This window comes from Kandleria vitulina DSM 20405 (genome assembly GCF_000702065.1).
GTDB classification, from domain to species: Bacteria; Bacillota_I; Bacilli_A; order Erysipelotrichales; family Coprobacillaceae; genus Kandleria; species Kandleria vitulina.
Map to the genome: position 1 here is coordinate 7059 of NZ_KL370858.1, position 56077 is coordinate 63135.

The 56077-nt window shown below is 36.4% G+C and carries 73 protein-coding genes; 3 read left to right on the forward strand and 70 right to left on the reverse strand.

The genetic code is table 11. The annotated features are described in order from the left end of the window. Positions 1–204: 204 nt before the first annotated feature. The 47 genes from T513_RS0110655 to rpsJ all read right to left on the reverse strand — a co-directional run bounded on the left by T513_RS0110655 (position 205) and on the right by rpsJ (position 32477). The gene (locus T513_RS0110655) at positions 205–1395 is read right to left on the reverse strand and encodes a hypothetical protein (protein ID WP_031590092.1); all 1191 of its coding nucleotides are present in this window, start codon (positions 1393–1395) and stop codon (positions 205–207) included. A gap of 73 nt (positions 1396–1468) precedes the next feature. Continuing rightward, entirely contained in the window at positions 1469–1894 is a 426-nt protein-coding gene (locus T513_RS0110660; RefSeq protein ID WP_029072397.1) for a hypothetical protein, read from the reverse strand. Positions 1895–2113: 219 nt separating this feature from the next. Next, a complete protein-coding gene (locus T513_RS0110665; RefSeq protein ID WP_274518087.1) occupies positions 2114–2428 on the reverse strand; it encodes a PTS sugar transporter subunit IIB in 315 nt (104 codons plus the stop codon). Between the two features lie 74 nt (positions 2429–2502). Beyond that, positions 2503–3375: a shikimate dehydrogenase gene (locus tag T513_RS0110670; protein ID WP_029072396.1), complete on the reverse strand. Its 873-nt coding sequence runs from the start codon at positions 3373–3375 to the stop codon at positions 2503–2505. Between the two features lie 116 nt (positions 3376–3491). Further along, positions 3492–4226, reverse strand: a complete 735-nt coding sequence (locus T513_RS0110675; protein WP_031590094.1) for a CheR family methyltransferase — start codon at positions 4224–4226, stop codon at positions 3492–3494. Next, a complete protein-coding gene (locus T513_RS0110680) occupies positions 4223–6724 on the reverse strand; it encodes a translation factor GTPase family protein (protein WP_031590095.1) in 2502 nt (833 codons plus the stop codon). Before T513_RS0110680 ends, T513_RS0110675 begins: the two co-directional genes overlap by 4 nt. Positions 6725–6785: 61 nt before the next feature. Then, the gene (locus T513_RS0110685) at positions 6786–7556 is read right to left on the reverse strand and encodes a phage tail tip lysozyme (protein WP_031590097.1); all 771 of its coding nucleotides are present in this window, start codon (positions 7554–7556) and stop codon (positions 6786–6788) included. A 182-nt stretch (positions 7557–7738) separates the two neighbouring features. Beyond that, entirely contained in the window at positions 7739–10780 is a 3042-nt protein-coding gene (locus T513_RS11850; protein WP_051654446.1) for an EAL domain-containing protein, read from the reverse strand. 235 nt (positions 10781–11015) lie between these two features. Then, a complete protein-coding gene (gene rpsI / locus T513_RS0110695) occupies positions 11016–11405 on the reverse strand; it encodes a 30S ribosomal protein S9 (protein WP_029070267.1) in 390 nt (129 codons plus the stop codon). Positions 11406–11418: 13 nt separating this feature from the next. Further along, positions 11419–11856 carry a 50S ribosomal protein L13 gene (rplM, locus tag T513_RS0110700; protein ID WP_029070266.1) on the reverse strand — a complete coding sequence of 146 codons (438 nt, stop codon included), beginning with the start codon at positions 11854–11856 and terminating at the stop codon, positions 11419–11421. A gap of 200 nt (positions 11857–12056) precedes the next feature. Beyond that, positions 12057–13301 carry a D-alanyl-D-alanine carboxypeptidase family protein gene (locus tag T513_RS0110705; protein WP_031590099.1) on the reverse strand — a complete coding sequence of 415 codons (1245 nt, stop codon included), beginning with the start codon at positions 13299–13301 and terminating at the stop codon, positions 12057–12059. A gap of 61 nt (positions 13302–13362) precedes the next feature. Then, the gene (gene truA, locus T513_RS0110710) at positions 13363–14103 is read right to left on the reverse strand and encodes a tRNA pseudouridine(38-40) synthase TruA (protein WP_031590100.1); all 741 of its coding nucleotides are present in this window, start codon (positions 14101–14103) and stop codon (positions 13363–13365) included. After that, positions 14100–14897, reverse strand: a complete 798-nt coding sequence (locus tag T513_RS0110715) for an energy-coupling factor transporter transmembrane component T family protein (protein ID WP_031590102.1) — start codon at positions 14895–14897, stop codon at positions 14100–14102. Before T513_RS0110715 ends, truA begins: the two co-directional genes overlap by 4 nt. Beyond that, a complete protein-coding gene (locus tag T513_RS0110720) occupies positions 14890–15741 on the reverse strand; it encodes an energy-coupling factor transporter ATPase (RefSeq protein ID WP_031590103.1) in 852 nt (283 codons plus the stop codon). Before T513_RS0110720 ends, T513_RS0110715 begins: the two co-directional genes overlap by 8 nt. After that, complete coding sequence (locus tag T513_RS0110725) at positions 15717–16538, reverse strand: energy-coupling factor transporter ATPase (protein WP_031590104.1); 822 nt, start codon at positions 16536–16538, stop codon at positions 15717–15719. Before T513_RS0110725 ends, T513_RS0110720 begins: the two co-directional genes overlap by 25 nt. Before the next feature lie 48 nt (positions 16539–16586). Beyond that, positions 16587–17462: a MurR/RpiR family transcriptional regulator gene (locus tag T513_RS0110730; protein ID WP_029072389.1), complete on the reverse strand. Its 876-nt coding sequence runs from the start codon at positions 17460–17462 to the stop codon at positions 16587–16589. A 98-nt stretch (positions 17463–17560) separates the two neighbouring features. Further along, positions 17561–17806, reverse strand: coding sequence for a hypothetical protein (locus tag T513_RS0110735; RefSeq protein WP_029070259.1), 246 nt, complete (start codon positions 17804–17806; stop codon positions 17561–17563). Positions 17807–18069: 263 nt separating this feature from the next. Continuing rightward, entirely contained in the window at positions 18070–18432 is a 363-nt protein-coding gene (rplQ, locus tag T513_RS0110740; protein ID WP_029070258.1) for a 50S ribosomal protein L17, read from the reverse strand. Positions 18433–18457: 25 nt separating this feature from the next. Next, positions 18458–19402 carry a DNA-directed RNA polymerase subunit alpha gene (locus T513_RS0110745; protein ID WP_029070257.1) on the reverse strand — a complete coding sequence of 315 codons (945 nt, stop codon included), beginning with the start codon at positions 19400–19402 and terminating at the stop codon, positions 18458–18460. Positions 19403–19453: 51 nt separating this feature from the next. Then, the gene (gene rpsK / locus T513_RS0110750) at positions 19454–19849 is read right to left on the reverse strand and encodes a 30S ribosomal protein S11 (RefSeq protein ID WP_029070256.1); all 396 of its coding nucleotides are present in this window, start codon (positions 19847–19849) and stop codon (positions 19454–19456) included. 17 nt (positions 19850–19866) lie between these two features. Continuing rightward, positions 19867–20232 carry a 30S ribosomal protein S13 gene (gene rpsM, locus T513_RS0110755; protein ID WP_029070255.1) on the reverse strand — a complete coding sequence of 122 codons (366 nt, stop codon included), beginning with the start codon at positions 20230–20232 and terminating at the stop codon, positions 19867–19869. 17 nt (positions 20233–20249) lie between these two features. Continuing rightward, complete coding sequence (gene rpmJ / locus T513_RS0110760; RefSeq protein ID WP_029070254.1) at positions 20250–20363, reverse strand: 50S ribosomal protein L36; 114 nt, start codon at positions 20361–20363, stop codon at positions 20250–20252. Between the two features lie 22 nt (positions 20364–20385). Next, positions 20386–20607, reverse strand: coding sequence for a translation initiation factor IF-1 (gene infA, locus T513_RS0110765; RefSeq protein WP_029070253.1), 222 nt, complete (start codon positions 20605–20607; stop codon positions 20386–20388). A gap of 11 nt (positions 20608–20618) precedes the next feature. Further along, entirely contained in the window at positions 20619–21365 is a 747-nt protein-coding gene (gene map / locus T513_RS0110770; RefSeq protein ID WP_031590105.1) for a type I methionyl aminopeptidase, read from the reverse strand. Further along, positions 21365–22018 (reverse strand): adenylate kinase, encoded by a 654-nt coding sequence (locus tag T513_RS0110775; RefSeq protein WP_029070251.1) that lies wholly within the window; start codon positions 22016–22018, stop codon positions 21365–21367. The genes map and T513_RS0110775 overlap by 1 nt, the downstream gene beginning before the upstream one ends. Before the next feature lie 26 nt (positions 22019–22044). Then, positions 22045–23343, reverse strand: coding sequence for a preprotein translocase subunit SecY (secY, locus tag T513_RS0110780; protein WP_031590106.1), 1299 nt, complete (start codon positions 23341–23343; stop codon positions 22045–22047). A 2-nt stretch (positions 23344–23345) separates the two neighbouring features. Beyond that, complete coding sequence (gene rplO, locus T513_RS0110785; RefSeq protein ID WP_029070249.1) at positions 23346–23786, reverse strand: 50S ribosomal protein L15; 441 nt, start codon at positions 23784–23786, stop codon at positions 23346–23348. 11 nt (positions 23787–23797) lie between these two features. Then, positions 23798–23980, reverse strand: coding sequence for a 50S ribosomal protein L30 (rpmD, locus tag T513_RS0110790; protein ID WP_029070248.1), 183 nt, complete (start codon positions 23978–23980; stop codon positions 23798–23800). Between the two features lie 13 nt (positions 23981–23993). Then, positions 23994–24557, reverse strand: coding sequence for a 30S ribosomal protein S5 (gene rpsE, locus T513_RS0110795; RefSeq protein ID WP_029070247.1), 564 nt, complete (start codon positions 24555–24557; stop codon positions 23994–23996). Positions 24558–24572: 15 nt separating this feature from the next. After that, on the reverse strand, positions 24573–24929 hold the full coding sequence (rplR, locus tag T513_RS0110800) for a 50S ribosomal protein L18 (RefSeq protein ID WP_029070246.1): 357 nt from the start codon (positions 24927–24929) through the stop codon (positions 24573–24575). Positions 24930–24953: 24 nt separating this feature from the next. Beyond that, positions 24954–25499, reverse strand: a complete 546-nt coding sequence (gene rplF / locus T513_RS0110805) for a 50S ribosomal protein L6 (RefSeq protein WP_029070245.1) — start codon at positions 25497–25499, stop codon at positions 24954–24956. 25 nt (positions 25500–25524) lie between these two features. After that, a complete protein-coding gene (gene rpsH, locus T513_RS0110810) occupies positions 25525–25917 on the reverse strand; it encodes a 30S ribosomal protein S8 (RefSeq protein WP_029070244.1) in 393 nt (130 codons plus the stop codon). A gap of 31 nt (positions 25918–25948) precedes the next feature. Next, entirely contained in the window at positions 25949–26134 is a 186-nt protein-coding gene (locus T513_RS0110815) for a type Z 30S ribosomal protein S14 (RefSeq protein WP_029070243.1), read from the reverse strand. Positions 26135–26150: 16 nt separating this feature from the next. Then, a complete protein-coding gene (gene rplE, locus T513_RS0110820; protein ID WP_029070242.1) occupies positions 26151–26690 on the reverse strand; it encodes a 50S ribosomal protein L5 in 540 nt (179 codons plus the stop codon). A gap of 16 nt (positions 26691–26706) precedes the next feature. Continuing rightward, positions 26707–27027, reverse strand: a complete 321-nt coding sequence (rplX, locus tag T513_RS0110825; RefSeq protein ID WP_029070241.1) for a 50S ribosomal protein L24 — start codon at positions 27025–27027, stop codon at positions 26707–26709. A gap of 14 nt (positions 27028–27041) precedes the next feature. Further along, a complete protein-coding gene (gene rplN, locus T513_RS0110830) occupies positions 27042–27410 on the reverse strand; it encodes a 50S ribosomal protein L14 (protein WP_029070240.1) in 369 nt (122 codons plus the stop codon). A 24-nt stretch (positions 27411–27434) separates the two neighbouring features. Then, positions 27435–27695: a 30S ribosomal protein S17 gene (gene rpsQ, locus T513_RS0110835; RefSeq protein ID WP_029070239.1), complete on the reverse strand. Its 261-nt coding sequence runs from the start codon at positions 27693–27695 to the stop codon at positions 27435–27437. Positions 27696–27706: 11 nt separating this feature from the next. After that, the gene (gene rpmC, locus T513_RS0110840) at positions 27707–27901 is read right to left on the reverse strand and encodes a 50S ribosomal protein L29 (protein ID WP_029070238.1); all 195 of its coding nucleotides are present in this window, start codon (positions 27899–27901) and stop codon (positions 27707–27709) included. A gap of 3 nt (positions 27902–27904) precedes the next feature. Further along, positions 27905–28315 (reverse strand): 50S ribosomal protein L16, encoded by a 411-nt coding sequence (gene rplP / locus T513_RS0110845; protein WP_029070237.1) that lies wholly within the window; start codon positions 28313–28315, stop codon positions 27905–27907. A 2-nt stretch (positions 28316–28317) separates the two neighbouring features. Further along, a complete protein-coding gene (rpsC, locus tag T513_RS0110850) occupies positions 28318–28971 on the reverse strand; it encodes a 30S ribosomal protein S3 (protein ID WP_029070236.1) in 654 nt (217 codons plus the stop codon). An 11-nt stretch (positions 28972–28982) separates the two neighbouring features. Further along, on the reverse strand, positions 28983–29315 hold the full coding sequence (rplV, locus tag T513_RS0110855) for a 50S ribosomal protein L22 (RefSeq protein WP_029070235.1): 333 nt from the start codon (positions 29313–29315) through the stop codon (positions 28983–28985). 18 nt (positions 29316–29333) lie between these two features. Beyond that, complete coding sequence (gene rpsS / locus T513_RS0110860) at positions 29334–29603, reverse strand: 30S ribosomal protein S19 (protein ID WP_029070234.1); 270 nt, start codon at positions 29601–29603, stop codon at positions 29334–29336. A 17-nt stretch (positions 29604–29620) separates the two neighbouring features. Further along, positions 29621–30454, reverse strand: coding sequence for a 50S ribosomal protein L2 (gene rplB, locus T513_RS0110865; RefSeq protein WP_029070233.1), 834 nt, complete (start codon positions 30452–30454; stop codon positions 29621–29623). A gap of 61 nt (positions 30455–30515) precedes the next feature. After that, on the reverse strand, positions 30516–30806 hold the full coding sequence (gene rplW / locus T513_RS0110870) for a 50S ribosomal protein L23 (protein WP_029070232.1): 291 nt from the start codon (positions 30804–30806) through the stop codon (positions 30516–30518). Continuing rightward, a complete protein-coding gene (gene rplD / locus T513_RS0110875) occupies positions 30806–31429 on the reverse strand; it encodes a 50S ribosomal protein L4 (RefSeq protein WP_029070231.1) in 624 nt (207 codons plus the stop codon). Before rplD ends, rplW begins: the two co-directional genes overlap by 1 nt. Positions 31430–31452: 23 nt before the next feature. Further along, complete coding sequence (gene rplC, locus T513_RS0110880) at positions 31453–32148, reverse strand: 50S ribosomal protein L3 (protein ID WP_029070230.1); 696 nt, start codon at positions 32146–32148, stop codon at positions 31453–31455. Between the two features lie 20 nt (positions 32149–32168). Then, positions 32169–32477 carry a 30S ribosomal protein S10 gene (gene rpsJ, locus T513_RS0110885; protein WP_029070229.1) on the reverse strand — a complete coding sequence of 103 codons (309 nt, stop codon included), beginning with the start codon at positions 32475–32477 and terminating at the stop codon, positions 32169–32171. Positions 32478–32789: 312 nt separating this feature from the next. Here rpsJ and T513_RS0110890 point away from each other — a divergent pair, with 312 nt between their 5' ends. Next, the gene (locus T513_RS0110890) at positions 32790–33104 is read left to right on the forward strand and encodes a GIY-YIG nuclease family protein (RefSeq protein ID WP_031590107.1); all 315 of its coding nucleotides are present in this window, start codon (positions 32790–32792) and stop codon (positions 33102–33104) included. On the opposite strand, the gene T513_RS0110895 is transcribed toward T513_RS0110890, so the two are convergent. Beyond that, complete coding sequence (locus T513_RS0110895; RefSeq protein ID WP_031590108.1) at positions 33074–34456, reverse strand: aminopeptidase; 1383 nt, start codon at positions 34454–34456, stop codon at positions 33074–33076. The two genes, T513_RS0110890 and T513_RS0110895, sit on opposite strands and share 31 nt — an antisense overlap. 145 nt (positions 34457–34601) lie before the next feature. Here T513_RS0110895 and pduL point away from each other — a divergent pair, with 145 nt between their 5' ends. Continuing rightward, entirely contained in the window at positions 34602–35168 is a 567-nt protein-coding gene (pduL, locus tag T513_RS0110900) for a phosphate propanoyltransferase (RefSeq protein WP_029070226.1), read from the forward strand. Positions 35169–35195: 27 nt separating this feature from the next. Here pduL and T513_RS0110905 read toward each other — a convergent pair whose 3' ends face one another. From T513_RS0110905 to T513_RS0110935, 7 genes are all read right to left on the reverse strand, one after another. Then, complete coding sequence (locus T513_RS0110905) at positions 35196–36035, reverse strand: YitT family protein (RefSeq protein WP_031590110.1); 840 nt, start codon at positions 36033–36035, stop codon at positions 35196–35198. Between the two features lie 33 nt (positions 36036–36068). Continuing rightward, on the reverse strand, positions 36069–36584 hold the full coding sequence (locus T513_RS0110910) for a flavodoxin domain-containing protein (RefSeq protein WP_029070224.1): 516 nt from the start codon (positions 36582–36584) through the stop codon (positions 36069–36071). Between the two features lie 72 nt (positions 36585–36656). After that, positions 36657–36932 carry an HU family DNA-binding protein gene (locus tag T513_RS0110915; protein WP_029070223.1) on the reverse strand — a complete coding sequence of 92 codons (276 nt, stop codon included), beginning with the start codon at positions 36930–36932 and terminating at the stop codon, positions 36657–36659. 85 nt (positions 36933–37017) lie between these two features. Further along, entirely contained in the window at positions 37018–37851 is an 834-nt protein-coding gene (locus T513_RS0110920) for a MurR/RpiR family transcriptional regulator (RefSeq protein WP_029070222.1), read from the reverse strand. After that, positions 37832–38401 (reverse strand): Fe-S-containing hydro-lyase, encoded by a 570-nt coding sequence (locus tag T513_RS0110925; protein ID WP_031590112.1) that lies wholly within the window; start codon positions 38399–38401, stop codon positions 37832–37834. The genes T513_RS0110920 and T513_RS0110925 overlap by 20 nt, the downstream gene beginning before the upstream one ends. After that, complete coding sequence (locus tag T513_RS0110930) at positions 38398–39240, reverse strand: fumarate hydratase (RefSeq protein ID WP_029070220.1); 843 nt, start codon at positions 39238–39240, stop codon at positions 38398–38400. The genes T513_RS0110925 and T513_RS0110930 overlap by 4 nt, the downstream gene beginning before the upstream one ends. Positions 39241–39258: 18 nt before the next feature. Beyond that, positions 39259–40071, reverse strand: a complete 813-nt coding sequence (locus T513_RS0110935) for a MurR/RpiR family transcriptional regulator (RefSeq protein WP_029070219.1) — start codon at positions 40069–40071, stop codon at positions 39259–39261. Positions 40072–40215: 144 nt separating this feature from the next. Here T513_RS0110935 and T513_RS0110940 point away from each other — a divergent pair, with 144 nt between their 5' ends. Continuing rightward, complete coding sequence (locus tag T513_RS0110940) at positions 40216–40494, forward strand: hypothetical protein (RefSeq protein WP_029070218.1); 279 nt, start codon at positions 40216–40218, stop codon at positions 40492–40494. Positions 40495–40600: 106 nt separating this feature from the next. Here T513_RS0110940 and T513_RS0110945 read toward each other — a convergent pair whose 3' ends face one another. The 15 genes from T513_RS0110945 to T513_RS0111015 all read right to left on the reverse strand — a co-directional run bounded on the left by T513_RS0110945 (position 40601) and on the right by T513_RS0111015 (position 55875). Further along, the gene (locus T513_RS0110945; RefSeq protein ID WP_029070217.1) at positions 40601–41359 is read right to left on the reverse strand and encodes a hypothetical protein; all 759 of its coding nucleotides are present in this window, start codon (positions 41357–41359) and stop codon (positions 40601–40603) included. Between the two features lie 394 nt (positions 41360–41753). After that, the gene (locus T513_RS0110950; RefSeq protein WP_051550641.1) at positions 41754–42461 is read right to left on the reverse strand and encodes a polysaccharide deacetylase family protein; all 708 of its coding nucleotides are present in this window, start codon (positions 42459–42461) and stop codon (positions 41754–41756) included. Positions 42462–42479: 18 nt separating this feature from the next. Then, positions 42480–43253, reverse strand: coding sequence for a pyrroline-5-carboxylate reductase (proC, locus tag T513_RS0110955; RefSeq protein ID WP_031590113.1), 774 nt, complete (start codon positions 43251–43253; stop codon positions 42480–42482). A gap of 53 nt (positions 43254–43306) precedes the next feature. After that, the gene (gene ftsZ / locus T513_RS0110960) at positions 43307–44386 is read right to left on the reverse strand and encodes a cell division protein FtsZ (protein ID WP_029070214.1); all 1080 of its coding nucleotides are present in this window, start codon (positions 44384–44386) and stop codon (positions 43307–43309) included. A 19-nt stretch (positions 44387–44405) separates the two neighbouring features. Further along, entirely contained in the window at positions 44406–45671 is a 1266-nt protein-coding gene (locus T513_RS0110965; protein ID WP_029070213.1) for a cell division FtsA domain-containing protein, read from the reverse strand. Between the two features lie 119 nt (positions 45672–45790). After that, a complete protein-coding gene (locus tag T513_RS0110970; RefSeq protein WP_031590114.1) occupies positions 45791–46591 on the reverse strand; it encodes a cell division protein FtsQ/DivIB in 801 nt (266 codons plus the stop codon). Then, complete coding sequence (gene murB / locus T513_RS0110975; RefSeq protein WP_338010444.1) at positions 46588–47508, reverse strand: UDP-N-acetylmuramate dehydrogenase; 921 nt, start codon at positions 47506–47508, stop codon at positions 46588–46590. Before murB ends, T513_RS0110970 begins: the two co-directional genes overlap by 4 nt. Before the next feature lies 1 nt (position 47509). After that, positions 47510–48595: an undecaprenyldiphospho-muramoylpentapeptide beta-N-acetylglucosaminyltransferase gene (gene murG / locus T513_RS0110980; RefSeq protein WP_029070210.1), complete on the reverse strand. Its 1086-nt coding sequence runs from the start codon at positions 48593–48595 to the stop codon at positions 47510–47512. A 53-nt stretch (positions 48596–48648) separates the two neighbouring features. Then, positions 48649–49992: a UDP-N-acetylmuramoyl-L-alanine--D-glutamate ligase gene (gene murD, locus T513_RS0110985; RefSeq protein ID WP_029070209.1), complete on the reverse strand. Its 1344-nt coding sequence runs from the start codon at positions 49990–49992 to the stop codon at positions 48649–48651. A 1-nt stretch (position 49993) separates the two neighbouring features. Continuing rightward, positions 49994–50968: a phospho-N-acetylmuramoyl-pentapeptide-transferase gene (mraY, locus tag T513_RS0110990; RefSeq protein ID WP_029070208.1), complete on the reverse strand. Its 975-nt coding sequence runs from the start codon at positions 50966–50968 to the stop codon at positions 49994–49996. A gap of 71 nt (positions 50969–51039) precedes the next feature. After that, positions 51040–53178, reverse strand: coding sequence for a penicillin-binding protein (locus T513_RS0110995; RefSeq protein ID WP_031590116.1), 2139 nt, complete (start codon positions 53176–53178; stop codon positions 51040–51042). After that, the gene (locus tag T513_RS0111000) at positions 53178–53477 is read right to left on the reverse strand and encodes a hypothetical protein (protein ID WP_051550640.1); all 300 of its coding nucleotides are present in this window, start codon (positions 53475–53477) and stop codon (positions 53178–53180) included. The genes T513_RS0110995 and T513_RS0111000 overlap by 1 nt, the downstream gene beginning before the upstream one ends. Next, the gene (gene rsmH, locus T513_RS0111005) at positions 53458–54411 is read right to left on the reverse strand and encodes a 16S rRNA (cytosine(1402)-N(4))-methyltransferase RsmH (RefSeq protein ID WP_029072379.1); all 954 of its coding nucleotides are present in this window, start codon (positions 54409–54411) and stop codon (positions 53458–53460) included. The genes T513_RS0111000 and rsmH overlap by 20 nt, the downstream gene beginning before the upstream one ends. A gap of 2 nt (positions 54412–54413) precedes the next feature. After that, positions 54414–54872 carry a division/cell wall cluster transcriptional repressor MraZ gene (gene mraZ, locus T513_RS0111010; RefSeq protein WP_338010445.1) on the reverse strand — a complete coding sequence of 153 codons (459 nt, stop codon included), beginning with the start codon at positions 54870–54872 and terminating at the stop codon, positions 54414–54416. Positions 54873–55041: 169 nt separating this feature from the next. Beyond that, positions 55042–55875, reverse strand: a complete 834-nt coding sequence (locus tag T513_RS0111015; protein WP_031590118.1) for a transglutaminase domain-containing protein — start codon at positions 55873–55875, stop codon at positions 55042–55044. Positions 55876–56077: the final 202 nt, after the last annotated feature.

The window sequence follows — 56077 nt, forward strand, 5'->3', positions numbered from 1 at the left end:
ATGGATTTGAACCATCGACCTCACCCTTATCAGGGGTGCGCTCTAACCAACTGAGCTACAGGCCCATCTCGCTGACTGCTCACATATAATAGCATTATGTCATCCAATCGTCAACAAGAAAATACACATTTTTTACTTTTTTTGTAGACAATAAGTCTCTTAAAAAATAAAAGAAAAGATTGTGATTGATAATCACAACCTTTTTTAGTTCGCAAGATCATTTAATGTATCTGCACTTTCATCCATATCTTTATCAGAAATAGTCTTTTCATCTACTTCATCTTTAATATCATTCACTGCTTTTAGATAATCTTCCTTCTTCATAGAAACAAATCCCGTACTATCAATCTTGTAATACTTGTTGCCAACCTGAAGATATCCTGCAGTTTCATAATACTTCACTTTCTCATTACCAAAAGAGATGGACTTCAATCCCTGATCAGTATAAATAAACATATAGCTTTTAATATATTCTCTATATCCATCTTTCTTATTTGTTAAATACAATGCAGGAAGTTCATTAGATGTCATATTCACCAATGATGATCTATAGTTCGAATCCTTATCAAACAATTTAATAAGTTCAGTGTACGCTCCTTTATATAAAGAAGAAGCTCCTGGTTTTACAAACTGATTCCAGCTGTACTTCACATTATCAGGATGCTTTTCTCTAACCTTCTCTAATTCTTCAGCATTAGAATTATTTTCTTTTCCTGATTGTGACACGATATACATTTTTTCTGACTTGAAAGAATAGCCATTCTTATCAAGCTTTCCTACCTGTAGATAAGCAGCCTGATCACCATAATCACCATAGACAGTAATATAGCCATCTTTAGAAATAGTCATTTCACTCAAATCTACTTCATAATCACCAAGTAGTGTCTGATCCGCAATCAATGTCACTTTACCATTGTTAAAGCCATAGATTTCAATTGGCTGAATACCATCCTCTACCTTTTTACCAATAACAAGTTCATTTGTCTTATTATGATCAATATCCACATAAGCATAATAATAATCTATATTAGGTTCAGAAATATAGCCGTTGATAGAATCTGCCACCTTATCATCAAATACCTTTGATACAGTAATAATTTCAGGATTAGCTTCTGGCTTAGAGGCTTCATTTAACATTGTAACATAAGCTTTCAATACACTCATGTAGCTATCTCCTTCTTTCCCCTTAGCTTTTACTAGCTTTTGAGATAAAGAAGACACTGAAGTAGAATACTTCTTATTAATTGTCTTTAATCCAGCTGTAATCTCCTGTAATGCCTTCTTCTCTCCAGAAATCTGAGCAGAACGAATAAAGAAAGATACAGAAGCGAATACCAATATAACTACTAACGCAATAATAGCTATAAGACCTTTTTGTTTCAATCTTGTTTTCACAATTACAACTCCTTTTATTTTAGATGTACACTCATCTTAACACATCTACAAGAAAAAACAAAAAAGGATGTGATTACACATCCTCGTAACGATGTTTCCAATACAAAACAAAAGTAGAGACAATCATAATGCCAACATCCACCAGCAACAAATATCCACCGATAGATAAATCATCAATTTCATTAAGACATGTGATATAGACAATAAGTCCATTCATGATTGAAAAAGCCAATGACGTAATACGTTTTTTCATATAAACTGCAATCCCTACAAGAACTGCAATCGCCATTGCAAAAAATCCACTCATATTAATGAAGTTGATATGCTCAACGCGACCTAGAACACTATGAGTAAATGTAGGAAGAAAACTAAAGATAATCTGTCCTACAATCGTCAACAAAATAATCAATTGTACATAGTTGATTGACTGCTTACCCACACGAATATTCTTTTCTTCCATTTCCCCTACTAATTCGTTCATATCTTCATTCTGTTTCATCCTAATCACCTTCTTTATATATTTATTATACCAACTAATTATTCATACAAGTCATTTTTTATACTTTTCATTAAAAAAATTTCTCATTTTATAACGGTATACCGTATAACACAGGTTAGAATGCAGTCGTTTTCTTTTAAAAATCAAAAAAAGAGTGGTAATTACCACTCTTTTCTAAAATTCTATCATTATTTGAATACATCTTATTCACATTTGTGATTATTCTGAAAACGAATCCATAAATGCCAAAGCATCTTCCAATACTTTCTGGCCATCCATCTTACCGTAGCTTCGCATATCAATATTTTGTACAGGAATCTTTCCATCTACAAGTTTCTTAATTGATTTTTCCGCATAACGGATCTGTGGGCCCAACAAGATAATATCGACATCAAGATGATCTTTCGCTTCAGATACTGGATTAGCCCAAATTTCTGCATCCAATCCTTTTTCCTGAGCGGCTTTCTGCATTTTCGTGACAAGCAGACTCGTCGACATACCTGCCGCACAACATAACATTATTTTCATATTCATTCTCTCCTTTTGTATACTTCCGACACTTTAAGTATAAAGGAGATAGCGTTATTTTACAACCGCTTTCATTTGTTCTATAAACCTAATTGTTCTTTAACATATTCTACTGGCATATCTTCTCCAGTCCATAATTTAAATGATGCTGCTCCTTGATAAATCATCATATAAACACCTGACTGAACCTGACAGCCTTTATTTTTAGCACGCTTTAAAAGCAATGTTTCTTTTGGATTATAGACACAATCCATTACAAGAAGATGTTCATGAAGATCATCTTCTTCTACAAGACAGCTATCTTCATGAGGCTTCATACCTACACTAGTCGCATTTGTTAAAATATCAGAATGACGAATAGTTTCTCTTAAATCCTTCTTATCATCAATATCATGCAAAGTCACATGACAATCAGTCTTCTCATTAATCAATTCAACCTTTTCTTTAGCACGATCCCAGAACGCATCTTTCTTATTGAACACTGCAATCTCTTTAGCACCATCAATAGCAGCCTGCGCTAAAATAGCGATTGCGGCACCACCAGCACCAAGAAGGACAATCTTCTTATCTTTGATTGAACCAATCTTATCTTCAACAGCACGTACCCATCCTTCTCCATCAGTAGAAGTTCCTGTCAATACACCATTATCATTAATAACAGTATTGACTGCATCACATAACTGACTAACTGGTGAAAGATGATCAAGATAAGGAATAATTGCGGTCTTATTAGGCATGGAAAGATTATATCCTCTTACTCCCATCGCCTTAAGACCTTTAACTGCATCTTCAAGACCTTCCTGTCCTACTTCAAATAGCACATAAACCTTATCCATTCCTAGCTTATCAAAAGCTGCATTATGCATAGCTGGCGACATCGAATGTCTAATTGGTGTAGCCAACAACGTAATCAATTCAGTATGTCCCGTAATTGGGATTCTTCTTTCTGCCATATTTTTCCCCCGCTTCTTTTTTTCTTATTTTACTCGTATATGCCGGATATGTGAACCCCTTATTTTTTATATTTTCTCTAACTTTCTATTTTTATATTTTTTATTATCATAAATAGTTATATTTTTCTATAAATACACTCATCCACTTTTTCAAAAAGCGACGACTTTACCTGTTCAATCTGTCCAACACATAATAATCCTTCATCGTTTAATGAAGAATAGAACTTATCGTAGAGGTAGTCATAATTAAAATGATCAAAATAGACAAGCACATTGCGACATAATATCACATCAATATCTTCAATCGCATCATCTTCAAATAATTCATGCGTTTTAAAAGTAATATTATGACGCAATCCTTTAACCTGATAGCCTCTTGATGTTCTTATAAAGAACCGCTCAAGACGTTCTTTTGAAATATCACTTACAATCCCATTGCCATAAAGACCAACATGTGCCTGTACAACACGATCCATGCTGACATCTGTCGCAATGATTTTGTAGTTACAGCCCAGCTCTTCAAGGATGATGGCTAATGAATAAGCTTCTTCGCCCGTTGCGCACCCCACCACCCAGAATCTGAGGAACCCCTTGTGAGGAATATGTTGTTTAAGAGTTTCAAAGAATTGTGGATTTCTAAAGAATCTTGTAACACCTACTAAGATCTTTGAAGCCAGTCTATTAACAAGATTATCATTGATCTTTAGCTGTTCAATATAATCATCCACATCATCATTGACACATTCTTTTGTGATCGCATTGATTACTGCATCTTTATGATAATGAATAAACTCTACTCCTACTTTTTCATGAAGAATATCAAGAATCTCTCTTAACTGTGAACGATTCATCGATCAAGATCCTCCATAAGCGTATTAGGAACAATCACATTTTTTCTTTCAAAAGTAGAGAATTCTTCTTTTTTTACAGCTTCCATTTCTAAAAGCAGCTCTCTTGCGGATAGTCTTGTGGCACCATGTCCTACAACAATTTTCTGTTCGGCATAATCGCTCGTTGCCACAATGACATTGTATTCACTTGCTAATTTCTTAGTGGCACTTTCTATATACGCATCCGCTGTCTGCGCTTCTTTTGTATAGACAATATACACATTATGATAAGGCTCCATACTGCCACGTCCGCCTTCTACCTGATAGGCATCAAAGACAATGATGAGCACGCCTTTTTTAAAGCCCTGATAGCTACATAATGCATCTACAAGATGATCTCTTGCAGCTCCTAAATTTTCATTGGCAATTTCTGTCAACTTTTTATCCGCATAAATGACATTGTATCCATCTACCAATAGACAGTCTTCTTTTCTTTTTGACATCATGGCTGATGTCTCAGCTTCTTTTGGTGCGCCGTAGAAGTCCTTGGCAAGCTTGCGTTCCTGCTTGCCATACGTCTGTTCATAGACGCGTCGGACTTCTTCATCGCTAACAGTCATCGCACGGTGCGTGCTTTGTGTATTCTCTTTCTTTAATGAGAAGAAAGGGAGATGCATCTTATTTTCTACTTCGTCGTATTTCACATAATAGCCAGCACCATGAGAACAGAAGATGGATCCGGTAGGATTGTCTCTATCAAGTTCACTATCATAATCAGTTTCAACGTCTTCCTTAACTTCAGAATAGACAACCTCTTCAATCATCAGTGAGCCTTCACCTTTCGTATAATGCAATACGGATAACTGATAATCAGAAAGGAATCTCAAAGGTGCTTCTCCTTTTAATATTGCGATCGTACCATCATCATCTTCAATACGAGGTGTATCATAGTTTTCAAAATCATAGAAAGCTTTTGATAAATGCATTGATGGAATCACCAAAGTATAATGACCATAAGGTTCAAGCAAGATGGAAGTAGTAGACTTCAGTCCCTGTCTTACCGCTCTGTAAGTCGCTTCCCTAAAGTCTCCTCCTTCCGTATGCTTATCATGGGCTTTACCACCAAGAAGAGTAATACGCATATCCGTAATAGGTGAACCACTCAATACCCCAAGATGCTCTTTTTCTTGAAGATGTGTCATAATCAGACGCTGATAATGCTCAGGAAGATTATTCTGACAGTTATTGACAAACTGCAATCCTTCCCCTTGATTTAATGGTTCAAGATAAAGATGCACTTCTGCATAATGACGTAAAGGTTCAAAATGACCTACCCCTTCTACTGAGCTAGTAATCGTTTCCTTATAGGCAACCTTCTTATTTCCAATAGTAATATCTTCATGAAAACGTTCCTTCATGATATCCTTTAATATCTCAATCTGTACATCTCCCATTAAAGAAACCTGTACATGATCAGTATACATCTTCATATGAAGAAGAGGTTCCTCCTCCTTAAGCATCGTCAGATGCTTAAGCATTCTTCTTTGATCCTCTCCTTCATGAAGATCAATATCATAAAGAAGATAAGGTTTTAAGAAATGACTTTGTGCTCTTTCATCGCCAAAGACATCACCTGCTTCAAGATTCTTAATGCCAGTCAATGTGACAACTTCTCCTGCATGAGAGTCCTTAGATAAAGTATAATTGGCACCCTGATAGATTCTCACCTGATTGATCTTTTCCCCATTAATCTCATCTTTAGGCTTAAGACTTCCACCAGTCAATCTGATATGAACAAGACGTTCTCCACTTTCATCATGTGAGACCTTATAGACAATACCGCTAAGATTATCTTTATAAGAAGGACTCTTAGTATACTGGTCAATCATTTCTAGAAGTGCCACAGTCTTTTCATTTTTAAGAGCACTACCAAATAGCACCGGGAAAACCTCTCGTGAAGCAATAGCAGACGTGATCTCTTCATCGCTTAGCTTCCCTTTTTCAAGATAGCTATCTAAAAGTGATTCACTGCACATTGCGACTTCTTCATGATTATCTAGTTTCACAATATGATCAGATAAAGTATGCAAAGAAGAAAGAAGCTCTTCTTCACTATAATGGGACATATCCATCTTATTAACAAAAAAGAATGCTGGAACATGATAGTGTTCCAATAGTTTCCATATTGTCTTAGTATGCGATTGTACACCTTCACTGCCGCTGATGATCACAATAGCATAATCCAAAATGGACAGTGCTCTTTCCATTTCACCACTGAAATCGACATGGCCCGGTGTATCAATAAATGTCATCTTCGTATTATTAAAAGTTAAAGAGGAAAGCTTAGAAAAGATCGTAATACCTCTTTTTCTCTCCTGTTGGTCATAGTCAAGGAAAGTCGATTCATGATCGACTCTCCCCTGTGTTCTAATTGTACCGCTTTTATATAAAAGACTTTCTGACAATGTCGTCTTGCCTGCATCGACATGTGCCAAAAGTCCAACCACAATCTCTTTCATGAAAATGCCTCCTTGTTTTTATTGTAACATAAAAAAAAGAATCATCGTACGATGATTCTCATTATACTCTTTTAGCAAGCTTCAAGCTTACATAGCATGTCTTACCTTTATAAGTAAACATACCCCATTTACCATTTTTAACAGTTCTAACCTGGATTTTCTGTCCTCTTCTAAGAACACCCATCTTCTTGCTTGAAACAGTAGGTTTACGTCTTACATTTAAGATAGAATTAGTAACTTTGTAAGTACCAGCAGTATATGTTTTCTTAGTTGCCTTTGTCTTTACAGATTCTGCAACATTAACTGATACAGAATTCTTACCTTTATATTTTGACCAGAACTTATTCTTAGCAGTTGATCCTCTTCTACGAGAAGTAGCTGCCTTGTTGGCAGGTCTTTCATAATAATATGAGAAGTTATAACCTGATTTATATGATCCAGCAGCTGAGTTAGCTGTCTTCTTTACTTTAGAATAAGCAGAATGTTCAACTGTCTTTAATTCATGAACAAGATAAGAAACCTGTCCAACAATTGAAGAAGAATTAAGACCATGTCTTGAACAATATCTTCTTAAACTAGACTTTCTAGCACCGCCCCACTGAACTAATCCGTAGAACGTACCTCCAGCTTTAGGATTAAAGCGAGATTCATGATAAATATTAGCCATAATTCCTGTTGCCTGAGAAGTTGTAAATTTATGTGCCATTAATGCATTATATGTAAGCTTTTCATTTGTAGCAGCATCTGCCATTAAGCTAGGTCCTACAAATAATCCAGTTACCATAGCACATACTAAAGCAACTGCAGCTAAAGTTTTCTTCATCTTATTCATAATATCCCTCTTTCGTTTGATACTTAAAATTTAAACTACGTATACTTTATCATATTTCTTAAGAAAATAATAGTGTTTTTCTTAAGAAAATCTTAATAATTTAAAGTTTACTTCAATTTTAAAAGAAGGATTAGATAAAGGCATGAATGATTTTAAAAAAAGCGTAGGACTTTTTCCTACGCTTATAACATCTGATAAAAAAGATTCTCTACTCCATCAATATCCGATGCATAATGAATTTTTATATGCGGGAAGATTGCACAGCTAAATCCATCTACTTCATGAATTTCGTATAAAGCTTTCTTGATCTTATCACTAAGTTTTTCTACTTCTTCTCGTTTATTGAACTTTATCATAACCTTAAAAGTAAAACCTTCCAGTCTTCCAACAGTTCCTCTTCCATCTACTGTATCATAGATGATTCCTGCAGCCTTACGTAATAAAGAAGTTCCCACTTCTCTACCATAGGCTTTAATAATACGATCATATTCCATGATTTCAATTATGATGCTAGCAAATTCTATTCCGTAGATATGATAATCTTCTTCATAGCTGATGGCAGCTTTTACAATACCATCATAGTTGAGAAGTCCTGTGATCGGATCATTGGATACAACGTTTTCTCCTTCTTTAAAGTTAACAATATATCCAATAAGTCCTGCCACAAAACCATCTTTATAATATGGCTTCTTGACAATGATTGTATCTTTTAGCAATCCTTCCTTATGAGACTGACAGACAGATACTTGTCTTATGACACCATTCTTAAGAATATCTTCTTCTTCATTGATTATCTGTCCTTCATTGATATACCAATGAAGATCTTCATCCTTCTTGCCAATGATGTCTTCTTTTCCTTTAAGCTTGTAATAATCAAGGAAAGTATCTGAAACACCTTCATACTCACGATTTTCATTCTTCCAAAAATATGGTGTATTAGAGTATGTGATCATATTATCCCAAAGTTCAGATTTGATGATAATATCCTCTTTTACATGACGATCTAATTCCTTCATTCTGGGCATAGAGAAATAATAATCTTTTAATATAGCTTTGCCAAAATCAACATCCTTAAATGCGGTTTTATTGACACAGTGCATATAAGAACACTCCTGAGGAATAGGAATTATGGTATGCATTTTCCAAGGATAATTCCCATTCTCATCCCTTGTTCTAAAATAGCCAACACTAGCACCATTAACACTTGTCTTAACATAATCTGACAACAGTTCTTTATCTGCGAATTCTCTAAAACGTTGTTGATCTTCAGGGAAGATCTTTTCTAAACAATAAAGCTCTATTTCACGTTCTAATCCTTTTTCAAGATTAACATATTTTCCTAATGTTGGTGTAAGATCAAGGTGATCATTTGATCCACTTAGATTATAGATCATGATTTCATCATAAAGATAATAAATATTTCTAAGCATCATATTCATGCTGCGCTGTACTTTAATGCTCTTTTCAATACAGCGATCAGACATGCGAACATGATAAAGATAATGTCCCTGACATTGAGAAAGACATGTAACTTCTAATTGTAAAATAGCCTTCTTTAATGGGAAGCTGACAACTTCTGGCTGTCTTGTACGAATGACTGTCTTAATAAATCTTCTATATAGTTTAGCAACCGGTAAATGTGGTGAATTGACTATGGCTGATGCCTGTTCTTTTGTAAAGATATCATTCTCTTTTAAGGCACATACAAAGTCTTTATTGGCAAAAAGGATCTCTACCTTTTCTCCGTCATCTTCGATAATCGCAAAAGCTGAATCAGTCATAAAGTCAACTTTGTTAAGTGCATCAAAGAACTCTTTTCTTGTACGGGTTTCTACTTGAATACCTTTTGAGATGCAGGCATTCAAAGCATCCATATACGGAGATGGCTTACTGAAAAGATATCCTTGTGCTTTCTCACAGCCAATTTCTCTTAAGAACACCAACTGTTCTTCCGTTTCAACCCCTTCAGCTAGTGACTGGATTCCAATGTTTTTTGCCATGCCAACTGTTGATTTAACAATCTCTTTTGAGCGATTGTTAAAATGTGAAAGGAAAACCATGTCGATCTTTAATTCATCAAAATTGTAATCTTTTAATACATTAAGTGAAGAAAAGCCACTTCCAAAGTCATCCATCCATACCTGATATCCAGCATTATGGAAACGTCTTATGACATCACCAATGATAAGTCCATCTTCCACAAATACACTTTCAGTGATTTCAATATGAATCATATCTCTAGGAACTTTATATTCCTTGACATACTTTTCTAGTACTTCAAACATATCGCATGATAAGAAATCTAAACGCGATAAGTTGAATGAGACTGGCATGATTGGATCACCATTAGCAACTCTTTTAGAATAGTTCTGACAGATAAGCTTGGCAATATGACGATCCAACTTATGAATCAAGTGATTTTCTTCTAATACAGGAATAAAATCACCAGGACTCATGAACCCCTTGACTGGATCAATCCATCTAGCGAGCGCTTCCATTCCACACAAAGTACGATTAAGTGTACGAATAACTGGCTGATAGTACACTTTAATATAGTCATTGGCAACGGCTTCATCAATATGGGTAATGATATAATCTGCAAGTTCCATTCTTCTTAGAAGTTCTGGCTTATAGTATTCAAAATAACGATCATTTTTAGTACGCATGCTGTCGCAGGCAATCTTTGCCATATCACACGCTGTCTGTGGATTGACATTTCTTTCTTTTACTTCATAGACACCTATCTTGACATCTATCCCATTAGCAAAAGGCTGATGTCTAATCAGCTGATAAGCACGTTTTATTTTTGCTTCTAGCTCATGATCTTTTGTAAAAACTGCAAAATGGTCATCTGAGAAACGAGACAAACAATCATCCTTGAAGACATTCTTCAAGATATTGGCAATCTCAATTAGGAGCTGGTCACCTGCTTCCATTCCGTATTTCGCATTAAATAATTTAAAATTAGTGAGGTTGAAATAGAGGAATACATAATTCTCATATTGCTGAAAATCAGTTGATACAAGATCCAAGAATTTTTTCATACATGGTAACCCGGTAAGTAAATCATAATCCCATGTAATCGATTTTAAATCTAAATCAAAAGATGTATCGGAACGATCTTCTCCCTTATAAAAACGAGTGAGTGTTCCTTCATTTAAAAATGACTCCTCCCTGCCGGGCGAAGACATAAACGTTTGTACATCCGTTTTTCCTTTACTCATTAATAATTTCCCTTTACTTTCTATTATTCGTTTCTATATATGCATAGCCAATTAAAAAATATACTATCAAATTATGAAAAAATCAATAATTTATGATCGAAAAGTAAAAAAATGGTCAAATTATTCTTTTAACTTAATAATATCTGAAACTTACATAAAGCTTATCCCTTAAATTAAATGAGCAATAAAAAAACCCCAAAATGGGGTTTTCATCATTGCTCTCCTCAGCAATAGATTAACGTTTAGAGAACTGTGGAGCACGTCTTGCTTTCTTAAGGCCGTATTTCTTACGTTCTTTCTTACGAGCATCACGAGTTAATAAACCAGCTGCTTTTAAAGTTGGTCTATAATCTCCAGCTTCACATAAAGCTCTTGCGATACCGTGACGGATTGCACCAGCCTGACCAGCGTATCCTCCACCGTATACATTTACAGTTACGTCAAATTTGTCTTTTGTTCCAGTTAATTCTAAAGGTTGGTTGACGATCTGAACAAGAATATCTGACATTAGATATTCTTTAGCATCTCTTCCATCGATAGTAACGTTTCCAGTACCTGGTGTTAAGATAACACGTGCTACTGAAGTTTTTCTACGTCCTGTTCCTCTGTATTGTACATTTGCCATTTACTCGTCCTCCTTACCCTTTAACTTTCAATTCTTCTGGTTTCTGAGCTGCATGTGGATGATCAGGACCAGCATATACAAATAATTTCATACCTTGTGCTCTACCTAAAGTGTTGTGTGGTAACATACCTTTTACTGCATGTTCAACAAATCCTGTAGGATCTTTTTCTAAGAATTCCTTAGCAGTTTTCACTTTAAGTCCGCCAAGCCATCCAGTGTGATGGTAATACTTTTCATTAGCAAGTTTATTACCAGTCATTCTTACTTTGTCTGCATTAACGATGATTACATAATCCCCTGTATCTACATGAGGAGTGTAAGTAGGTTTATGTTTTCCTCTTAATACAGTGGCAACCTGTGATGCTAAACGACCTAATACCATATCAGTAGCATCAACAACATACCATTTGTGTTCGATTGTGGCTTTATTAGCCATAGTTGTTTGTCTCATTTTCGTATCTCCTTAAAATTTAACCTTACCGGGGTCTTTTTTTAATGAGTTTATCAAAGCTTACGATTGGTTTGATAAGATGACCAATCACTCAAATAAACAAACAAATCAAACTCTTAAAGGCGCATTCGCCCCTCAAAGAGACAACCTATATTATAAACAAGTTCAATCAATTGTCAATTGGTAAATCAAAAAAACAATTATAAATTCGTAATGATTTGATGAGCCTTCCTTATATCATTAAATCTGTCAATTTTATTGTTTGCCCCCGTCTGAGCAATAAAGAATGTATGACCTTTATATTGACTACAAACAACGATACACATCTTCGCTGCTACTGTATATCCTGTCTTCGCACCTTTAGCTAATTTTCCATATCCAGATGAAGGAGACTTAAAAGTATGCTTCTTATTTGTAGTCTGATAGCTCTTCGTAAAGAACATTTTCTTGAAAGTAGGATCTTTCAATACAAACTTCATCATCTTCACAATATCATTACCTGTCATATAATGACTAGGATTACTCATTCCAACTGGATTTTCAAAATGCGAATGGTTCATTCCTGCTTCTTTCGCATACTTGTTCATCGCATTACGCATTGCTTCTTTATTCTTAAAGCAAAGACGTTCTAATCCAAAGATTGCTTCTCCTCCTGATACAAGCAATGCTGAATAAATCAAATCACGATATGTGACTGTTTCATTAGCTTTAAATCCTGAGATATACGCTCCTCCACAGCTATAACATTGATCAATATCACTTTGTTTCACTTTCACCTTTTCATCAAGGCTCTTGATTGTCTTCAAGTAAGTATAAACTGAAAGTACCTTTGTAATACTTGCAGGATTAATACGCTTATCACTATTTTTACTGTAAAGATTATAATGATCAGTATTATCATAGATAGTTAATCCTTCAGACATAAAGTTCATTGGCTTTACTGTAAGATTACCTTTAAACATCGTATTGCCAATTGTAGCTTTATAACTAGTCTTTCCAACTTTTGTAGCAGTAATCATTCCATTCTTTGAAGTCGCATAATCCTTAACCTGATAGTTAGGCACCTTGCCACCAAAATCACCTGGATCCTTATAGCTCTGTCCTACAAATAAAGTTAAATCCTTATGAGAAATCTGATATGGTCTGACATCTACTTTCACATTAAAGTTCTTATAGCCACACTTTACCTTAAGATCAGTTTTCCCTTTCTTTTTAGCTACCAGCTTAATCGCATGTTTATTGACATTCACATCAAGTAAGCTAGGATTTCCTACTTTTGCACTCACTTTCTCTTTTCCACCATCGACATGAAGAACATCCTGCTCATATAGTACAACTTCCTTCTTCTTCATTGTCGTTGATGAATAAATATTGTATTCATTTACTCCATAGCCAATTGCCCCTGCTAAACATAGGACAATAAAGGCAATAATAATTTTCTTCATCGTTTCCCTCCCCATTTCACATCTTTCTCATTATAACACTATAAAATAAAAAAAGAAGATGTTACTCTTCTTCATAATGAACATGCATCAAATATAATCCTTCTGGTTCAGCTTTAAACAAGCATTTCTTTTCTCCCTTAGAATCAAGAAGCTCCTTAAGATAAGCAATGCTGCGACGATGAGCACCTACCTGAATGACACCACCGACAATATGTCTGACCATATATCTTCTAAAGCCACTACCAATTAGTTTAAAAGTAAAGAAGCCATCTTTTTCTTCAATGGTGAAATCATAAAGTGTTCTGATGGTATTTCCATATTCATCATAGACACAATAAGATGCAAAATCATGTTCTCCAATAAAGATCTTAGCTGCTTCTCTCATGATTTCTAAGTCCAGCTTGCCATAAGGATACTGGTAGATCGTATGACGATCGAAGGGCGAATATGTATTCGTTGATAAACGATAATGATATTCTTTTTTCTTTACACTATAACGTGAATGAAAATCATCACTGACTGCTTCACTATCTTTAATGTAAATATCATCCGGCAAGAAATGATTCAATGCTCTTGCCCATTGTTTCTCATTGATGTTCTTGTCGGTATCAAAATGAAAAACTTGGTTTTCAGCGTGAACACCAGCATCCGTTCTTCCTGAAGAATGGATGATGATGTCTTCACCTGTAATTTTTTTAAGTGCCTTCTGAATCTCTTCCTGAACGCTGCGTTCTTTAACTTGAATCTGCCATCCATGAAAGAGTGTCCCATCATAAGCCACTATACATTTAATTCTTGTCATAAAAGACTTAACGCAAAGATTCCCATTGAAACAGTACAGAGAATAAGAGCTGCAATGGTATCTCTTCCTTTCCAACTTAATTGATGATATCTTGTACGCAATGCGCCAGGAATATAGTTACGGCTCTCCATTGCATTTGCAAGATCTTCTGCTCTTTGAAAAGCAGAAATAAACAACGGGATAATCAAAGAAATGATTGCCCCAATCTTATCTTTAAGTGACCCTTCCTGAAAATCCACACCACGGGAAGCCTGTGCTTTCATGATACGCTGTGTTTCTTCCAATAATGTAGGAATAAAACGTAAGGCAATAGAAATCATCATAGCGACTTCATGAGTCGGAAAGCCAATCTTATGAAGAGGCTTCATAAGATGTTCCAATCCTAAAGTCAGATCCAATGGCTTAGTTGTAGCAGTAAGGGTAGTAGTTAACGTGATAATAAGAATCAATCTGATAATAATGTAGACAGTCTGCGTTACTGCTCCTGAATAGATCTTAAAGATCCAGAATCTAAAGATCACATGTCCTGTCTGTATTAATAATAAGTTAAAGACTGCCAAGAATAATATCATAAAAAATATTGGCTTCATGGCTTTCATGATTCTTTTTAATGGAATTGATGAACAAGCAACAATACCAATGGCCAATAAGGCAAGAATACCATATCCTAAAAATCCTGCATCAAAGAAAATGGTAATAAGCAATACCAATAATCCTACAATCTTTAATCTTGGATCAAGACGATGCATTATTGAATTGCCAGGAAGATACTGTCCAAAAATAATATCATTCATGGAGTTCACCTCCTATTTCTTTAATAAGATCATCCATATTGTTAATCGCATGATCAATATGGAAACCGTTCTTATTAAGTTTATCAATAAAATCTGTCATCAATGGCAAATCAATGCTTAATTGTTGAAGATAATCTCTTTCCTTAAAGAGATCCTCTACACGACAATGCTTTTCAACTTGTCCCTTGTTCATCACAATTACATGATCACAATATTTCAACACATGATTCATATCATGAGATACCATAATCACTGTCTTCCCCGACTTCTGAAAATCCTTAAACAGATCAAGCATATCCTTTGCCCCTTGAGGATCAAGACCAGCCGTAGGCTCATCTAATACCAGGATATCTGGATCCATTGCCAAAATTCCGGCAATAGCGACACGACGCTTTTGTCCTCCGGAAAGTTCAAATGGTGAACGTTCGAGATAGGATTCATCGAGGCCAACGCGCAAAAGGCACTCTCTTGCCTTTTGTTTGGCCTCTTCTTCAGATACACCGAAGTTACGTGGTCCGAAGGTAATATCTTTTTCTATTGTTTCTTCAAAAAGCTGATATTCTGGGAACTGGAAAACCAGTCCTGCTTTCTTGCGCAATGGCTTTAATAGCTGTGGCTTTTTGGTACGCGTGATTTCAAAGTCTTCGATTGTGACTTTTCCTGAGCTTGGAATCAATAAAGCATTGATATGTTGAATGAGAGTGGATTTACCGCTTCCTGTATGACCAATCAGGGCTGTGAATGATCCTTTTTCAACATGAAGATTGACACCCTTTAGTGCTTGATAAGCAATTGGTGTTTCTTCTCCGTAGATGTATTCTACATTTTCGAATGTAATTGACATAGTGCTTTCACCAACTTTTCTGTATCAAGTGTCTTTTCTACCGGTATTCCTCTTTTAATCAGCTCTTCAGATACCTGATAAGCAAATGGAACATCTAATCCCAAATCTCTGATGCGCTTAGTGTCGGACAACACATTTTCTGGTGCACCTTCATCTATGATATGTCCTTTTTCTAATAAGATGACATGATCACTTTTAGCAGCTTCTTCTATATCATGAGTGATAGAAAGAATGGTCATATGATTCTTTTGATTCAATGAGCGTACAAGTTCATTGATTTCTTTTCTTCCCTTAGGATCAAGCATGCTGGTTGCTTCATCTAAAATAATAAGATGTGGGTTCATTGCTAAAATACCCGCAATAGCAACACGCTGTTTTTGTCCTCCGGAAAGTTTTGTTGGTTCATGATCCAAGAAATCAAGCATATTAACTTTTTTGGCATACTCTTGAATAATGCCTTCCATTTCATCATGAGGCACACAAAGATTTTCTAACCCAAAAGCGATATCATCTCGGACGGTGGATCCGATAAACTGATTGTCTGGGTTCTGGAATACGATGCCTACCTGTTTTCTTACATCATTTAGTGTCTCTACACTTAATGGTATACCGCCTACTTCTATATGTCCTTGACTAGCTGCAAGTAGACCGATAACCAATTTTGCAATGGTGCTCTTCCCTGATCCATTATGGCCAAGGATTGTCGTATATGAGCCTTTTTCGACATGAAATGAAATATGATCGATGGTTTTTAATCCTTCATCATACTCAAAACATAAATTTTCTACATGAAGCATGAGAATTCCCCCTAATGTTCTTCATTTTATGTTATTCAAGACTCTATGTCAATCATCCACCTTGCTGATATATTCATATTCAGAATAACCATCATCTACTTCTTTACCGATATCTATTTTTCTTTCTAGATTCTTATCATAATCAAATGAGAATATCGCTGCATATAGAATATCAAGAATGCAGGCAATCGACTGGCTGCTGGCAAATTGTCCAATATTAGTGTTCAGCATTTCCTGAGAGCTGATTCTTAATGAAACATCCGCCATCTTAGACAATGTGGATTGAGAAATACTCGTAATCGCAATGATCGGCGTCCCCTTTGATTGTGCCTTAAAGGCCGCATTCAAAGTAATAGGTGTCTCTCCAGAATAAGAAATAACAATGGCCACATGTGTCTCATCTCCCATTGCCGCCTGGAGTATCGGATTACCGATATTCGCATCTACATTGACCATCTTATGAATACTATATAGCTTCTGCATAAATCCTTGAGCTAAATAGACATAGCTAGATTTTGAATAAATATCAATGACTTCCGCCTTTCTTAGTAATGAGACAGCTTTTGCAAGATCATCGTGAGAAAGCAAGGCTTTCGTATCGCTAATTGTTTCTTCTTCAAGTCTCAATATACTATTGGCAATAGTCATTAAGTCATCATTAACCACAAAAGGAATGGAGGCATCCACATCCTTTGTCGCATACATATATTGCAGCTCTTCTACGAAAGCTTTCTTAAAATCATTCCAGCCCTCATAGCCGAGCTTCTTCGCAATTCTTACACACAGCGGTGCACTTGTGAACGTCGCCTTGGCAATATCCTGAGTTGTCTTATTAGCAACATCTTCTCCTAAAGTAAGAATATAACGCATAATGACCGACTCACTTTCTGAAAGATGTGTTTTCTCTATCTTATTAAGTATCATGACATTCACCTCGCATTTCATTATAATAACATTACAGTGTAAATGCAAAGGGTTACAAAAATGTACATAATATGAAAAAAACAGCCTTTCGGCTGTTTTTATCTAAAGCTAAAGTTTCCTTTTTTCAATCCAGCAATAAGCTGATCTGTTGGCATTTCTTCATCTTCAGAGATCACATCAGCAACTGATGGTACACTATTGAAGAATGCATGTAATGCTCTTAAGAAAGATGCTGATAAGCTTTCTCCTTTTTCATAGCGTACTGCTAACTGATCAATTCCCTTTTCTTCAGCTACCACTGCTGAGATTTCTGGTAATCTATTCTGTAATTTATTTAATAACATAGTTAATTCCTCCTGTGTTTATATGAATCACAATAACGAATTATATCGTGATAAACAAGTGTAATTGATGTCATTTTAACGTCATTAACATGAATTAACAATTAAATAAACGTATTTTGTAAATGTCATTATAAAATATTTTCAAAATACAAAAAGAACGTCTTTCTATTCTGCTTTTTATTTCATTGATCAGCAGATATTGATTTCTTCCGCAAGGAAATCCCTCAAATAGAATAAAAAAAGCGAGCATTGCTCGCCTTTTTCTATAATAATGTGATGATTGCCATAGTGGCATTGTCACCTTTACGGTTGTAAGTCTTTAAGACTTTAGTGTAACCACCATTTCTATCAGCATATTTAGGTGCTACTTCATCAAATAACTTCTGTAAAGCAGTTTTTCCAGTTTTAGGATCAACAACATCCTGAAGTACAGCAGCAGCCTGTCTTCTTGCATGTAAGTCACCACGTTTACCTAAAGTGATTAATTCTTCAACAACTTTACGAACTTCTTTAGCTCTTGTATCAGTTGTTTCAATCTTACCATGCATAATGACATCAGTAGCTAGGTTACGTAACATAGCTTTTCTATGAGAAGACACACGTCCTAATTTTCTATTATTTGCCATTATAGAGCTCCTTCCAAATTCTTAATTAGTCTACAGGCTTGAAGCCTAAACCTAATTCTAATAACTTTTCTTTTACTTCTTTCAATGACTTTTTACCAAGATTTCTAACCTTGATCATGTCATCTTCAGTTTTAGAAGCTAATTCCTGAACAGTCTGGATTCCAGCACGTTTTAAACAGTTGTAAGAACGAACAGATAAGTCTAATTCTTCAATTGTCATATCAAGTACTTTGTTTCCAGTATCCTGCTGAACTTCACTCATGACTTCCATATTCATGGCTTCATCAGTTAATTCAACAAACATGTTCAAGTGTTCAACTAAGATTTTTGCAGCTAACGCAAGTACTTCATGAGGTTTAATTGAACCATCAGTAGTAATTTCCATTGTTAACTGGTCATATTTAGCAGACTGACCAACTCTAGTTGGTTCTGTCTTATAAGAGACATTGACTACAGGTGAGAAGATGGAATCAGTTGGGATTACACCAATTGTATTCACATACTTCTTGTTCTGGTCAGCACTCTGGTAACCACGATCTTTATGTGCATACATTTCCATGTATAGACGATGACCTTCAGCTACGTGAGCGATAACTAAATCATTTGAAACCATTTTGACTTCTGATGGACACTGAATGTCTGCACCAGTAACAGTTGCTGGTCCAGTCACGTCAACGACCATTGTCACATCTTCATCAGTATCGATATCGAATACTAACTTCTTGATGGCCAAGATAATTGATGTAACATCTTCTACGACACCGTCAACTGCTGAGAACTCATGAATTGCACCATCAATCTTGATAGCGAAGACTGCAGAACCAGGCATAGAAGAAAGTAAGATTCTTCTTAATGCATTTCCGATTGTTGTACCGAAACCTCTTTCTAAAGGTTCGATGACAAACTTACCGTAGTTGTTGTCTTCATCATAAGTTTCAACGTTGAAGTTTGCTTTTTCAAATTTCTGCATTTTGTTCCTCCTCTTAGAGATAATTATGAATGTGATTTAACCTTCTTATGATTATCCACGAGGACGTTTTGGTGGACGGCATCCGTTATGTGGGATAGGAGTAACATCAGTGATTGCTGTTACTTCAAGTCCAGCAGCAGATAAAGCTCTAACTGCAGATTCACGTCCAGGTCCAGGACCCTTAACGTTTACTTCAACCTGTTTCATTCCATGATCCATAGCAGCTTTTGCAGCAGCTTCAGCAGCCATCTGAGCAGCATATGGAGTTGATTTTCTTGATCCCTTGAATCCTAATGCACCAGCACTAGACCAAGTGACAGCATTACCATTTTCATCAGCAATAGTTACAATTGTATTGTTGAATGTTGAATGAACATGAGCAATACCTTTAGCGATATTTTTCTTAACACGTCTTTTACCACGTGTGTTCTTTGTTGCTTTTGCCATTGAGCTTTCCTCCTAAATTATTTCTTCTTACCAGCGATTGGACGCGCTTTACCTTTACGAGTTCTTGCGTTAGTCTTAGTCTTCTGACCTCTTACTGGAAGACCTTTTCTATGACGGATACCTCTGTAGCTACCAATTTCCATTAATCTCTTAATGTTTAACTGTGTTTCTCTACGAAGATCACCTTCAACTTTAATCTTTTCTACTTCTTTTCTAATTCTAGTTTCTTCTTCTTCTGTTAAGTCTTTAACTCTAACATCTTCAGATACATTAGCAGCAGCTAAGATCTTTTTAGATGTAGTAAGACCAATACCATATACGTAAGTTAAAGAAACAACCACACGTTTATCACGTGGGATATCGACACCTGCTATACGAGCCATTAATAGTTCCTCCTAAATTAACCTTGTCTTTGCTTATGTTTAGGGTTTTCACAGATTACCATGACTTTCCCTTTTCTTCTAATTACTCTGCATTTATCACACATTGGTTTTACAGATGCTCTAACCTTCATCTTTATTACCTCCTGTTGGGTATTATTTATGTCTAAATGTGATGCGCCCACGTGTTAAATCATACGGACTAATTTCGACTGTTACTTTATCCCCCGGTAAAATGCGGATGTAGTTCATTCGGATTTTACCAGAAACGTGAGCAAGAATAGTAACTCCGTTTTCTAACTGAACTTGAAACTGTGCATTAGGCAATGTTTCAACAACAGTAGCTTCGACTTCAATCACGTCGTTTTTCTTTGCCATACTTTTACCTCTTAAACTTTTGTCATAATCTCATAGCCATCATCAGTGATTGCTACGGTATGCTCGTAATGAGCTGCTAGAGAATGGTCTTTTGTTTTTACAGTCCAACCATCATCTAATGTATAGACTTCTTCACCGCCAAGATGGGCCATTGGTTCAATCGCAAGTACCATACCTTTTTTCAAACGTGGACCTCTACCAGGAGCTCCCCAGTTTGGAACAGATGGATCTTCATGAACCTCAGTACCAATTCCATGACCTGTGTAGTCTCTAGGTGTTGTACAACCATGACTCTCTAAGTAAGTCTGCACAGCATGAGATATATCGGATAAGCGATTTCCAGGTTTAACTTGGGCCAAACCTGCAAATAATGCAGCCTCAGTCACTTCCATGAGATGTTTGACGTCGTCGCTAGGAGTACCTACTACATAGGTCCAGGCACTATCGCCATGATAACCTTTCCAGCAGGCTCCCACGTCAACTGAGATAATGTCACCATCTTTTAAGACATAGTTATCTGGGATACCATGAACAACTGTGTCTCCTACAGATACACAGACAGCTCCAGGGAAACCATAAAGGTTTAGGAAGCTAGGTGTACAACCTTCCTCACGGATAATCTTTTCACAGAAGTCTGAAACTTCTTTTGTTGTTAAACCTGGCTTAAGCCATTTTTCTAATTCTTGATGAACAAGTCCAACAACATGACCAGCATGTCTCATCAATTCAATTTCTCTTGAATCTTTGATAGTAATCATTATTTATCCTCCAAAACATCCTCTATTGCTTTAAAAACATCTTCCATTGACTGATTGCCGTCAACGTTCTTAAGCGAACCTTTCATTGCATAATAGTCAATGAGTGGGCGAGTCTGTTTTTCGTATGTAGCGAGTCTAACCTTAACGGCTTCTTCGCTTTCGTCAGATCTCTGATATAATTCTCCACCGCAGACATCGCATACGCCTTCAACCTTTGGTGGTTTGTACATGATGTGGAATGTGTTACCACATTCTCTACATGTTCTTCTACCAGATAATCTTCCAATTAATTCTTCTTCAGGGATATCAAGATTAACATTTGCGTCAATCTTGAATCCAAATTCTCTTTCCCAAGATTCAAGCTCTCTAGCCTGAACAACTGTTCTTGGGAAACCATCTAAAATGAATCCATTCTTGAACTCTGATAAATGTTCTTTTAAATAGTCATAGACCATTTCATTAGTAAAATCATCAGGTACAAGATATCCATATTTTATAAAGTAGTTAGCAATTACTCCAAACTTATTCTGTTCTTTAATTGCAGCTCTGAATAGGTCTCCTGTAGAAATCTGAACTAGTCCATATTTTTCTACAAGTTTCTTTGCTTGAGTCCCTTTTCCTGCACCAGGAGGACCCATTAAAATAATGTTCATTGTACGACCACTCCTTATTAAACTACTTATTTTCTAATGTATCCATGGTACTCTTTACGAGTAAGGATACTTCTGATCTGACGGATTGTTTCAAGGGCAACACCAGCCACGATAATCAAACCAGTACCACCAAGTGATAAGGCATTATCAGCAGTAGCTGTCCAAACAACCGGAACAATGATAGGAATTGCAGCAATGATTGTTAAGAACAATGCACCAACTACAGTGATTCTATTTAACACTGTACCGATATATTTCTTAGTATCAACCCCTGGTCTGACATCAGGAATTGCGCCTCCACTCTTCTTAAGATCTTCAGAAATCTTTTTAGCATCAATCTGTAGATTTGAATAGAAGAATGTGAAGAATACAATCATGATAACATATAGGACAAAACCAACAGGCTTCTGATAATTCAAAATATTATCAATAGCAGTCATTGTGCTTGTACTCTTCATGAAACTAATGATAGTTCTAGGAGCAGCAAGTACACTGGCCGCGAAGATAACAGGAATTACAGATGAACTGTTAATCTTCAATGGCATATGTGTATCTTCCTTTGTACGCATGATTGTCTGTGAGTTTGTAGGATAGAACATCTTAATCTTACGAATAGCGCCTTCCGTATAAACAACAAACACCATGATTGCTAAGTAAGCAAGTACAAATAACGCATACCATGCAATGCTTGTTACAGCTGTCATTGTCGACTTATAAGATACCATTGTATCGTATGAAGTCAAGAACTGATTTGGTAAATTGGCAACAATACCAGTGAAGATCAACAATGAAGTACCGTTTCCGATACCCTTGATTGTAATCTGATCACCAATCCACATTGCAAACATTGAACCAGCAGCCATAATCAAGACAACATATACATAAGTGTAAAGTGATGACTGAGTTAAGATGCCATACCCCTTATCAAATGCATATGTAAGAGAGCCACCCTGAATAGCTGCAAGAGCTAATGTCAGGAATCTTGTGACTCTGTCTTTTTTCTTCTTACCGTTATTACCTTCCTTCTGCCATTGAGCTAAGACAGGAATAACGTCCATTGATAATAATTCAATAATGATGGAAGAAGTAATATATGGAGAAACCCCCAATGAAAATAGGGAGAATCTCTCTAAAGTACCTCCACCTAGCATGTTCATAATACCGAAAATACCAGAGTTGGTAGCAGCAGAAGTTAAACTGCTTGTATCAATATATGGAATTGTAACGGCTGCTCCTAAACGGAACACAAACAACATACCAAGTGTGAAGATGACCTTTCTACGCAATTCACCTTTTTTAAAGACATTCTTTAAAAAGTTAATCACCTTTAGATCACCTCAGTTTTTCCACCTGCAGCTTCGATGGCCTTAACCGCTGAAGCAGAGAACTTGTTAGCTTTAACAGTTAAAGCAACACTAAGTTCACCATTACCTAAGATTTTTAAACCATCTAATTCTTTTTTAACTAAACCAGCAGCTTTTAAAGCTTCAAAATCTACTACTGCGTTAGCTTCGAATTTGTTTAAATCTTCAACATTAACAATTGCAAATTCTTTTCTATTAACGTTTGTGAAACCACGTTTTGGTAAACGCATGAATAATGGAGTCTGTCCACCTTCGAAACCAGGTTTCTTACCTCCACCTGATCTAGCGCCCTGACCTTTCTGACCTCTTGTAGAAGTCTTACCATGTCCAGAACTTGTTCCACGTCCTACACGTTTTCTTTCTTTACGTGCACCTTCAGTGTAATGTAATTCGTGTAATTTCATGATCGCACCTCCTACTGTTTTTCTTCTACTGTTACAAGGTGTCTAACAGTGTTGATCATACCTTGAGTATAGACATTGTCTTCTCTTTCGACAGTCTTGTGCATTTTAGTTAAACCTAAGGCTTTAAGAGTAGCCTTCTGGTTTTTCTTAGCACCAATTGGGCTCTTTGTAAGAGTAATTGATAATTTTGCCATTTAAAGCTCCTCCTTAACCGTAAATTTCTTCAACAGTTTTGTCTCTTAATGCAGCTACCTGTTCAGCAGTCTTCATTTCTGATAAACCTTTGATAGTTGCTCTTACCATGTTAATTGGTGTTCTAGAACCAATACATTTAGATAAGATATCTGAATAACCAGCTAATTCTACAACCGCTCTGACTGGTCCACCAGCGATGATTCCAGTACCTTCAGCAGCAGGTTTTAAGAATACATATCCAGAACCGAACTGACCCTTAATTTCATGAGGGATTGTACCATGTTTGATTGAAACATTGATAAGGTTCTTTTTAGCAGCTTCGCTTGCTTTTCTGATTGCATCAGGTACTTCGTGAGCTTTACCAGTACCGAATCCAACTCTACCCTTTTTGTCTCCGATGACAACTAAGGCAGCAAAACGCATTTTACGTCCACCTTTTACAACTTTAGTGATACGGTTAATAGTGACAACACGTTCTTCAAATTCTTTTTCAACTCTAGGTCTTCTTTTGTTATTTCTACGACCATTTCTTCTCTGACCGTTATTACGATCATTTCTTGGTTTACGCTGTTCCATTATTTAACCTCCCTCTTAGAATTTAAGTCCAGCTTCTCTAGCAGCTTCTGCTAGTGCTTTTACTCTACCATGATAGATGTATCCACCACGATCGAATACGACTACTTCAATATTCTTAGCTAATGCTCTTTTAGCAACTTCTGTACCAACTGTCTTAGCAGCTTCAATGTTTGAACCGTTTTCTAACTTTAATTCTACTGAGTTAGCAGATGCTAAAGTTACACCATTCACATCATCAATGATCTGAGCATGAATGTTTTTGTTTGAACGGAAAACATTAAGTCTAGGACATTCTGGAGTACCAGAGATTTTTTTACGAACTCTAAGATGACGTCTAACACGAACATCGTTTCTTGACAATTTCTTTGCCATGATCCTATATCCTCCTTAGTTTGACTACTTCTTACCTGCAGTCTTACCTTCTTTTCTGATGATTCTTTCATCAGTGTACTTAATACCTTTACCTTTATAAGGTTCTGGTTTCTTGACAGCGCGGATCTGCGCAGCAACTTCGCCGACTCTTTCTTTTGAAATACCAGATACTTTGATCTGAGTCTGGCTAGGGCATTCTACTTTAACACCCTCTTCAACATCGATTTCTACTGGATGAGAGAAACCAACATTTAATACTAATTTATTACCTTTCATCTGAGCACGGTAACCAATACCGACGATTTCAAGGTTCTTTTCAAATCCATTTTTAACGCCTTCAATCATGTTTGCGATTAAGGCTCTTGTTGTACCATGTAACTGTTTAGTGTGCTTAACTTCGTTAGCTCTTGAGCAACGGATTTCATTACCTTCCTGAGCGATTGTAATGACATCAGCAAACTGTCTTGTTAATTCTCCTTTAGGACCTTTAACTGTAACAGTATTATCTTCAGCAATTGTTACTGTGACATCTTCAGGTACATTGATGACTTTTAAACCAATACGAGACATCGTATTACCTCCTGTATTTTTTTTATTACCAGATGTAAGCTAATACTTCTCCGCCAATGTTCTTAGCTCTAGCTTCTTTATCTGTTAAAAGCCCCTGAGAAGTTGATAAGATGACGATTCCTAAACCGTTTAATACCTTAGGAATTTCATTTGACTTAGCGTACTGACGTAAACCTGGTTTAGAAACTCTCTTAAGACCAGTGATTACTCTTTCATTACCTTTATATTTTAAAGTGATAACGATGTTAGATTTAACACCTTCACCTTCGACTCTATATCCTGCTACGAAACCTTCGTTTGTAAGGATCTTAGCTAATTCAACTTTTAATTTAGAAGTTGGAATTGAAACTTCTTCATGTCTCTGCTGATTAGCATTACGAATTCTTGTTAACATATCTGCAATAGGATCGTTTACCATTTGCAAATCCTCCTTCCTGTTGGGTTAAATATTACCAGCTTGCTTTTTTAACTCCAGGAATTTCACCTTTATAAGCTAATTCTCTGAAGCAGATACGACAAAGCTTAAACTTTCTCATAACTGAATGTGGACGTCCACAACGTTCGCATCTTGTATATTCACGAACCTGAAATTTCTGAGGACGCTGCTGTTTAATTTTCATTGATGTTTTTGCCATAGTCTATTTTGTCCTCCTATTTAGCAAAAGGCATACCTAATTCAGTTAACAATGCTTTACCTTCTTCATCAGTCTTAGCAGTTGTAACGAATACAATATCCATACCTCTTAATTTGTTGACCTTATCGAAATCAATTTCAGGGAAGATCAACTGTTCCTTAACACCTAAAGTGTAGTTACCTCTTCCATCAAAAGAGTTATTTGGAACACCTCTGAAGTCTCTTACACGTGGTAAAGAGATAGATACTAATTTATCTAAGAATTCATACATTCTTTCTCCACGTAAAGTAACCTTACATCCGATAGCCTGTCCTTCACGGATTTTGAAACCTGCGATAGATTTCTTAGCTTTAGTGATGATTGGTTTCTGACCAGAGATTAAAGTTAATTCTTCTACAGCTTCGTCTAATAATTTAGAGTTAGTAACTGCATCACCAACACCAATATTTAAGACGATTTTTTCCATCTTAGGAAGCTGCATAATTGATTTATAGTTGAACTTAGCCATTAAGTTCTTACTGATTTCGTTATTATAACGTTCCTGTAATCTGTTCATGATTGCCTCCTATAGATTATTTCTTATTTTCTTTGATGACTTCACCAGTAGCTTTATTAACTCTGACTTTTTTGCCATCTTCAAATTTATAACCAAGCTTAACTTTAGCTTTAGCTTTAGTGTCATAGTATGCAACGTTAGAAGCATCGATTGGAGCTTCAACTGTCTGGATTCCACCTTCTGGATCAGACTGAGAAGGTTTGATATGTTTTTTAACTTTGTTGACACCTTCAACTACGACTTTATTTGTTTTATGGTTGATAGAAAGGATTTCTCCTGTCATACCTTTATCGCTACCAGCGATAACCATAACTGTATCACCAACACGTACTTTCATCGTTTCTTATCCTCCTATAATACTTCAGGAGCTAATGATACGATTCTCATGAAATCTGCATCTCTTAACTCTCTTGCAACAGGGCCAAAGATACGAGTCCCTTTAGGTGAGTTATCATCTTTGATGATTACACATGCGTTATCATCGAATCTGATGTAAGAACCGTTTTCACGAGTTACACCATATTTTGTTCTTACGATAACTGCCTTTACAACTTCACCTTTCTTTACTGTACCACCTGGAGTAGCCTGTTTTACTGATGCAACAACGACATCACCGATGTTGCTTGTTTTTCTATTAGAACCGCCTAAATTTCTGATGACTAATACTTCCTTTGCACCAGTGTTATCAGCGACTTTTAATCTTGATTCGTTTTGGATCATTGTTGTGACCTCCTTTCAGAAGAATTAAATGATTTCTGCCTTCTTAACGACTTCTACTAAACGGAAACGTTTTGTTGCAGATAATGGTCTAGTTGCCATAATCTTAACGATATCACCAGTTCTAGCAACGTTATTTTCATCATGTGCTTTGAACTTTTTAGATGATTTCATACGTTTACCATATAACTTGTGAGATACATGTGTTTCTACAAGAACAGTGATAGTCTTATCCATCTTAGTAGAGATGACTGTTCCAGTGTAAACTTTACGATCGTTTCTTTCCATACTCATCTCTCCTATTTTTCTAATTCTCTTTCTCTAATTACAGTTTTGATTTTAGCAATTGACTTTCTAACTTCTCTGATACGAGCTGTATTTTCTAACTGTCCAGTAGCCTGCTGAAATCTTAAACTAAATAACTCTTTTTTGAACTCTTCTACTTTTTTAAGTAATTCAGTAGTTTCAATATTTCTAATATCTGCGACTTTCATGAGTTACTCACCTCTCTTAATGACTTTACATTTGATAGGTAACTTATGTGCAGCAAGTCTTAATGCTTCTCTTGCTACTTCTTCAGATACACCAGCTACTTCAAACATAACTCGTCCTTCTTTAACAACTGCAACCCATTCTTCTGGAGAACCTTTACCTGAACCCATACGTACTTCCAATGGCTTCTTAGTTTTTGCTAAATGAGGGAAGATTCTAATCCAAACCTGTCCTTCACGGTTCATGTATCTATTGATAGCGATACGGGCTGCTTCAATCTGTCTTGAAGTGATCCAAGCACCATCCTGGGCAACAAGACCATATTCACCAAAGGCAACAAATTTTCCACCTTTAGTCTTACCTTCATATTTAATTCTATGAGGTCTTCTATATTTTGTTCTCTTAGGCATTAACATGATTATTTGTCCTCCTTGTTTTTCTCAGGAAGAATTTCTCCCTTACAGATCCAGACTTTTACACCAAGCTTACCATAAGTAGTATCAGCTTCAGCTGTAGCATAATCAATGTCAGCTCTTAATGTATGAAGAGGTACATTACCTTCAGAGTATCCTTCAGTTCTTGCCATATCAGCTCCACCTAAACGACCTGATACTGCAGTTTTGATACCTTTAGCACCTGATCTCATAGCTGACTGGATAGCTCTCTTCTGAACTGTTCTGAATGAAGCTCTGTTTTCAAGCTGTTCAGCGATTCTCTTAGCAACTAACTGAGCGTTTGTATCAGCGTTCTTGATTTCAACAACGTTGATGTAAACCTGTTTACCGTCTACTAACTTAACAACTTCTTTTCTTAAAGCATCAATAGCTTCTCCACCTTTACCGATGACAACACCAGGACGTGAAGTATGAACGAAGATATTGATTCTCTTCTTAGATCTTTCGATATCGATCTTTGCAACATATGCTCTTGATAGTTTTTCCTGAAGGAAATTACGGATTTTTAAATCTTCATGAAGTAATGTTGCGAATTCTTTATTATCTGCATACCATCTTGAACTCCAATCGCGGTTAACACCAACACGGAATCCTACTGGACTTACTTTCTGACCCATTGTCTTTCCTCCTATTTTTCTTCTACCACAGCAGTGATGTGGCATGTTCTCTTTAAGATTTGAGTTCCCTGTCCTTTTGCTTTAGCACGGAATCTCTTTAATGTAGGACCTTCGTCTACATAAATTTCTTTAATAACTAATTTATCTTTGTCTGCACCTTCATTATGTACAGCATTAGCTGCAGCTGAGCTAATTACTTTGATAATTGCAGGTGTAGCACTTTTATTCGTATATTCAAGAATACCTAATGCATCCTTGACACTCTTACCTCTAACTAAGTCCACGACTAATCTGGCTTTTTGAGCAGATACACGAATGTTTTTAGCTTGCGCTCTTGCTTCCATGTTTATATCCTCCTCAAATTACGCTTTTCCGTCAGTGATATGACCTTTGAATGTTCTAGTTGGAGCGAATTCTCCTAACTTATGACCAACCATATCTTCAGTTACATATACTGGAATATGTTCTCTTCCATTATAGACAGCGAATGTATGTTCGATGAACTGAGGGAAGATTGTAGATCTTCTTGACCAAGTTTTGATTACTTCTTTTTTGCCTGAAGCATTTAAAGCTTCCACTTTTTTCATTAAGTGTTCATCAACGAAAGGCCCTTTTTTCAAGCTTCTTGCCATGTTTTCTTCTCCTCCTATTATTTACCGTTTCTTCTACGTACGATTAATTTATTAGAATGTTTCTTACTATTTCTAGTCTTAACACCCATAGCTTTTTTACCCCAAGGAGTAAGTGGAGCTTTACGACCGATTGAAGTTTTACCTTCCCCACCACCATGAGGGTGATCGTTAGGGTTCATTACAGAACCACGAACTGTAGGTCTGATACCTTTCCAACGATTTCTACCAGCTTTACCGATGTTAACTAATGAATGATCTTCATTACCAACTTCACCGACAGTAGCACGGCAAACTTTTAAGAATTTTCTCACTTCACCAGAACTTAATCTGATTGTAGCGTATTTTCCTTCGAAACCAAGAATCTGAGCAGATACACCAGCAGATCTAGCAATCTGTCCACCTTTTCCTGGATGCATTTCAATATTGTGGATTAAAGTACCTTCTGGCATGTTACCCATTGGTAATGAGTTACCAGTTACGATATCCACTTCTTCACCAGACACGATTGTCTGACCAACTTCTAACCCCTTAGGAGCTAAGATATATCTCTTTTCACCATCTGCATAGTTGATTAATGCGATGTTTGCTGATCTGTTTGGATCATATTCGATAGTAGCAACTTTACCAGGTACATTATCTTTATTTCTCTTGAAATCGATAATTCTGTATTTTCTCTTATGTCCACCACCATGATGTCTAGTAGTGATCTGACCCTGGTTGTTACGTCCAGCTTTCTTATTAACAGTTGTCAATAATGACTTTTCAGGTTTCTGAGCAGTGATTTCTTCTTTAGTCAATGCTGTCATATTACGACGACCGTTAGTAGTAGGCTTATATGCTTTAATAGGCATTGTTTGTTCCTCCTTATTTAGTCTCTGGGACGAGTGCATCCCAATAAAGTTTTAGCAATGATTATTCTTCACCGAATAAGTTGATTGTATTTCCTTCAGCTAAAGAAACGATTGCTTTCTTTCTTGCGTTAGTCTTACCAACGTAACGACCAACTCTTTTTGTTTTACCTTTAATGTTCATAGTGTTAACGCTTGTTACTTTTACATTGAACATAGCTTCAACAGCCTGTTTGATTTCAGTCTTGTTAGAGTTAACATCTACATCGAAAGTATACTTGTTTTCATCCTGCATTAATCTGATAGATTTTTCAGTTAAAACAGGTTTCTTTAATACATCAGTAATGTGTGCCATTATGCAAGTACCTCCTCAACAGCTTTGATTGCTGCTTCAGTCATGAATAAGTTTGTGCTATCTAAAATATCATAAACGTTTACATGCTTAGCATCGATTAACTTAACATTTGATAAGTTTCTTGCAGATAATGCAACATTATCATTTAATTCATCAACAACAACTAATGCTTTTCTAGGAGTATTGAACGCAGTCATTACTTCTTTCATGTTCTTAGTCTTAATTGAATCAAATGCTAAATCATTTAAAGCAGTGAATTCATTGTCGATTAATTTCTGAGATAATGCAGATCTTAATGCAAGTCTTCTTACTTTTCTATTTAATTTGAATTTATAGCTTCTTGGAGTAGGACCAAATACAGTTCCTCCACCTACCCACTGAGGAGCACGTGTAGATCCCTGTCTAGCTCTACCTGTACCTTTCTGTCTCCAAGGTTTCTTTCCGCCGCCTCTTACTTCAGAACGACCTTTAACCTTATGAGTCCCCTGTCTTAATGAAGCTCTCTGTAGTAATACCATATCAAAGATTGCCTGATTGTTTGGTTCGATTGCGAATACCGCATCGTTTAATTCGATTTCACCAACGTTTTCAGCTTTCTGGTTTAATAATGCAACTTTTGCCATGTCTATTTCCTCCTCTCGCTTCATTATTCAGCTGCTGCTGCAGCTTCTTCTTTAGCATAAGAAACTAATTCCTTAGCTTCGTTTACCTTTCCGTTTTTCTTAACTGCTGAATGAATAACAACTAAACCTTTCTTTGGTCCAGGAACTGATCCTGAGATTAAGATACAATTGTTAGCTGCATCAACAGCAACTACTTCTAAGTTCTGAACTGTTCTTGTAACATGTCCATACTGTCCTGGTAATTTCTTACCTGGAGCAATTCTATTTGGAGCGATTGGCCCCATTGAACCAGCGTGTCTGTGGTTAGGACCTCCACCATGAGCCATTGGAGTACGCTGATAACCAAATCTCTTGATTGTACCAGTGTATCCGTGACCTTTACTAGTTCCCTGAACGTCAACGATTTCACCAGCAGCAAAGCTATCAACTGAAATTTCCTGACCAACTTCATAACTCATCATTTCGTCATAACGAAATTCTTTGATGAAGCGCTTAGGAGCAGTGTTTGCTTTAGCTACGTGTCCAAGTTCTGGCTTGTTTGCTAATTTTTCTCTCTTGTCTTCGAAACCAACCTGTACAGCATTGTATCCATCAGTTTCAACTGTCTTCTTCTGAAGAACAACGTTTGGAGTTGCTTCTACAACTGTTACTGGGATTAACTTACCGTCAGTAGTGAAAACTTGAGTCATACCGATCTTACGGCCTAAGATTCCTTTCATGAGTTACACCTCTACCTTTCTTATAATTTAATTTCAATGTCAACACCAGATGGCAATTCAAGACGAGTTAATACGTCAACTGTTTCTGGAGTTGGGTTCACAATGTCAATAAGACGTTTGTGAGTTCTGATTTCAAACTGTTCACGAGAATCTTTGTATTTATGAACAGCTCTCAAGATTGTATAAATTTCTTTTTCTGTAGGAAGTGGTACTGGACCAACGACCTGAGCGCCTGATTTCTTAGCAGCGCCAACAATCTTTTCTGCTGAATCATCTAAGATCTTGTGATCGAATGATTTCAATCTAATTCTGATTTTGTTGTTTGCCATGATTTGTTCCTCCTTGTCTATTTGTTAGACAACGCTCAATGCGAATTCCCTGAGACACCCTTCCGTTCATGACAACGGCTGTCAGCGTTTCAGCAACCTCGCACATCTACGCGTTTCACAACAGTGATATATTACCCTATTCATTTCAGTAATGCAATACTTTTTTTGATTTTTTTCCTTTATTTTCGGACTTTTTTTAAGAAACCTCTTTCTTTATTAATGTAAGTGTTTACATTAAACAATTACCCCATTTATAGATTGTATACAAAATAAAACAATCTTATATGTTACTATAATAAAGAGGTGAAAACGATGTACTATATCTACATATTACGCTGCAATGACCATTCCTTATATACAGGAATAACCAATAATATAGAAAAACGCATGCACCAGCACTTCCATAAAGAAGCCGCCGGTGCAAAATATACCAAATCCCATCCTCCTTTATATATAGAAGCCATCTGGCAATGCGAAAACCGTTCAAAAGCTTCTAAACTTGAATATCGTATAAAAAAGCTCACGAAAAAGAAAAAAGAGGCATTGATCCTCTCCCATGACTTATCAGTCATAGAAAGCATCAACCCTCTCGATTATTATTTCATATCCTTTAAGAATGCCTTATAAGCTCTTACTGCTTCAAAGACATCAACCTTTGAACATACTTCCTGTGGAGAATGCATACAAAGAACAGCTAACCCTGCATCAATAACTTCCATACCGTAGTTGGCCATGATGTAGGCGATTGTTCCTCCGCCTCCAACATCAACTTTACCAAGTTCAGCAGTCTGGAACTGCACATTATTTTTCGCCATAACATTTCTGATAGCTGCAATATATTCCGCATTCGCATCATTAGACCCAGACTTACCACGACTACCAGTAAACTTATTGAAGACAATACCTTTTCCTAAGAAAGCCGCATTCTTGCTTTCAAAGACATCCGCATAAAGTGGATCATAGCCAGCAGAGACATCACTTGACAACATCTTACTGCGAGAAATAGCTCTTCTCACTGAAAGATCAGAATCAAATCCCATCAATGCCATAAGTTCAGCAGTAGTATTCTCAAAGAACTTAGAATGCATACCACTTGCCCCAACAGAACCAATTTCTTCTTTATCTACTAATAATGTACAAGCAGTACGATCTGGTGTTTCAATATCCAACATCGCAAATAATGAAGTCCAAGCACAGATCTTATCATCTTGACCATAAGCAAGAATCATAGAACGATCAAAGCCAAGATCTCTTGCTTTATCTGCAGGAACTAATTCTAATTCTGCAGAAAGGAAATCTTCTTCTTCTACATCATACTTCTCTTTAAGTAATCTTAAGACATTAGCTTTTACATTATCTTTTTCTACATCATTTAATGTCTGACTACCAACCAATAGGTCAAGAGATTCCCCTTCAATAACCACATTAGCTTTCTTTGACATCTGATTTCCTGCTAAATGAATTAGAAGATCAGTAACAGTAAAGACTGGATCATTATCATCTTCTCCAATATTCACTTTTACAGTTGTACCATCCATCTTTACAATAACCCCATGAAGAGCTAGAGGGATAGTAACCCACTGATACTTCTTAATACCACCATAATAATGTGTATCAAGATAAGCAAAACCTTCTTTTTCATATAAAGGATTCTGCTTAATATCCAATCTAGGTGAATCAATATGAGCACCAAGAATGTTCATACCATTTTCAATAGAATCTTTACCAATATGATAAAGCACGACTGCCTTATTATTATAGATGGCATATACCTTATCACCTGCTTGAAGCTTCTTGTTTTCCTTTAAACATGATTCAATTGATACATAGCCATGCTTTTCAGCCATATCTTTAGCAAGGTCTACGCATTCTCTTTCTGTCTTCCCTAAATCAAGACAGATCTTATATCGCTCTGCGATTTCATTCATATCATGAAGCTGTGCTTCATCATATGATTCCCACAAAGTTTTTCTTTCCATTTTTTTCAACTCCTTTGTCGTATATTGTAAAAGTTTTTTTCAACGTAATCAAGCAATACGACTTAACTCCTCAATGTAAACTCTTACATTTCTACTTTAAAAAAGAATAAAATAGGAGTAAGATGGGTGTAGGAGGTACGTTTTAATTATGGAAGAATTTATCGTTGAAACATCAGCACGTCATGTGCATCTTTCACAAGCTGACCTTGATACCCTATTTGGAGAAGGCTATCAGCTTACTGTGAAAAAATATCTTTCTCAGCCAGGACAGTTTGCCTGCAATGAAAAAGTAACAGTCGTAGGAAGCCGTGGAGAAAAAGCCATGTCAGTCATCGGCCCTGTCCGCAAGGCAAGCCAGGTCGAAGTCGCTATGACAGATGCGCGTGCTTTAGGTCTTAATGCCACTATTAGAGAATCAGGAGATATTGAAGGCACTGAAGGATGTGTCCTAAAAGGCCCTAAAGGTGAAGTCACTTTAACAAAAGGTGTTATTGCCGCAAAGCGCCATGTCCACATGACACCAGATGATGCCAAACGCTTCAATGTTGCTAACGGTGAAATCGTAAATGTAAAAATCGAAACCGAAGGTCGTTCACTAATCTTTGGCGATACAGTTGTCAGAGTATCTGACAACTACGCTCTTGCAATGCATATTGATACTGATGAATCTAACGCTGCTGGTGGTCCTAAAAAAGGAACTATCGTAAAATAAAAGCTAGCCCGCTTACGCGGGCTTTTTTTATTCGACTTGTTTTGGACAGTACTGCATATCACTGACTTTGTAGACTGTCACAAAAGCCGTTGGATCTTTCTTTTTGACATAGTTCATTAACGTGCGATATTCGCTCTTGTTTACAATAGCGACAACTTCATCACGTTCTTCTTTATGATAGGCTCCCACAATACGATAAAGAGTAGCCCCTGATTTCATACTATCTATAATGAAATGCCGAATATCTTCCGCATGTCTAGACACAATGCAGACCTTTCGCTTTAACTTTTGATCAAAGATATAATGATCCAATACCATCCCATTAAGATAAGTACCAAGCAGAGAAAGGATCACCGTCTTTGTATCGTAGGCTAGAATAGCTGACAAGGCAATTAGGATACCTGCCATTGACATAGCTTTTCCTACTTCTATTCCAAAATAGACATTCATGATCTTACCGACAATATCAATCCCACCAGATGATGCATTAGCATTAAAAAGCATCGCTGCCCCGATATTGACAGTAAAGATGTAACAGATGACATCTAATAATGGATCATTGGTCAACGAATGAAAATGTGGGAATATATGTTCTAGACATAAAAGCAGCACCGGTAAAAGGATACTGGCATAGACAGTTCTTGAAATAAATGATTTTCCTACCAGAAAATAACCGATGATCAATAATGTAATATTAAGTATCATCGTAATACCAGCAACTGAAAGAGGCATGAAATGCGACAACACAATAGCCAATCCGGAGATTGAACATACTGCCGCATGTGAAGGCACCAGGAAGAAGAAGACAGCTAAGCTAATAATAAGCGTTGCGATAGACATAAGTGCATATTCTTTTAATACTTTCATAAAAACCCCTTTTAGACACAAGAATACCAAGACTTACGCCTTGGCATCATCAATTCTTTTTATTTTTTTAGCGAAAATCTCGATTTCTTCATTATCAAAATTCTCAAAGATTTCACCATTGCGTTCCTTAGGCATATAAGGACGTCTTTTATTCATAATGGTCAAAAGCATTCTTTCAGAAATACTTAGCTCAGGATAATAGAGTGCACCACCAAGTCCTGCCATCGTCTTGACATCTTTTAAGATCTCATAATCAAAAGCTCTAGTGACATAAGACATAAATTCACTAAAGAACAACGCGGTTACATAAATGGAATAGTGTCGTTCAATCAAAAAGTCCTGATTCTTTTTTATAAAGCTGACCATTTCCTCATCAAGCTTACCAAAGTAGACAGGAATGCCGAGAATGAGTGTATCACAAGAAGAAAGCTTTTGGAAGTCTAAATCATTATAATCCATCAATAGGCATGTATCACCTAGATATGTGTTAATCACCTTTGCGATTTTTCTTGTAGAGCCATGCTTGCTTTTATAGAGAATACCAATCATAATCGAACCCTCCCTTACTATTTAGTTTAATACATAATACTCAAAGAAAAAAGGGCATTCGCCCTTTTGATATTATTTCTTTAATAATGCTTTTAAAGCAGTTGAAGCTTTAAATGCTGGAGCTTTAGATGCTGGAATATCAATTGGTTCCTTAGTAGCAGGATTGATACCTTTTCTAGCTGCTCTTTCTCTTACTTCAAATTTACCAAGACCAGCAACAGGTACTTCGTCACCTTCTGCTAAAGCTTCTTTTACAGTTTCTACAAATGCGTTTAATGCTGCTTCAGCCTGTACTTTAGTTAAGCCAGCTTCTTCAGCCATTTTTGCAACTAATTCTGTTTTTTTCATAGATTATTATCTCCGTTTCTTATTTTATAATCAAGGTTTTTTACCCTGTTTCAATTATACCAAACATAGAAAGTACATACAAGGATTACATATTAGAATATTTAAGTCCATAGCGTAAATAAATAACATTAAATAAGCTTAACATGTCAATTGTACCCATCATTGCAGATTGTGTGTAGTCACTCTCATGACCCTGCAATCTGTAGTAATGACTGATTGCTTCATTCTCGTAATCCTGGTTCATTGTCACAAGAAGAATCTGTGGCTTGCGCTCTGCTAATTTAGAGACAAGATTGTCCATTGCTTTCTTTCTTGCACGAACTGTTACGATGATGACCAATTCTCCTTCTTCAATTGTATCAAGCTTCTGTAGTTCATCACCTCTTTCGACAAAAGAGTAGATAAACTTTTTATGCTTAAGCATCTTTAACTGGAAATCATTGCAGACAAGCTTAGAGAACTGATAGGCATACATATGAATTCTTGGTGAAGAATGCATCAGTTCACAGATTTTATCAATATCTTCTATCTGTACTGAACTTTGTCCTAATGTTAATGATTTCTTTGTTTCCTCATAGATCTTATTGACAATCTCCTGAGGATTTTCTGCCAACTTCTTTTTCTCTTCTTCTTCAAGATGAATCTCGTCATTGGCTAGATCCAAGGCAATCTGCAGCTCTTTCTTAAAGCTCGCAAAACTCTTGCAGTTTAGATCCTTACAGAATCTTGAAATCGTTGCTGGTGACGTATAGCACATGTTCGCAAGATCATTAATTGAGATGTTTGGAATCTCATCAAGATTATCAAGAATCGTTTCTGCGATTGTGTAGTACATATCCTGTGAAGATGAAACATTCACATAACTCATAAGAGTATATAGGATATCTACTTCATTATAATTATTTATTGATCTTAGCATATCGTCCCTCCGTATACTTTAATTTACCAATTTCATAGAGATCATGACCTTCATCATCTATAACGACTGTTAAAGGCATATCCTTAACTTCAAGTCTTCTTATTGCTTCTGGACCAAGATCCTCAAAGGCAATCACTTCACAGGAAGTAATGCAATCAGCCATGATTGCGCCAGCCCCGCCGATAGCCCCAAAATATAAGGCATGTGTCTCTTTCATTGTATCAATGACATCCTGACTGCGTTTTCCCTTGCCAATCATGCCTCTTAATCCCTCTTTTAATAAACGAGGAGAATAGGCATCCATACGATAGGATGTCGTTGGTCCACAAGGACCAATTACTTCATCATCAGTTGCAGGCGCCGGTCCTGCAAAATATATAATCGCATCCCTCATATCAAAAGGGAGCTCTTCACCATTATCTAACATTTCAATAATCCGTTTATGCGCTGCATCTCTGGCAGTATAGATTGTCCCACTTAATTTGATTTGATCGCCAGTATGAAGACTCTTGACTTTTTCAAGTGTCAAAGGTGTATGAATTGAAATCATAATACCATCTCCTTATGTCTTGCCACATGGCAACAGATGCTGACGGCACAGGGCAATCCGGCAATATGAGTGGGCAGTGTTTCAATATGAAGAGACAAAGCTGTCGTCGCTCCACCATATCCTGCTGGACCAATGCCTAAGGCATTGATGCTCTCTAGAAGCTCTTTTTCTAAAGCACTATAACGTGGATCTTCATGATGTTCATTTGCATCCTTTAACATCGCCTTCTTTGAAAGCAGTGCCACATTTTCAAAGTTTCCGCCAATCCCCACACCTATGACAATAGGTGGGCATGGATTGGGTCCCGCCTGTTCCACAGTGTCCAATACAAATTGCTTAACGCCTTCGACACCATCGCTTGGCTTAAGCATCTTAAGCTGACACATATTCTCACTACCAAATCCCTTTGGCGCTACAATGATCTTCAGCTTATCACCAGGCACGATTTCATAATGAATCAAGGCTGGTGTATTATCATTGGTATTCTTTCTTTCAAAGAGTGGATCAGCGACTACGCTTTTACGAAGATAGCCTTCCACATACCCTTGTCTTACACCTTCATTAATGGCATCAGTCAGATTCCCTTCAATATGAACATCCTGACCCAGTTCAATAAATATACAGGCCATGCCTGTATCCTGACAGATAGGTCGTTTCTTGCTTTTGGCAATATCCGCATTCCGCTTGATTACTTCCAATGTACCTTTAGAAAGAGGCATCTCTTCTTGAGAGATTCCTTTTTTAAGAAGTGCATAAATATCCTTAGGTAAAGCATAGTTTGCTTCAATGCACATTTCTTTTACTTTTTCACTAATCAAGGATGCTTCAATAACTCTCATACTGTCTCCTTTCAATTGCTAACGCTTATTTTTTTCCGAAGGACTATAAAGCGTGTAATATCTTAAACTCATCAATTCAACGGTAGTCAGTAAGGCATGCTTGCCTGACTTGCCATCTTTTGGCATGCTGAGCTTAATTCGATAATCAATTGGAATATTCAGGAAGTTTCTTTCTTCACTGGTAATAAGTACGACCTTGCATTTAGATTTCTTTAGATATTTCATCATCTTGCTGGCAGTACCCATAAAATGACCATTGACTGAAACGACAATGGCAACTGAATCTTTAGTCATATTCATGGCACATTCAAGCTGTCTTTCAGTATCCATATAGGCAGTCGTAAACTTTCCAAGCATTAATAGATCAGTTTGGAAATGCATAGCTGCACTGTTGGAAAACTGTGTTCCAAAGAATACAACCTGCTTGCAGTCATGAATAAGCTTTAGCACCTGATCAATCACATTCCAATCCAATGAGTCTGGTAAATCCTGCATAGTCGCAATAACCTGATTGACATACTCTCTTGTAGCGGCTACAGGCTGCGACTTCATTTTGGCAGCTGGGATATTGATCAGATTATTAAATTTATGTACATCAGATTCAAACATCTGACACTCCTGTTTTAAGTGTGCATAGTTCTCATATCCCAATGCACGACAAAAACGTGAAATAGTTGCTGGCGATACAAAACATGCGTTGGCCAGTTCACTGATACGCATTCCTGAAATCAATGCAAAGTTGTTTGCCATAAACAAGGCAATGTTATAATTTGTATCTTTTTCATTTGCGGTATCTAAATAAATAATCAATCTATAAAAGAGGTTCTTCATAATATCCTCCCCTACTCTCTTCAATAATCATATTATATCTTATGATAGCGGTTTATGAAAGTGATTTCATTCCTTTTTTCTATTAGATTTTAAATTCAATTGCATCTCACTTCATAAATTGATAAAATATTTTATGGTGATTACATGGATAGAGAATTAATAAGTAGAACATTACAAAATATCATTAATATTTCTCACGTTTGGGAGTATGATAAATTCTCCCATGATCAGTTATCAGAAGCACTTAGAAATGAAATGCTCGATGCCTCTTCTGACAAGCCTGAAGCACAAGCAGAGATTGATTCCATTTTAGCTGCTCACCATGATGCAATCATGAATATTGAACACAATAACATTGAAGAAGAATCACACGCACTGTTTCTAGAAGCATTGCGTAAATGGAAACGAGATTATTTTCTATAAGAGGCGATAGACATGCAGATTATTATTATCATTGTAGCTGCCATTGGACTTGGCTCACTATATTCTCAATTTCACAAAAAAGACTGAACGCATTGTTCAGTCTTTTTCATTCGATATAGTTTTTTAATTCTTCAAAAGTTAAAGTGACACAGTTTTCTATCAGATGATCGAGTTCATTGTGAGAAAGATAATCCAAAAAACGATAGTTCATATCCCCAAAGCGCTGAATAAATACCTTCTTTAAAAACAGCACCTGGGATTTGATCTGACGCTCTTCTGAGAGCTTCAGCTGTTTCTTTAATAAACTGCACTGTTGCTTGATGGCTTTGACTTCTTCTTGATAATAGTCCCTATAGACACTTTTCATGTTTTCTTCATTTTCAATGAAATGATGGAAACATGAAAGTATTGATGAGCCTAATTCATCTTCATTAGAAGGAGATGTAAGCTGTTCTACAAAATGAGAAAGAAAACTATCATCCCTATTTGGACAAGTCAAAGAAATGAGATCAGTACGCATTCCTTTATCATAAAGCATTGTGCGAGATGAACGATAAGTAAATGTCTCAATAAAAATATCTCTCTTTATACCAGTAAAAACAATCTGATAAAACGGTTCACCGTAAGTATAGCTTGACATCAGCTGCTTAAAAAGCAGTTCAAAGGTTTCTACACGTTCTATTATAAAGTGACAGCGTATCTCTTTTTTATAAAATGTACCTAAGAGAAGATCTCCTTCTTCGATAGATAAGTTGGTGATGTCTTCTTTAATAAGAGATTCAATGATTTGCTTAATGAACTGCTCATCTAAGCTGTGCATGACACTTTTAAAAAACGGCTGACTCAAATAGATCCATTCTTCCATAAGTATGCCTCCTACTATTCTATACGCATACAAATAGAAGTTTTCTTGCAAAATAAAAGATACTCTTTTAAAATCTAACCTTTTCCAGCTTATTATTCTTGGCTCTCTATTCTGATTCGTTTCATTGAGCTCTCCACCTATGACTCTTCTCGCTCATAGATTTCTGTTTGCATCATCAGAATATTTACTATCAGTTTTGATAGTCCTACTTTGGCTTTTCCGAATGATTTCTCAACCTATTCTTTGTTATGCCAGGTCAGATTCTATTTTAGAGTATCTTTTTTCTTTAAGAAGTTGGTTTAATCAGTCCTCCTTCTTTGTAATTAAAATATATCATAACTTGTAAGCGTTTACAAGTCTTTTTTTAAAAAAAGTGGATTTTTTTTAAAATCCACTAATTATTGATATGCTGATGTGCCTGGAATGATGATTTAGATAATTTTCTGAATGCATATCCATGTTTCTTGTAGTATTTAATGATCTTTGGCAAAGCCTTTACCGTTGTGGTCTTTGTACGCATATCATGCATTAAAATAACACAGTGATTCATATTGCCGCTCTTAGTCGCATTTCTTGCTATACGCTTATAAGGAACAGTGGCTCCCGCAGCATCCCCACTGCTGACATTCCAGTCCTGATAAATAAGACCTTTTTCTTTCGCCTCTTTAGCAAGCTTCTTCATAATGCCATGTGAGTAATGACGTGAGATGGTATTGGAAGCTCCACCAGGGAATCTGAAGATTTTTGAAGAATGTCCTGTATAGGCTTTAACAATCTTATTCATCTTCTCGTGATCCTTCCAAAAAGCTTTAGTTGAACTATAGATTTTCTTATAGTCATGTGAGTATGTATGAACTTCAACACCATTTCCCATCTGGTAAGCTTTCTTCATATATTTGAAGTAAGCTGGTTCTTGAGCTGTGACAAAGAATGTAGCTACTACATGATATTTCTTTAAGACCTTAAGAACCTTTGGTGTATTTTGTGATGGTCCATCATCAAATGTAAGATAAACAATCTTTTTTTCTTTAGCAGATACACTTCCGATAGGAAGCAATAAAGAAAAAACAAGCAAAACGATTAACAGTTTAAATCCCTTCAAGATTATCCCTCTTTTCTACTACATTGATTTTTCAATAGCTGCCATGAAAGCAGAACGAATAGCACCATCTTCTAGTGCTCTGACACCACGGATTGTAGAACCACCTGGTGATGTTACACGATCCTTTAATTCTCCTGGATGAATACCAGTTTCTAGCTGCATCTTTCCACTACCTAATACTGTCTGACTAGCTAATGTGTAGGCAGCCTGACGTGGAAGTCCTTTTGCGACTGCACCATCAGCTAATGCTTCAATGACCATATAGATGAATGCTGGTCCACATCCTGACAAGGCACCACCGACATTCATAAGGTGAGATGGCAAGATTTCTACTGAACCTGCTTTTTCAAAGCATGATTTGATAAAATTGAATTCTTCATTTGTTAATGAATGTTTTTCTTCAATAAGTACCATACCTTCTCCTACCTGGATTGGTGTGTTTGGCATAAATGTTAAATGTCTAGTAGAAGAATCTAGCATTGTTTCATATTTAGTAAAGTCGTATCCTAATACCATTGATACAACAGCCTTGTTTTTTAAATCATCTTTAATTGGGGCAATAACCTTTTCAACAACCTGTGGCTTTACAGCAATAAAGATCATTTCACTTTGATTGATGACTTCTTTAGCATCATCAAAGACAGCTACGCCTCTTTCGATTGCACGTTTCTGTGCTGCTTCAGAAAGATCACATCCACAGATATCTTCTGATTGTACAGCCCCTTTTTTAATAAAGCCTTCTTGGATGGCAGAAGCCATATTCCCCATCCCAATAAATCCAAATTTGTACATAATTTCCTCCTCGATTATACAAAAAGCTAACAGTCACCTGTTAGCTTCTTTTTTTAAATTCTTCTATTCTTTAAGAATGCAGGTACATCATCATCGATTTCATCTTCTGGTTCATCAAAGCTTGAAGATGGAATCTTACGAGATGTCTTAGCTGTATACGAAGTTTCAGGCATTGTTGGTTCCTCTTCTTCTTCGAAACCAGTTGCAATGATTGTAACGATAATCTGATCATCTAATGATTCATTAATAGCAACACCTAAGATTGTATTAACTTCATTACCAACAGCTTCCTGAATAGCAGCTAAAGCTGTACTTGCATCATATAATGAAATATTTGGTCCACCAGTTACGTTAACAATTGCATCCTTAGCACCAGCAACAGATACATCAAGAAGTGGAGAAGAGATAGCTCTCTTAGCAGCTTCTTCTGCCTTGTTGTCGCCATCGCTCATACCAATACCGATCAATGCAGCACCACGATCTTTCATGACTGAAGATACATCCGCAAAGTCAAGGTTGATGAATGCTGGAATGGCAATCAAGTCAGTGATTGTCTGAACACCCTGACGAAGCACATTATCTGCTTCCTTGAATGCTTCACCCATTGGTCTACCACCAATAGCATCTAATAGACGGTCGTTAGATACGACGATAATAGAATCGACATTCTGTTTTAATTCATCTAATCCAGCCTGTGCCTGTCTTGCACGTCTTGGTCCTTCAAATGAGAAAGGAGAAGTGACAACAGCTACTGTCAATGCACCTAGTTCTCTTGCAATCTTAGCAATGACAGGTGCAGCACCAGTACCAGTTCCACCGCCCATACCGGCAGCAACAAAGACCATGTTAGCACCAGTTAAAGCTTCACGAATATCATTTTCAGCTTCAACTGCAGCCTTACGTCCAATTTCTGGATTTCCACCGGCACCTAGTCCGTGAGTTAAATCTTTACCTAAAATTAATTTTTCTACATCATTGATACCTTTTAACATCTGTGCATCAGTGTTGGCTACATAGAATTCTACGCCTTTAACGCCATCCTGAACCATTCTTGTGACAGCGTTGCATCCTCCGCCGCCAACTCCCACTACTTTAATATTTGCAACCTGAACAAAATCCATATTTAAATCCATAGTCCTCTATCCTCTTTCTTTACTCATCATCACTTAAAATCGCTTCTAAAAATCTTTTAAAACGACCTTTATTTTCTGTCTCTGTTTTTGTTTTTGTTAACCCTTTTAATCGCATATTCATTGTACTTGACAAATCAGGTAGAGTCAATGAGACATTCTGTTCACCAAGCAGCTCCTTGCGATCATTGAGATAATAAACCATACCTAACGATGGAACAAAAGTCATATCTCTCGCACCGATTGTTTCTGGACGGTAACATCTTACTGGTGATCCAAGAGCATCTGTAGCCACTTCATCAAAGAAAGGCAGCTCTCCTCCACCACCAACAATGACTGTTTCATAATTACGTCCATCGTTGATTACATCAATCTTGCTTTTAACAACTTCCATCATGTCCTGAACAGCTCTTGTCAATACGCCAGATAAATCTTTCTGCGTATAGTTGACAATACGTCCATCCACGTTAGAAGAAAGAATTACATCTTCATTGCCAAGATCTTTTTGACATGTTCCATACTTTACCTTGTAGACTTCAGCCTGATTCATTGGAATCTGCCATTCTACTGCGATTGCTTTTGTTAAGTCAAAGCCTCCCACCGGGGCCTGTGTTAAATACTTTAAGTATCCATCTTCAAAGAATGCAATTGTAGATGAACGATATCCTACATCAATAAGAATAGCGCCCTCCTGTAAATAAACTGCATCAAATGCTTCCTTCGCTGAAGCGTAGGCATCTATTGTAATATCCAACAGCTCTAGACCTGCTTTTTCTACCGCTGTCAAATAGGCATATAACGTTTTCTTGCGTGTTGCAATGATCATTGTTTCTGCTTTAAGAGATGCTGATCTGACTCCAAGTGGAATCTTATCGAGCGTTCTGGTGTCTGTATGATAACGAATAGCCACCGTTGAAACAACATCTTCATTCTTGCTTAATTCAAACCTTCTAGAAAGCTTGATTGTACGTAGTACATCATCAACACCGATTTTATCTGATGGAGAATTTACTTTAGTAATGCCATCTCCCAAATAAACTCTTGCATCATGTGATGGAAGAACGAGCGCAACACTTTGAATAGTCGTATTCAATTCTTTGTTTGCCTCATTAACAATGGAATGAATGTCTTCTACGACCGCATCCATATCTTTTATTTCTCCTTTGCTGATACCATGACTTGGAATCTTCTTAGAGAAAAGGATATTAATATTTGCACTGACTGTTTCAGCTACCAGTAATTTAATTGTCGTTGATCCGATATCTAAAACGGCATATATTTCTTTCATATTTATTCTCCCCATTTACACATATAATTATATTATCATAAAACAAGGTTTATTGAAATAAAGTAAGACAAAAAGTATACAATTTATTGTAAAAAAAACCTCTTGTCTAAACAAAAGGTTTATTTCTTATAATCAAATTTATCATCAGATGAATACATATACAATTTTCCATTCATAAAGACATACGTCTGTACATCTTTTTGAACGACATTATTGGCCTGATAATCAAATCTTTCAAATACATCAACCATCTCATTGACTCTTACAACGAGAACTTTTCCATTATCCATAATCATACGTACCCTGAAAGGTTCCGTCTTAGAATTAGAAAGAATGATATCACTTACCGAACTATGTACATTTTCTGGTATTTTGACATATTCTTTTGCAAACTTTTTCAATTGTCCATAAGATTTAAAATGAGAAACCTTCACGTATTTCTTAACATCACCTAGTCCCATTTCAGGACTGTTTTCAAAGACATGTCCCATTGAATCAATGATATATGTCTTATTCTTGATTGTCGCATAAGCAAGAATATCACCTTCACTTACACGAACACTCAGATGTCCTAGTAGATTCTTAGAAACATCTGCTTTCTTAATAAGTGGCATATCCAATACTTTCTTTTCTACCTTGTTGGTATTAAGCAAGAAAATCGTATCTTTCTTATATTGACTTAATACCTTCTGAATATACTTGGTAGAGATTGTCTGGTTGCCTTCTACACTAATGGTACGAATTCTTGAGAGATCAGAGATAAAATAGAGTACAATCAAAGATAAAACGAGAAGGAAAAGAAAGATCTTTGCCTTCTTTTTTAATCTTAGCTTCTTCTTTTTTCTAAGCAGGACTTTACGAGGATCACTATTGTATTCCCCTATGTTTCCAAATAGTTCCTGCGCTTGTCTTTTGGTCATAGATTCTCCCAGTTGACAAGAATAACTTCTTTTTTGAGTTCTACTCCAAATTTATCTTTAACGCTCTTTTCGACCAAATGTATTAAATCAAGAACATCCTTAGCGGATGCATATCCATTGTTGACAATAAAGTTAGAATGCTTTGGTGACACCTGTGCTCCACCGATTTCATATCCTCTAAGGCCCACTTCATCGACATACTGCCATGCGGCTTTATTGGCTGGATTACGGAACACACTGCCGGCACTTGCAAAATTCCAAGGCTGAGACGACATGCGTCGTTCTTTACGTTTATCAAGCACCGCTCTTATTTCATTAGGATCTTTCACATTCATTTTGAATGTTCCTTCAATGATCACCCATTCAGGATGACTTTGTAAAATAGAATGACGATAATCAAACTGCATCTGTTCTTTATTTAAAGTGATAATCTCATTGTTTTCATCAAGAATCTGACAAGACTCAAAAACATCCGCAATACAGTACTTATAAGCACCTGCATTCATATAGAGTGCTCCCCCGATTGTTCCAGGGATACCACCCATAAATTCAAATCCTGACAAACCTACCTTAGCACTTTGATAAGCCAATGCAATAAGGCTAGCACCGGATTGTGCCTTAATAATATTGCCATTATAATGCACTTTATTTAAGGCATTAAGTGAAACAATAACTCCTTCAAAGACACTATCAGAGAAAAGCAGGTCACTGCCTTTTCCAAGTACCATATACTTTAACTGATGATTTCTTATAAAACTAAGTGCTTTCTTTAACTCATCAATACCACGAGGTTCACAGAAGATTCGCGCTGGTCCACCGACCTTATAGGTCGTATGCTTATACATTGGTTCATCTTGAATGACTTCCCCAATATCTAGCGCCAATAATTCATTATAGATTGTCGTCATATTCATCATACTAACCCCTTTCTAAGAGTTTCTTAATTTCACCATAAATGTCTTCACAGGCATGAGGTTTTCCCATAGCCTTAGCATTCTTTTTCATATTTTCTCTCATTTCATCATTGTTCATCAATAATGAAATCTTTTCTACTAATTCATCTTCATTAAGATCTTTTTCAAGAATCATAAGGGCTGCTTCATTGTTAACTAATTCCATCGCATTATGTTCCTGATGATTCATCACAACATAAGGACTTGGAATAAGAATAGAAGCACTGCCAAGAGAGGTCATCTCTGCTAAAGTTGTCGCTCCCGCACGAGATACAATAATATCACTGCTCTTCAATACGCTAGGCATATCATCGATATAAGGTACAATATGAATATTATCATTGAAAGAAGCTTCCTTCTTCATTTCTTCATAATGCGCTTTTCCTGTCGCATATAAAATATGATAATCTTCATTTTCCATCTTCTTTAATGCAGAAACCATGGTCTTATTGATAGTCGCTGAACCTAAAGATCCCATTACAATCACAACAACCTTCTTATCACGAGGGATATTATAGATATCATGTACATCCTTAAGATCATTTTCCCACACCTTGCTGGCACGAGGATTTCCTAATAGCTTTGTCTTTTCAGCAGGGAACTGTTCAAGCGCCTGCTTATAGCAGCAGATGATTTCATCAACCTTGTTGATGAGGATCTTATTTGTTAAACCAATGATAGAATTCTGTTCATGGATCATAGTAGGAATCTTCTTCTTGCTTGCAGCAAGTACAATGGATGCACTTGGATAGCCACCAAATCCAACAACTAAATCAGGCTTAAATTCTTTTAAGATCTTCTTCGAGTGAGATAATGACTTAATAAAAAGCAAAACATTCTTTACTTTCTGAAGAGGATTACCTGATAGTCCTTTTACATGAAGTCCCTTATAGGCATAACCTAATTCAGGTACGACATGCGCTTCTAATCGATCAGTTGTTCCTACAAAAAGAAACTCTGCTGTAGGATCTTGACTTTTAATATAATCTACCAATGCAAGAGCAGGATATAAATGTCCTCCTGTCCCTCCGGCACTTACTATTATTTTCATATTTATCACCTTATCTATTGTATCATATTATCTTTTTTTCTCAAAAAGCAGCCTTAAAGCTGCTTAACGATTTCTTTAAATTTTCTTCCTCTTTCACCCATGTTATTAAATTCATCAAATGAGCTAGTAGAAGGAGAAAGCAAAATGACATCTCCACTTGTTGCAAGTTCATTAGCTTTCAAGATAGCATCTTTCATATGAGAGACTTCATAAGTATGAGGATGATGCATATCACAAGCAAAACGATGACCTGCTTCACCAAATGTCACAAGGTATTTAATGTGATCATTTAATGCACGTACATCATCTAAAGGCAATCCTTTTTCATGTCCACCCATCAATAAGATAACAGGTTTCTCAAAAGCCTTAATCGCAATCACTGCGGCATCAGTGTTAGTCCCTTTTGAATCATTATAGAACTTCACACCATTTTTCTCTGTAACATATTCTAGACGATGTTCTACCCCAGTAAATAATGAAATAGCTTCTCTAATTGTCTTTAATGATACGTTACTATGAACACAGGCAATAATAGCAACCATGATATTAGAAATATTATGAAGTCCTACAATCTTGATTTCATCACGAGTGATAACTTCTTCTCCCTTATAGTAGATTGTACGATCCTTTAACATACAATCAGCATCCTGATGCACTGAGAATGTTTCAATCTTATTATGAGGAGGAATCTTTTCTAGATAAGATGTCAAAGTCTTATCGTCAAGATTTCTGATAAAGATCGCATCCTGATCACAGTTTTCATAGATTCTCATCTTTGATGCATAGTATTCATCAAGACTGTCCATATAATCAAGATGATCAGGAGTCAAGTTCAAGACACTTGAAACCTGTGGCTTAAATTCATGAATATCCAATAGCTGGAAGTTAGACATCTCTAGTACAATATCATGTCCTTCTTCTTCATAAAGACGTTCATCCATAACAACATCACAATAAGGAATACCATAGTTTCCACAAATGTGTGCTTTCTTATTAGCATGCTTTAAGATTGAATAAAGCAAAGACACCGTTGTCGTCTTTCCATTTGTTCCTGTAATCGCAATATAATGCTGAGGGCGGGCTACCTGATAGCCTAACTCAATTTCAGTAAGAACAGGAATACCACGTTCTTTTAATCTTAAAACATAAGGTGCATGGTAATTGATGCCAGGTACCTTTACGACAAAATCAAAATCTCTTTCAAATAATTCATCAGGCATACCACCGTAGATAACTTCCATCCCCTTGTTGATATACTCATCATAATGAGCAATCTTTTCTTTTGGACTTCCATCATTGATAGTGATCTTAGCACCAAAATGTTCCAAAAGGCGAATAGCTGCCTGACCTGATTTTCCTAGACCTAATACTAAGACTTTCTTATCTTTTATTTCCATTTTACATGACTCCAATCAACACACTGGCAATAGCAGCTAATGCTTCTACAAGCCAGAATACAAGTACTACTTTTGTTTCAGACCATCCACACATTTCAAAATGATGATGGATAGGTGCCATCTTAAAGACTCTTTTTCCTCTAGTCTTAAATGAAATAACCTGAATAATAACAGACAGTGTTTCACATAGTGGAACAAGTCCAATTAAGATCAATAGCAGTTCCTGCTTTGTTAAGATTGATAATGCAGCAAGAACACCACCTAATGCTAAAGAACCACAATCCCCCATAAAGATTTTAGCTGGATTATAGTTAAAATGCATAAAGCCTGCTAATGCCCCGATCATTGCTGCACAGAAGATCACAATAGCCCAATTTTTTAAGATCAATGCGAAGATGATATAGGGAACAATGGCAATCATGACTAATCCTGTAGCCAATCCATCTAGTCCATCAGATAAGTTGACCGCATTGCTTTCAGCAGTAAACATGAAATAAACAAGTACTGGATAAAGCCATCCAAGATCCACATTCAACTGTGTAAACGGAATCGTAATCTGATGACTAAATTCAGGAATAGTTCTCGCTGCTAACATATAGAAACCAATCGCAAATACTGACTGCAATAGATATTTATGTAGCGGTCTTAATCCCTTGTTGCTTTTTTGTACTACAATTAAGTAATCATCTACAAAACCAATAAAGCCAAAGCCAGCTAATGCAAAAACAAGAAGATTAATATAGGGATTCTTCAAGAATTCAATATTGCATAAATACACTGCAACGATAGCTGCAATAATAAAGACAAGTCCACCCATTGTAGGTGTCCCCTGCTTAGCTTTATGTGAAGCAAGTCCTTCCTCTCTTTCAATCTGTCCAAACTTAAGCTTATGCAAGAATGGAATAACCTGTGGCATTGTCAGCAAGACAAATAAGAGTGCCACGACAAAAGTTAATACTAATCTAATAAGATTCATAACGTTTTTCTCCCCTTTGTTAAACGCCTACACTATAGCATAATTTATCATTATTAACAATAAGGTTTATGCTACTTTGCATAAACCTTAATCTTTTGATTTAGTTTGATTTCAGCACCTTTTTCTACATCCTGCTTATAGATTGTACCTGCTCCTTCAGTTTCAATTGTAACCCCAGAAAGAGCACCAAAAGCTTCCGCTTCTTTTCTTGACCATCCTTCCATTGAAGGCATGATGATCTTATTGCCATCGGTTGCAATCATAACACGTGACGACGATGTAATTGTCGATTGACTTTCAGGATACTGATTTGTAACACTCTTGCCATCTTCTCCAATAATGATTGGTGTAACACCATTCTTCTTTAACATATTATTGGCATACTCTACAGACTGATTTGTAAAGTTTGGCATCGTGTAAGTATTCGTCTTAACTTTCTTAGAACTATCCTTATGAATATTCAACGCGGACTTCGCAATTGCCTTAATGACATTAGCAGCATCTCCAGTATAGTTGGATGTATTCTGCCATGTAATCACAAAGACAACTTCTGGATCATCATAAGGTGCAAGACCTGCAAATGTATGTGAATGAAGTGATGCTGAGTAAGAACCATTTACTGCCACCTGACCAGTACCAGATTTACCGATAATATCAACTTCAGAATCTTTATAGTGCGCATGTACTGTACCAGCCTTATTGTGAGTAACACCATACATCAGATACTTCATTGTCTTTACTGCTTCAGTAGAATAGATCTTCTCTGAATATGTTGTCTTAGCAGAATAGATTGTTTTCTTGTTAGTCGGATTAACAACCTTTTCTACAAGATAAGGTTCAACATATTTTCCATCATTTGCAAAAACACTATACCCTCTTAACAGCTGGAATGGTGTTACAGAAGAACCTTGTCCAAATCCAGTTGTATAGTATTCAAGACTCTTTGATTTCCCATCATATCCTTTAACCCCAGAACCTGATGTCAAGCCATCAACCGTACTAGATTTAAAGAATCCTAAGCGGTCATAATCAGAAATCAATGATTTCATATTTGTCTTGCTTTGTAAAATATTACAGATAGCTACATTGGAAGAACGATATAATCCTTCTCCATAAGTGATTCTACCCCAACCTGTCCTATTGACATCATGAATCTGGGCAATCACTTTACCTGCTGAACGATAAGTGAAGACCCCCGAATGATAGTAATCATTGATATCTAACACTTTATCAGTCAGCGCATTCGCATAGACGAAGACCTTGAATGCAGAACCACATTCATAGGCATCATTTAAGAAAATGCTATTGAAGTTTTTCATGTTACGCTTATTAGGATCAAAAGAAGGATAATCACTTACTGCAAGAATTTTTCCTGTCTTTGCTTCCATAATCGCACATGTTGCCTTATCAGGCTTAGCTTTCTCAATAAATTCTTTCATCAATGAATCAAGCTCAGTCTGAATACGGCTGTCTATTGTTAAATAAACATCATTACCCGGTGTTGATTTCTTATAATAAAGTTCCCCACCTGGCAATACATTTTTCTTGGAATCAATCAAATAGATCTGTTTTCCATTTTTTCCTTGAAGATAATTATTGTAGCTCTTTTCGATACCAAGTTCTCCAACGAGCTGCTTATCATCATCTTTTGCTGATTTGGCATAGCCAATCTCATACGATGCAAAATCACCAAAAGTATAGTTTCTTGAACGTACTTCTTTAAATTCCAATCCTGGTAATTTTAATCTTTCAATCTTATCTTTCACAACAGCAGATAGGTTTTTAGAGTAGTTTCCAAATTCTACCTGATAACCCTTTGATTGCATCTTCTTGTAAAGATACTCTTCATCTGCTCCAAGAATCTTTGATAAAGCCTTAGCAGTCTTTCTTTTATCAACTACATACGCAGGCTCATTTTTTGCAGTAACACGAATAGGCGAAATATATGTAATCAGATTGTATCTCTTAACATCCTTAGCAGCAACTTCACCATCACTTGTATAGATCGTACCTCTAGTCGCATATTCTGTCTTAGTAATACGACCAGCTCCACGTGTCTTATTGTAATCGCGAATGTTTTCTCCACTAACGATTGTTTTACCAGTTACGCATAGATAAGCAATATTGGCGATTAGTCCTACTACGACTACCGCCATTATTCTCTTTAAAGCAATAATACCATAATTTGGATCTCTTTTCTTTCTTTTCACTATTTATCCTCACTTACTACGACTGCAGCAGTTGATCCCTGTTTATATGTATAGCCTTTAGCAGTTGCTACTTTCTTCAATCTAGAAAATGAAGCAAGCTCTGATTTCTGAATTTCAAGCCCATCAATATCTGATTGAATAGCAGAAATTTCATCCTGTCTCTTTTTTGTTTTGGCATTAATATCCATTTCAAGTGAGTTAAAGACAATATTACCTAAAATGGCAACGACAAATGCAAAAAAAGCAACTCTTTTAGCAATAATTAAAACTTTTGGATCATTAGTCTTTTTCTTCCCCATTTTCTTTTACCCTCTCAATCACTCTTAATTTTGCGGAATGAGAACGATGGTTCTCTTCCAATTCTTCTTCACTCGCCAGAATTGGTTTTCTTGTAACCTTCTTGAAGGATGGTTCAAGTCCTTCAGGAATAATCGCAATATTCTTTGGAAGATCTGGCATCTTCGTTAATTCATTAAAACGATATTTGCAGATCTTATCTTCCAATGACTGGAATGTAATCACTGCTACTCTTCCATTGACATTAAGCATTGATAAAGCATCATCCAATGCTTTTTCAAATACACCTAGCTCATCATTGACTTCAATACGAATAGCCTGGAAAGTTCTCTTTGCAGGATGTCCGCCTTTACGTCGATATTTAGCTGGAATCGCTTTCTTGATTACATCAACCAACTGGAAAGTTGTTTCAATCGGTTGAATTTCTCTTTCTTTCTCAATGCCTCTGGCAATAGATTTCGCAAATTTTTCATCTGCGTATTTGAATAAGATACGTACAAGATCATTGTACGAATATTCGTTGACAACTTCATAAGCACTTAGCTTTTGCTGCTGGTTCATGCGCATATCCAATCTTGCATCAAGATTGTAGCTAAATCCTCTTGAAGCTTCATCAAACTGTGGTGATGAGACACCTAAATCAAAAAGTACACCATCGACTTTATAGACTCCACGTTTTTCAAGTTCACTTTTAATATTTTTAAAGTTCGAATGAATGATCGTAAAATGATCACTAATCTTGCTTAAACGTTCGCTTGCTGCGTCAATGGCATGCTGATCTTGATCAAAGCAGTAAAGGTGTCCACTCTCTAGCTGTGAAAGAATCTGCGAACTATGTCCACCTCCACCAAGTGTGCAATCCACATAAATACCATCTTTTTTTACTTGTAAAGCGTCTACCGCTTCATGTAACATCACACTTTTGTGTTCAAACATAATTACTCCTCTTCCAACATCTCTGATAATTCATCAAAATCTGCATCATTTTCTTCATAGTAGCTTTCCCATTTCTGCTGATTCCAGATTTCCATATGGTCACCTACACCAATGATGACACATTCTTTTTCTAGTCCTGCCAAACTTCTTAAATCTGCAGGAATATTAATACGTCCCGTTTTATCAAACTCAATATCATGAGTCTTAGACTGCACAAGTCGCAAGAACTTACGGGCTTCTTTTTTACGTTGAGAAAGCTGTGCCAACCCTTGATAATAGGCATTCCATCCTTCCTCATTGTAAACATTCAGGCATCCTTCGTTTCCACGTGTTACATAGACCAAAGATCCGCACTGATTGCGCATTTTTGAAGGAATAGATAGTCTGCCCTTAGTATCCATGTTGTGTCTATATTCACCAAAGAACACCAGAATCCACCACCTTTTCCCACTTTCTGCCACTGTTTACCACTATTATAACAACCTGTTTTGCACTTGTACACTTTTTCTATAAGAAAATCCAAAAAAACTGTGGCTGTATTCACAATAAAATGTGCATAACCTGATGCTTTCTTTACTATATTCATAATTAGTTATATTGTGACAAAAAAAGGAAGAGCTTAGCTCTTCCTTACACATAATCTGTATTAGATAAAGGATAACTTGTCCTAAAACTTGTACTCTGATATTCCTTATCGCTTTGATGAGTAGCTATAAAATAATTATTTCCTCTTAAGAAATACTGATTGGCAGGTACAGTATCATTCCAAGTTACATCATTATTGTAATAAGCACCCTTCAACTTGATGATATTCCATGAATGAGAAGCACTTCTTTCTCCATTGAACCCTGTTCCTACAATCATACGATTATCGATTCCACATGCCAAAAGCATACGATACATCAATAAGGTATATCCCTGACAGACTGCTTTTCCATAATGCAAAGCGCCATAGGCTGTATGTGCCAATGTGCCAATATTTCTATAGCTTACATGGGAAGTAATATAATCATTGATATACTTGATTTTCTGATAATCACTTTTACCCTCTAACGTTTTAGCCACCGCTTTTACTCTAGTGGCTACCGCCTGTTCTTGTTTTAAGTTAGTATAGAATTCAAAATGATAATCAATATCATACTGATATTCTCCTACCTTCTTGACATAGCTGACTCTTGTTCTATAGGAAGAAAGATTGTATTTAATATAATCTCCTTCATCTGCAACACCGGTGTAGGCTACCGCTTTTTCAAAAAGCGTCTTTCCCAATGTCTTGCTTTCATCACCCTTCGTCACATAATGTATTGTCGCATCAGAATCTCTATTAACCATCGCTTTTCGCAATAGGCTGATCTGCCTCTGATTATCATTGCTTGACGATGAATAATCTAAGAACTTATTGGTTACGACATTTACCACAATGGCAACTACCACAAGAATGATCAGACGTTTAAATATTTTCATGGATTTTCCCCCAATCATAATAAGGTAGTGTCAAAAATCTATATCACATAGCACTAATACACTACCCTCAATTTTATCTATATAAACAGTAAAATGATTACTGAGTATATCTTAGTAATCATCTTTTTTCGTATTTAACTAAAAAAGATGAAACAACCTGTGTTATACTTTTAGCGCCAACCAAAATATCACGAAAGGATGT

What these genes read in the sequence shown, in the direction of transcription:
- map (WP_031590105.1), bottom strand. Translation starts at nt 21,365, where the DNA reads ATGATTACTATCAAAGATTCAAGAGAAATTGAATTGATGAGACATGCT.
- T513_RS0110930 (WP_029070220.1), bottom strand. Translation starts at nt 39,240, where the DNA reads ATGAGAGTTATTGAAGCATCCTTGATTAGTGAAAAAGTAAAAGAAATG.
- rplN (WP_029070240.1), bottom strand. Translation starts at nt 27,410, where the DNA reads ATGATCCAAAACGAATCAAGATTAAAAGTCGCTGATAACACTGGTGCA.
- T513_RS0110935 (WP_029070219.1), bottom strand. Translation starts at nt 40,071, where the DNA reads ATGAAGAACCTCTTTTATAGATTGATTATTTATTTAGATACCGCAAAT.
- rpsI (WP_029070267.1), bottom strand. Translation starts at nt 11,405, where the DNA reads ATGGCAAATGTACAATACAGAGGAACAGGACGTAGAAAAACTTCAGTA.
- rpmC (WP_029070238.1), bottom strand. Translation starts at nt 27,901, where the DNA reads ATGAAAGTCGCAGATATTAGAAATATTGAAACTACTGAATTACTTAAA.
- T513_RS0110925 (WP_031590112.1), bottom strand. Translation starts at nt 38,401, where the DNA reads ATGATTTCAATTCATACACCTTTGACACTTGAAAAAGTCAAGAGTCTT.
- T513_RS0110670 (WP_029072396.1), bottom strand. Translation starts at nt 3,375, where the DNA reads ATGGCAGAAAGAAGAATCCCAATTACGGGACATACTGAATTGATTACG.
- T513_RS0110675 (WP_031590094.1), bottom strand. Translation starts at nt 4,226, where the DNA reads ATGAATCGTTCACAGTTAAGAGAGATTCTTGATATTCTTCATGAAAAA.
- rplP (WP_029070237.1), bottom strand. Translation starts at nt 28,315, where the DNA reads ATGTTAATGCCTAAGAGAACAAAATATAGAAGACCTCATAGAATTAAA.
- murG (WP_029070210.1), bottom strand. Translation starts at nt 48,595, where the DNA reads ATGAAAATAATAGTAAGTGCCGGAGGGACAGGAGGACATTTATATCCT.
- T513_RS11850 (WP_051654446.1), bottom strand. Translation starts at nt 10,780, where the DNA reads ATGAGTAAAGGAAAAACGGATGTACAAACGTTTATGTCTTCGCCCGGC.
- rplC (WP_029070230.1), bottom strand. Translation starts at nt 32,148, where the DNA reads ATGAAAGGAATCTTAGGCCGTAAGATCGGTATGACTCAAGTTTTCACT.
- ftsZ (WP_029070214.1), bottom strand. Translation starts at nt 44,386, where the DNA reads ATGGATTTAAATATGGATTTTGTTCAGGTTGCAAATATTAAAGTAGTG.
- rplF (WP_029070245.1), bottom strand. Translation starts at nt 25,499, where the DNA reads ATGTCTCGTATTGGTTTAAAAGTCATCAATGTACCTGAAGATGTCACA.
- T513_RS0110775 (WP_029070251.1), bottom strand. Translation starts at nt 22,018, where the DNA reads ATGAACATTATTTTAATGGGTCCTCCTGGTGCAGGAAAAGGGACTCAA.
- rplR (WP_029070246.1), bottom strand. Translation starts at nt 24,929, where the DNA reads ATGGCAAAGAAATTGTCAAGAAACGATGTTCGTGTTAGACGTCATCTT.
- T513_RS0110725 (WP_031590104.1), bottom strand. Translation starts at nt 16,538, where the DNA reads ATGCTTCATGTAGAAAATTTATGTTTTGAGTATGATGAAGGATTAAAA.
- T513_RS0110705 (WP_031590099.1), bottom strand. Translation starts at nt 13,301, where the DNA reads ATGAAGAAAATTATTATTGCCTTTATTGTCCTATGTTTAGCAGGGGCA.
- rplO (WP_029070249.1), bottom strand. Translation starts at nt 23,786, where the DNA reads ATGAAATTACACGAATTACATTACACTGAAGGTGCACGTAAAGAAAGA.
- T513_RS0110940 (WP_029070218.1), top strand. Translation starts at nt 40,216, where the DNA reads ATGGATAGAGAATTAATAAGTAGAACATTACAAAATATCATTAATATT.
- infA (WP_029070253.1), bottom strand. Translation starts at nt 20,607, where the DNA reads ATGGCAAAGAAAAACGACGTGATTGAAGTCGAAGCTACTGTTGTTGAA.
- rplD (WP_029070231.1), bottom strand. Translation starts at nt 31,429, where the DNA reads ATGGCAAAAGTTGCATTATTAAACCAGAAAGCTGAAAACGTTGGTGAA.
- T513_RS0110745 (WP_029070257.1), bottom strand. Translation starts at nt 19,402, where the DNA reads ATGCAGAAATTTGAAAAAGCAAACTTCAACGTTGAAACTTATGATGAA.
- T513_RS0110945 (WP_029070217.1), bottom strand. Translation starts at nt 41,359, where the DNA reads ATGGAAGAATGGATCTATTTGAGTCAGCCGTTTTTTAAAAGTGTCATG.
- rpsS (WP_029070234.1), bottom strand. Translation starts at nt 29,603, where the DNA reads ATGGCAAGAAGCTTGAAAAAAGGGCCTTTCGTTGATGAACACTTAATG.
- proC (WP_031590113.1), bottom strand. Translation starts at nt 43,253, where the DNA reads ATGTACAAATTTGGATTTATTGGGATGGGGAATATGGCTTCTGCCATC.
- T513_RS0110895 (WP_031590108.1), bottom strand. Translation starts at nt 34,456, where the DNA reads ATGGAAAGAAAAACTTTGTGGGAATCATATGATGAAGCACAGCTTCAT.
- T513_RS0111015 (WP_031590118.1), bottom strand. Translation starts at nt 55,875, where the DNA reads ATGAAAATATTTAAACGTCTGATCATTCTTGTGGTAGTTGCCATTGTG.
- T513_RS0110660 (WP_029072397.1), bottom strand. Translation starts at nt 1,894, where the DNA reads ATGAAACAGAATGAAGATATGAACGAATTAGTAGGGGAAATGGAAGAA.
- T513_RS0110685 (WP_031590097.1), bottom strand. Translation starts at nt 7,556, where the DNA reads ATGAATAAGATGAAGAAAACTTTAGCTGCAGTTGCTTTAGTATGTGCT.
- rplW (WP_029070232.1), bottom strand. Translation starts at nt 30,806, where the DNA reads ATGGCACACATTACTGATGTATTAAAGAAACCTGTTTTAACTGAAAAA.
- rpmD (WP_029070248.1), bottom strand. Translation starts at nt 23,980, where the DNA reads ATGGCAAAATTATCAATTACTCTTACAAAGAGCCCAATTGGTGCTAAG.
- mraY (WP_029070208.1), bottom strand. Translation starts at nt 50,968, where the DNA reads ATGAATCTTATTAGATTAGTATTAACTTTTGTCGTGGCACTCTTATTT.
- rplQ (WP_029070258.1), bottom strand. Translation starts at nt 18,432, where the DNA reads ATGGCAAATAATAGAAAATTAGGACGTGTGTCTTCTCATAGAAAAGCT.
- murB (WP_338010444.1), bottom strand. Translation starts at nt 47,508, where the DNA reads ATGATGAATATGACGACAATCTATAATGAATTATTGGCGCTAGATATT.
- T513_RS0110815 (WP_029070243.1), bottom strand. Translation starts at nt 26,134, where the DNA reads ATGGCAAAAACATCAATGAAAATTAAACAGCAGCGTCCTCAGAAATTT.
- rpsC (WP_029070236.1), bottom strand. Translation starts at nt 28,971, where the DNA reads ATGGGTCAGAAAGTAAGTCCAGTAGGATTCCGTGTTGGTGTTAACCGC.
- T513_RS0110905 (WP_031590110.1), bottom strand. Translation starts at nt 36,035, where the DNA reads ATGAAAGTATTAAAAGAATATGCACTTATGTCTATCGCAACGCTTATT.
- rpmJ (WP_029070254.1), bottom strand. Translation starts at nt 20,363, where the DNA reads ATGAAGGTTAGAGCATCTGTAAAACCAATGTGTGATAAATGCAGAGTA.
- rpsJ (WP_029070229.1), bottom strand. Translation starts at nt 32,477, where the DNA reads ATGGCAAACAACAAAATCAGAATTAGATTGAAATCATTCGATCACAAG.
- truA (WP_031590100.1), bottom strand. Translation starts at nt 14,103, where the DNA reads ATGACAAGAATTAAATGTATAGTGGCTTATGATGGGACACTCTTTCAT.
- T513_RS0110915 (WP_029070223.1), bottom strand. Translation starts at nt 36,932, where the DNA reads ATGAAAAAAACAGAATTAGTTGCAAAAATGGCTGAAGAAGCTGGCTTA.
- murD (WP_029070209.1), bottom strand. Translation starts at nt 49,992, where the DNA reads ATGGAAATAAAAGATAAGAAAGTCTTAGTATTAGGTCTAGGAAAATCA.
- rpsK (WP_029070256.1), bottom strand. Translation starts at nt 19,849, where the DNA reads ATGGCAAAAGCAACAAAGAACACACGTGGTAAAAGACGTGTTAAGAAA.
- rpsM (WP_029070255.1), bottom strand. Translation starts at nt 20,232, where the DNA reads ATGGCTCGTATAGCAGGTGTCGATATCCCACGTGATAAACGTGTGGTT.
- T513_RS0110680 (WP_031590095.1), bottom strand. Translation starts at nt 6,724, where the DNA reads ATGAAAGAGATTGTGGTTGGACTTTTGGCACATGTCGATGCAGGCAAG.
- rplE (WP_029070242.1), bottom strand. Translation starts at nt 26,690, where the DNA reads ATGAACAGATTACAGGAACGTTATAATAACGAAATCAGTAAGAACTTA.
- T513_RS0110910 (WP_029070224.1), bottom strand. Translation starts at nt 36,584, where the DNA reads ATGATTGGTATTCTCTATAAAAGCAAGCATGGCTCTACAAGAAAAATC.
- T513_RS0110970 (WP_031590114.1), bottom strand. Translation starts at nt 46,591, where the DNA reads ATGACCAAAAGACAAGCGCAGGAACTATTTGGAAACATAGGGGAATAC.
- T513_RS0110965 (WP_029070213.1), bottom strand. Translation starts at nt 45,671, where the DNA reads ATGAAAGAAATATATGCCGTTTTAGATATCGGATCAACGACAATTAAA.
- rpsE (WP_029070247.1), bottom strand. Translation starts at nt 24,557, where the DNA reads ATGGAACAGCGTAAACCAAGAAATGATCGTAATAACGGTCAGAGAAGA.
- rpsQ (WP_029070239.1), bottom strand. Translation starts at nt 27,695, where the DNA reads ATGGAAAGAAACGATCGTAAAGTTTACACTGGAACAGTCATCTCTACT.
- T513_RS0110665 (WP_274518087.1), bottom strand. Translation starts at nt 2,428, where the DNA reads ATGAATATGAAAATAATGTTATGTTGTGCGGCAGGTATGTCGACGAGT.
- rplB (WP_029070233.1), bottom strand. Translation starts at nt 30,454, where the DNA reads ATGCCTATTAAAGCATATAAGCCTACTACTAACGGTCGTCGTAATATG.
- T513_RS0110720 (WP_031590103.1), bottom strand. Translation starts at nt 15,741, where the DNA reads ATGTCAATTACATTCGAAAATGTAGAATACATCTACGGAGAAGAAACA.
- rsmH (WP_029072379.1), bottom strand. Translation starts at nt 54,411, where the DNA reads ATGTTTGAACACAAAAGTGTGATGTTACATGAAGCGGTAGACGCTTTA.
- T513_RS0110715 (WP_031590102.1), bottom strand. Translation starts at nt 14,897, where the DNA reads ATGAATGATATTATTTTTGGACAGTATCTTCCTGGCAATTCAATAATG.
- T513_RS0111000 (WP_051550640.1), bottom strand. Translation starts at nt 53,477, where the DNA reads ATGGGGAAGAAAAAGACTAATGATCCAAAAGTTTTAATTATTGCTAAA.
- T513_RS0110735 (WP_029070259.1), bottom strand. Translation starts at nt 17,806, where the DNA reads ATGTTATTAAATAAATTACAGAATAGATTACCAGAAATCTCAGCAGTG.
- rplM (WP_029070266.1), bottom strand. Translation starts at nt 11,856, where the DNA reads ATGAGACAAACAACTATGGCTAATAAAGCCACAATCGAACACAAATGG.
- T513_RS0110920 (WP_029070222.1), bottom strand. Translation starts at nt 37,851, where the DNA reads ATGCTAAGATCAATAAATAATTATAATGAAGTAGATATCCTATATACT.
- rplV (WP_029070235.1), bottom strand. Translation starts at nt 29,315, where the DNA reads ATGGAAGCAAGAGCGCAAGCTAAAAACATTCGTGTATCTGCTCAAAAA.
- T513_RS0110730 (WP_029072389.1), bottom strand. Translation starts at nt 17,462, where the DNA reads ATGATACTTAATAAGATAGAGAAAACACATCTTTCAGAAAGTGAGTCG.
- rpsH (WP_029070244.1), bottom strand. Translation starts at nt 25,917, where the DNA reads ATGGTAAACGATCCTATTGCAGATATGTTAACAAGAATTCGTAATGCT.
- rplX (WP_029070241.1), bottom strand. Translation starts at nt 27,027, where the DNA reads ATGAAAGTACGTGTTGGTGATACAGTTATGGTTATCGCTGGTAGCGAT.
- T513_RS0110890 (WP_031590107.1), top strand. Translation starts at nt 32,790, where the DNA reads ATGTACTATATCTACATATTACGCTGCAATGACCATTCCTTATATACA.